Origin of the sequence: Arthrobacter sp. B2a2-09 (assembly GCF_027587375.1) — a bacterium.
Taxonomy (GTDB): Bacteria; Actinomycetota; Actinomycetes; order Actinomycetales; family Micrococcaceae; genus Arthrobacter.
Genome location: NZ_JAMXIC010000013.1, coordinates 1 through 57,671, shown reverse-complemented (window position 1 = coordinate 57,671; position 57,671 = coordinate 1). Strand labels below are relative to the sequence as shown.

At 62.8% G+C, this 57,671-nt stretch carries 49 protein-coding genes and 2 pseudogenes; 18 read left to right on the top strand and 33 right to left on the bottom strand.

What is annotated here, in order from left to right; genetic code table 11:
* Window positions 1–189: 189 nt before the first annotated feature.
* From NFJ07_RS14780 to NFJ07_RS14770, 3 genes are all read right to left on the bottom strand, one after another.
* A complete protein-coding gene (locus NFJ07_RS14780; RefSeq protein WP_269995423.1) occupies window positions 190–1,401 on the bottom strand; it encodes an aminotransferase-like domain-containing protein in 1,212 nt (403 codons plus the stop codon).
* Between the two features lie 67 nt (window positions 1,402–1,468).
* Entirely contained in the window at window positions 1,469–2,788 is a 1,320-nt protein-coding gene (locus NFJ07_RS14775) for a M20/M25/M40 family metallo-hydrolase (RefSeq protein WP_269995421.1), read from the bottom strand.
* Between the two features lie 34 nt (window positions 2,789–2,822).
* The gene (locus NFJ07_RS14770; protein WP_269995420.1) at window positions 2,823–3,503 is read right to left on the bottom strand and encodes a TetR/AcrR family transcriptional regulator; all 681 of its coding nucleotides are present in this window, start codon (window positions 3,501–3,503) and stop codon (window positions 2,823–2,825) included.
* 186 nt (window positions 3,504–3,689) lie between these two features.
* Between NFJ07_RS14770 and NFJ07_RS14765 the strand changes: the two genes are divergently transcribed.
* From NFJ07_RS14765 to NFJ07_RS14745, 5 genes are all read left to right on the top strand, one after another.
* Window positions 3,690–4,634 (top strand): ABC transporter substrate-binding protein, encoded by a 945-nt coding sequence (locus NFJ07_RS14765; RefSeq protein WP_269995419.1) that lies wholly within the window; start codon window positions 3,690–3,692, stop codon window positions 4,632–4,634.
* The gene (locus tag NFJ07_RS14760) at window positions 4,631–5,527 is read left to right on the top strand and encodes an amino acid ABC transporter permease (RefSeq protein ID WP_269995418.1); all 897 of its coding nucleotides are present in this window, start codon (window positions 4,631–4,633) and stop codon (window positions 5,525–5,527) included. The genes NFJ07_RS14765 and NFJ07_RS14760 overlap by 4 nt, the downstream gene beginning before the upstream one ends.
* 5 nt (window positions 5,528–5,532) lie before the next feature.
* Window positions 5,533–6,291: an amino acid ABC transporter ATP-binding protein gene (locus NFJ07_RS14755; RefSeq protein WP_269995417.1), complete on the top strand. Its 759-nt coding sequence runs from the start codon at window positions 5,533–5,535 to the stop codon at window positions 6,289–6,291.
* 30 nt (window positions 6,292–6,321) lie between these two features.
* On the top strand, window positions 6,322–7,920 hold the full coding sequence (locus NFJ07_RS14750) for a thiamine pyrophosphate-binding protein (protein WP_269995416.1): 1,599 nt from the start codon (window positions 6,322–6,324) through the stop codon (window positions 7,918–7,920).
* A 227-nt stretch (window positions 7,921–8,147) separates the two neighbouring features.
* Window positions 8,148–9,767, top strand: coding sequence for an amidohydrolase (locus NFJ07_RS14745; RefSeq protein WP_269995415.1), 1,620 nt, complete (start codon window positions 8,148–8,150; stop codon window positions 9,765–9,767).
* Window positions 9,768–9,956: 189 nt separating this feature from the next.
* Here the strand turns inward: NFJ07_RS14745 and bcp are convergent, their stop codons facing one another.
* The 7 genes from bcp to NFJ07_RS14710 form a co-directional block, all read right to left on the bottom strand.
* Window positions 9,957–10,424, bottom strand: a complete 468-nt coding sequence (gene bcp, locus NFJ07_RS14740) for a thioredoxin-dependent thiol peroxidase (protein WP_269995414.1) — start codon at window positions 10,422–10,424, stop codon at window positions 9,957–9,959.
* Between the two features lie 67 nt (window positions 10,425–10,491).
* On the bottom strand, window positions 10,492–11,217 hold the full coding sequence (locus tag NFJ07_RS14735; RefSeq protein WP_269995413.1) for a winged helix-turn-helix domain-containing protein: 726 nt from the start codon (window positions 11,215–11,217) through the stop codon (window positions 10,492–10,494).
* A gap of 10 nt (window positions 11,218–11,227) precedes the next feature.
* Entirely contained in the window at window positions 11,228–12,589 is a 1,362-nt protein-coding gene (allB, locus tag NFJ07_RS14730; protein ID WP_269995411.1) for an allantoinase AllB, read from the bottom strand.
* On the bottom strand, window positions 12,582–13,820 hold the full coding sequence (locus NFJ07_RS14725; protein WP_269995410.1) for a glycerate kinase: 1,239 nt from the start codon (window positions 13,818–13,820) through the stop codon (window positions 12,582–12,584). Before NFJ07_RS14725 ends, allB begins: the two co-directional genes overlap by 8 nt.
* A gap of 22 nt (window positions 13,821–13,842) precedes the next feature.
* A complete protein-coding gene (gene gcl, locus NFJ07_RS14720; RefSeq protein ID WP_269995409.1) occupies window positions 13,843–15,621 on the bottom strand; it encodes a glyoxylate carboligase in 1,779 nt (592 codons plus the stop codon).
* 130 nt (window positions 15,622–15,751) lie between these two features.
* A complete protein-coding gene (locus NFJ07_RS14715) occupies window positions 15,752–16,630 on the bottom strand; it encodes a 2-hydroxy-3-oxopropionate reductase (protein WP_269995407.1) in 879 nt (292 codons plus the stop codon).
* Between the two features lie 43 nt (window positions 16,631–16,673).
* Complete coding sequence (locus NFJ07_RS14710) at window positions 16,674–17,477, bottom strand: hydroxypyruvate isomerase family protein (protein WP_269995405.1); 804 nt, start codon at window positions 17,475–17,477, stop codon at window positions 16,674–16,676.
* Window positions 17,478–17,999: 522 nt separating this feature from the next.
* Here NFJ07_RS14710 and NFJ07_RS14705 point away from each other — a divergent pair.
* Both NFJ07_RS14705 and NFJ07_RS14700 read left to right on the top strand, forming a co-directional pair.
* The gene (locus NFJ07_RS14705; protein ID WP_269995404.1) at window positions 18,000–18,470 is read left to right on the top strand and encodes a hypothetical protein; all 471 of its coding nucleotides are present in this window, start codon (window positions 18,000–18,002) and stop codon (window positions 18,468–18,470) included.
* A 669-nt stretch (window positions 18,471–19,139) separates the two neighbouring features.
* Window positions 19,140–19,382 carry a hypothetical protein gene (locus NFJ07_RS14700; protein ID WP_269995403.1) on the top strand — a complete coding sequence of 81 codons (243 nt, stop codon included), beginning with the start codon at window positions 19,140–19,142 and terminating at the stop codon, window positions 19,380–19,382.
* A 1,914-nt stretch (window positions 19,383–21,296) separates the two neighbouring features.
* Here the strand turns inward: NFJ07_RS14700 and NFJ07_RS14695 are convergent.
* The gene (locus NFJ07_RS14695) at window positions 21,297–21,638 is read right to left on the bottom strand and encodes a hypothetical protein (protein WP_269995402.1); all 342 of its coding nucleotides are present in this window, start codon (window positions 21,636–21,638) and stop codon (window positions 21,297–21,299) included.
* Window positions 21,639–22,045: 407 nt separating this feature from the next.
* On the opposite strand from NFJ07_RS14695, the gene NFJ07_RS14690 reads away from it, so the two are divergent.
* From NFJ07_RS14690 to NFJ07_RS14680, 3 genes are all read left to right on the top strand, one after another.
* A complete protein-coding gene (locus tag NFJ07_RS14690) occupies window positions 22,046–23,545 on the top strand; it encodes a hypothetical protein (RefSeq protein WP_269995401.1) in 1,500 nt (499 codons plus the stop codon).
* Window positions 23,542–24,204 carry an ABC transporter ATP-binding protein gene (locus tag NFJ07_RS14685; RefSeq protein ID WP_269995399.1) on the top strand — a complete coding sequence of 221 codons (663 nt, stop codon included), beginning with the start codon at window positions 23,542–23,544 and terminating at the stop codon, window positions 24,202–24,204. The genes NFJ07_RS14690 and NFJ07_RS14685 overlap by 4 nt, the downstream gene beginning before the upstream one ends.
* Window positions 24,205–24,265: 61 nt before the next feature.
* Window positions 24,266–25,405, top strand: coding sequence for an ABC transporter permease (locus NFJ07_RS14680; protein ID WP_269995398.1), 1,140 nt, complete (start codon window positions 24,266–24,268; stop codon window positions 25,403–25,405).
* Window positions 25,406–25,470: 65 nt separating this feature from the next.
* On the opposite strand, the pseudogene NFJ07_RS26045 reads toward NFJ07_RS14680, so the two are convergent.
* A pseudogene (locus tag NFJ07_RS26045) lies at window positions 25,471–25,569 on the bottom strand (glycerate kinase); the annotation flags it as partial.
* Window positions 25,570–25,617: 48 nt separating this feature from the next.
* A pseudogene (locus tag NFJ07_RS14670) lies at window positions 25,618–25,803 on the bottom strand (LysR family transcriptional regulator); the annotation flags it as partial.
* A 200-nt stretch (window positions 25,804–26,003) separates the two neighbouring features.
* On the opposite strand from NFJ07_RS14670, the gene NFJ07_RS14665 reads away from it, so the two are divergent.
* On the top strand, window positions 26,004–27,428 hold the full coding sequence (locus NFJ07_RS14665; protein WP_442865354.1) for a DUF222 domain-containing protein: 1,425 nt from the start codon (window positions 26,004–26,006) through the stop codon (window positions 27,426–27,428).
* Between the two features lie 117 nt (window positions 27,429–27,545).
* Window positions 27,546–28,394 (top strand): homocysteine S-methyltransferase, encoded by an 849-nt coding sequence (gene mmuM / locus NFJ07_RS14655; RefSeq protein ID WP_269995396.1) that lies wholly within the window; start codon window positions 27,546–27,548, stop codon window positions 28,392–28,394.
* Window positions 28,395–28,407: 13 nt separating this feature from the next.
* On the opposite strand, the gene mctP is transcribed toward mmuM, so the two are convergent.
* Window positions 28,408–30,105 carry a monocarboxylate uptake permease MctP gene (mctP, locus tag NFJ07_RS14650; protein ID WP_269995394.1) on the bottom strand — a complete coding sequence of 566 codons (1,698 nt, stop codon included), beginning with the start codon at window positions 30,103–30,105 and terminating at the stop codon, window positions 28,408–28,410.
* The gene (locus NFJ07_RS14645; RefSeq protein ID WP_269995393.1) at window positions 30,102–30,392 is read right to left on the bottom strand and encodes a DUF3311 domain-containing protein; all 291 of its coding nucleotides are present in this window, start codon (window positions 30,390–30,392) and stop codon (window positions 30,102–30,104) included. The genes mctP and NFJ07_RS14645 overlap by 4 nt, the downstream gene beginning before the upstream one ends.
* Before the next feature lie 350 nt (window positions 30,393–30,742).
* Between NFJ07_RS14645 and NFJ07_RS14640 the strand changes: the two genes are divergently transcribed.
* Complete coding sequence (locus NFJ07_RS14640) at window positions 30,743–32,239, top strand: lysozyme (RefSeq protein WP_269995392.1); 1,497 nt, start codon at window positions 30,743–30,745, stop codon at window positions 32,237–32,239.
* A 45-nt stretch (window positions 32,240–32,284) separates the two neighbouring features.
* Here the strand turns inward: NFJ07_RS14640 and NFJ07_RS14635 are convergent, their stop codons facing one another.
* The 4 genes from NFJ07_RS14635 to NFJ07_RS14620 all read right to left on the bottom strand — a co-directional run bounded on the left by NFJ07_RS14635 (window position 32,285) and on the right by NFJ07_RS14620 (window position 35,578).
* Window positions 32,285–33,481, bottom strand: coding sequence for a type II toxin-antitoxin system HipA family toxin (locus NFJ07_RS14635; protein WP_269995390.1), 1,197 nt, complete (start codon window positions 33,479–33,481; stop codon window positions 32,285–32,287).
* Window positions 33,481–33,678 (bottom strand): helix-turn-helix transcriptional regulator, encoded by a 198-nt coding sequence (locus NFJ07_RS14630; protein ID WP_269995389.1) that lies wholly within the window; start codon window positions 33,676–33,678, stop codon window positions 33,481–33,483. Before NFJ07_RS14630 ends, NFJ07_RS14635 begins: the two co-directional genes overlap by 1 nt.
* A 152-nt stretch (window positions 33,679–33,830) precedes the next feature.
* A complete protein-coding gene (locus NFJ07_RS14625) occupies window positions 33,831–34,154 on the bottom strand; it encodes a DUF6221 family protein (RefSeq protein ID WP_269995388.1) in 324 nt (107 codons plus the stop codon).
* A 47-nt stretch (window positions 34,155–34,201) separates the two neighbouring features.
* Window positions 34,202–35,578 (bottom strand): ammonium transporter, encoded by a 1,377-nt coding sequence (locus NFJ07_RS14620; protein WP_269995387.1) that lies wholly within the window; start codon window positions 35,576–35,578, stop codon window positions 34,202–34,204.
* Window positions 35,579–35,963: 385 nt separating this feature from the next.
* Between NFJ07_RS14620 and NFJ07_RS14615 the strand changes: the two genes are divergently transcribed.
* From NFJ07_RS14615 to NFJ07_RS14595, 5 genes are all read left to right on the top strand, one after another.
* Window positions 35,964–36,701 (top strand): glutamine amidotransferase, encoded by a 738-nt coding sequence (locus tag NFJ07_RS14615; RefSeq protein ID WP_269995386.1) that lies wholly within the window; start codon window positions 35,964–35,966, stop codon window positions 36,699–36,701.
* A gap of 28 nt (window positions 36,702–36,729) precedes the next feature.
* Window positions 36,730–37,035, top strand: a complete 306-nt coding sequence (locus NFJ07_RS14610; RefSeq protein WP_269995385.1) for a putative quinol monooxygenase — start codon at window positions 36,730–36,732, stop codon at window positions 37,033–37,035.
* A 173-nt stretch (window positions 37,036–37,208) separates the two neighbouring features.
* The gene (locus tag NFJ07_RS14605; RefSeq protein ID WP_269995384.1) at window positions 37,209–38,156 is read left to right on the top strand and encodes a serine hydrolase; all 948 of its coding nucleotides are present in this window, start codon (window positions 37,209–37,211) and stop codon (window positions 38,154–38,156) included.
* A 1,230-nt stretch (window positions 38,157–39,386) separates the two neighbouring features.
* Entirely contained in the window at window positions 39,387–40,601 is a 1,215-nt protein-coding gene (locus tag NFJ07_RS14600) for an allantoate amidohydrolase (protein WP_269995382.1), read from the top strand.
* A complete protein-coding gene (locus tag NFJ07_RS14595; protein WP_269995380.1) occupies window positions 40,598–41,953 on the top strand; it encodes a formimidoylglutamate deiminase in 1,356 nt (451 codons plus the stop codon). Before NFJ07_RS14600 ends, NFJ07_RS14595 begins: the two co-directional genes overlap by 4 nt.
* Window positions 41,954–41,974: 21 nt before the next feature.
* Here NFJ07_RS14595 and NFJ07_RS14590 read toward each other — a convergent pair whose 3' ends face one another.
* From NFJ07_RS14590 to NFJ07_RS14525, 14 genes are all read right to left on the bottom strand, one after another.
* Window positions 41,975–43,033, bottom strand: coding sequence for a LacI family DNA-binding transcriptional regulator (locus NFJ07_RS14590; protein ID WP_269995379.1), 1,059 nt, complete (start codon window positions 43,031–43,033; stop codon window positions 41,975–41,977).
* 10 nt (window positions 43,034–43,043) lie between these two features.
* A complete protein-coding gene (locus NFJ07_RS14585; RefSeq protein WP_269995378.1) occupies window positions 43,044–43,928 on the bottom strand; it encodes a glycerophosphodiester phosphodiesterase family protein in 885 nt (294 codons plus the stop codon).
* A 2-nt stretch (window positions 43,929–43,930) separates the two neighbouring features.
* Entirely contained in the window at window positions 43,931–45,754 is a 1,824-nt protein-coding gene (locus NFJ07_RS14580) for an ABC transporter permease (protein ID WP_269995377.1), read from the bottom strand.
* Complete coding sequence (locus NFJ07_RS14575) at window positions 45,751–46,797, bottom strand: ABC transporter ATP-binding protein (RefSeq protein WP_269995376.1); 1,047 nt, start codon at window positions 46,795–46,797, stop codon at window positions 45,751–45,753. The genes NFJ07_RS14580 and NFJ07_RS14575 overlap by 4 nt, the downstream gene beginning before the upstream one ends.
* Before the next feature lie 3 nt (window positions 46,798–46,800).
* Window positions 46,801–47,862 carry an extracellular solute-binding protein gene (locus NFJ07_RS14570; RefSeq protein ID WP_269995375.1) on the bottom strand — a complete coding sequence of 354 codons (1,062 nt, stop codon included), beginning with the start codon at window positions 47,860–47,862 and terminating at the stop codon, window positions 46,801–46,803.
* Window positions 47,863–48,143: 281 nt separating this feature from the next.
* On the bottom strand, window positions 48,144–49,085 hold the full coding sequence (locus tag NFJ07_RS14565; RefSeq protein ID WP_269995374.1) for a carbohydrate ABC transporter permease: 942 nt from the start codon (window positions 49,083–49,085) through the stop codon (window positions 48,144–48,146).
* A gap of 11 nt (window positions 49,086–49,096) precedes the next feature.
* The gene (locus NFJ07_RS14560; protein WP_269995372.1) at window positions 49,097–50,053 is read right to left on the bottom strand and encodes a carbohydrate ABC transporter permease; all 957 of its coding nucleotides are present in this window, start codon (window positions 50,051–50,053) and stop codon (window positions 49,097–49,099) included.
* A 31-nt stretch (window positions 50,054–50,084) separates the two neighbouring features.
* A complete protein-coding gene (locus NFJ07_RS14555; protein ID WP_269995371.1) occupies window positions 50,085–51,047 on the bottom strand; it encodes a phosphodiesterase in 963 nt (320 codons plus the stop codon).
* A gap of 44 nt (window positions 51,048–51,091) precedes the next feature.
* Window positions 51,092–51,931 carry a tyrosine-protein phosphatase gene (locus NFJ07_RS14550; protein WP_269995370.1) on the bottom strand — a complete coding sequence of 280 codons (840 nt, stop codon included), beginning with the start codon at window positions 51,929–51,931 and terminating at the stop codon, window positions 51,092–51,094.
* 46 nt (window positions 51,932–51,977) lie between these two features.
* Window positions 51,978–53,333 (bottom strand): extracellular solute-binding protein, encoded by a 1,356-nt coding sequence (locus NFJ07_RS14545; protein WP_269995369.1) that lies wholly within the window; start codon window positions 53,331–53,333, stop codon window positions 51,978–51,980.
* Window positions 53,334–53,412: 79 nt separating this feature from the next.
* Window positions 53,413–54,564, bottom strand: a complete 1,152-nt coding sequence (locus NFJ07_RS14540; RefSeq protein ID WP_269995368.1) for an ABC transporter ATP-binding protein — start codon at window positions 54,562–54,564, stop codon at window positions 53,413–53,415.
* A 158-nt stretch (window positions 54,565–54,722) separates the two neighbouring features.
* Complete coding sequence (locus NFJ07_RS14535; RefSeq protein ID WP_269995367.1) at window positions 54,723–55,613, bottom strand: MurR/RpiR family transcriptional regulator; 891 nt, start codon at window positions 55,611–55,613, stop codon at window positions 54,723–54,725.
* Between the two features lie 92 nt (window positions 55,614–55,705).
* A complete protein-coding gene (locus NFJ07_RS14530) occupies window positions 55,706–56,179 on the bottom strand; it encodes a sensor histidine kinase (RefSeq protein ID WP_269995365.1) in 474 nt (157 codons plus the stop codon).
* A gap of 401 nt (window positions 56,180–56,580) precedes the next feature.
* On the bottom strand, window positions 56,581–57,417 hold the full coding sequence (locus NFJ07_RS14525; protein WP_269995364.1) for an alpha/beta fold hydrolase: 837 nt from the start codon (window positions 57,415–57,417) through the stop codon (window positions 56,581–56,583).
* Between the last annotated feature and the right edge of the window lie 254 nt (window positions 57,418–57,671).

Below are 57,671 nucleotides of genomic sequence, written 5' to 3'. Positions count from 1 at the left end.
GTGAGTGCCGACGTCGGGGTTTCGTGGACTCAGCTTCCCGCGAGCCCACTTGCGGACGTGGCTCGATGCCGCGGGCCTCCTGAGGGGCGCCGTGCACCAAATCGCCGGAAAGCTGCCAGTTCGCCGGAGCCTTCCGGCGATCCCGCAGCCTTCCGGCGATTTCGCCCGGTTGGGTGACGGCAGGACGGCTTAGACTCGGCGGATTGCCTCAGCCAGGCGCTTGACGCCCTCGGTGAGCTGATCTTCCGGGGCGTACGAGAAGGCGATGCGGAGCTGGTTGCTGCCACCGCCGTCGGCGTAGAAAGCGCTCCCCGGCACGAACACGACTCCCGCCTCGATGGCCGCGGCGAGCACATGCTCGGTGTCGATCCCCTCGGGCAGGGTTACCCAGGTGAAGAATCCACCGCTCGGGGTGGTCCACTGGGTACCGTCGGGCATGTAGGCAGCCAGGGCGTCCAGCGTGGCCTTGCAGCGGGAAGCGTAGACGGCACTGTACGCGGCAATCTGGTCCCGCCAATCGAAGCTGCTGATGTACTGCTCCACTACCAGTTGACTCAAGACCGAGGGGCAGATAGTGGTGGCCTCGGAGGCGATCTGGAGGCGCCCGCGCACCTCCTGGGGCGCCACCACCCAACCGACGCGCAGGCCGGGGGCGAAGATCTTGGAGAACGAGCCGAGGTAGAACACGTTCTCCGGGTCGAGCGAGTGCATGGCGGGTTTGAGTGTGCCGTCGAAGCTCAGCAGGCCATACGGGTTGTCCTCGACGATCAGCACGCCTTCGGCACGGCAAATGTCCACCACCCGCTGCCGCCGCTCAAGTGAAAGGCTGATGCCGGAAGGGTTGTTGAAGTTGGGGATCGTGTAGAAGAACTTAATGGTCTTGCCCGCGGCTTTGAGCCCGGAAATGACGTCCTGGAGGCGGTCAGGATCGACGCCGTCGTTGTCCATCGCCACGTGGGCCACCTCGGCCTGGAAGCCTTCGAACACGCCGAGTGCGCCCACATATGTTGGTCCTTCCGCGATCACCACGTCCCCGGGATCGCAGAAGAGCTTGGTCACGAGTTCCAGTGCCATTTGCGAGCCAGCGGTGATCTGCACGTTTTCCGGCGACGTCTTGATGCCTTCGAGTTCCATGACTTGGCAGATCAGGGCCTGCAGTTCCTCTGTTCCCGCACCGGAGCCGTACTGGAGGGCCTCCAACCCGCGACGGGCGACGACGTCGGACGCCATGGCGGCGATGCGCTCCATCGGCAGGACGGGCAGGTAGGGGTTGCCGCCGGCGAGGGAGATCATGCCCGGCTGCATGGAAACATCGAAGACTGCGCGGACGGGGGAGGGCTGGAAGCCTGCTGCACGCCTGGCCATCCGGTCGGTATGGGACAGCTCTGTTGTTGTGGTCATGGTGGTCCTTTGGTGTTGGCGGGCGCTATGGTGCGCCCCGGGCTGGTGGTTTTTGCTGTGCGGCTGGTTACTGAGCGCTGAGGAATCGATAAAGGATGCGGGTGCCCGCCTGGATGGCGGTGACGGGGACGCATTCGTCGACGCCGTGGAACATGCCCGCGAAGTCAAAGCCTTCGGGAAGCCGCAAGGGAGAGAAGCCGTAGCAATTGATGCCCAACTGCGAGAAGGCCTTGGCGTCCGTTGCTCCGGACATGACGAACGGGAGGGCCTTCCCGGCGGGGTCGACGGCGGTGATCGCCGCTTGCATTGTGTCCAGCAAAGCGCCGTGGGCGGGTGATTCCAGCGAACGCCCCTCTTCCCAGCTCACCTCGATGCCGGGCCCCAGCAGCTCCATGAATTGCTCTTTGAATTGGTCATCGGTCCCCGGGGCGATGCGGCAATCGACCGTGGCGGTGGCAGTCCCGGGAACCACATTGGTCTTATAGCCGGCATGGAACTGGGTCGGGACGGCGCTGGTACGCAAGCCCGGGAGGAGCATCGCGGCGAGCAAACCGAGCGAGGCGAGTTCGCCGTCGAGCCTTTCGCCATCCAAAGGCCGGCCGAGGGCCTCGCCCAACTGCTCCACCAACGCTGAGAGCGAGGCGCTCCGGACCAACGGCCATTCGTGTTCCGAGATGCGTGCGAGGGCAGAGGAAAGGCGCGCGACGGCGTTGCTTTCGTTGGGCACGATGGAACCGTGGCCTGTGGTTCCGTGCGCGGTCAGCGTCGCCCAAGCGACCCCCTTTTCCGCCACTCCCAGCAGGTAGAGCCTCAGGTCGTCACGAAGCTGGAGGGAAAAGCCGCCGATTTCACCGATCGCCTCGGTGACGCCATGGAACAGTTCGGGGTGCTCGTCCACCAGGAACTGGGCACCGAACTCGCCGGCTATTTCCTCATCGGCCACGAAAGCGAAGACGATGTCCCGCTTGGGGATGAAGTTCTCGCGCCGCAATTGGCGGATGGCGGCCACAGTCATGGCAACCATGTCCTTCATGTCCACCGCGCCGCGACCCCATACGAAACCGTCCTTGACCTCGCCGGAGAACGGGTCCACGGTCCAGTCCGCAATGTTGGCGGGGACGACGTCGGTATGGCCATGCACCAGAAGGGCCGGAACCTCCGGGTCGCCGCCCTTCATCCTGACCACGAGGTTGCCGCGGCCTGGAGCCTTTTCGAGCAACCGGCCTTCGAGGCCGAATTCCGCGAGCAACGACTGAAGGTATTCGGCACAGCGCGATTCGCCGTCGCCGGTGGTGGCGGGATCGCCGGTGTTGGTGGAATCGATGCGGATCAAGGTGCTGCAAAACTCCACGGCCTCGGCGGCCATGGCGTCGTGATGTTCCCCCACAGATGGTCCTTTCCAGCGCGGGTTGGCGCGGGTATTAATGCGCGTCCTCGAGTTTGGAGCGCTTTTTGTGGATGAATTCGTCGGCGTCGATGCCGAACTCCCGGGCGGCAAAGCGGTGCAGGGTCTCGATCATCTCCGCAGGTGAGAAGCTGTGGACCCCGTTCAAGGACTGGATCGCGAGTCCATCGATCGTGGCCAGAAGCAAGGTAGCCACTTCGTCAATATCGAGGGCCGGTTGGAGCAGGTTCTCCTCCACCGCCTCCTCGAGCGCCCGGACGAACAGGCCCCGCCATGAAGTCCAGACTGCCGCGACGCTCTCCCTGATCTCGGAGTTCTTGTGGGCGGCGGCGTAGATCTGCAGCCAGAAGCCCCAGGCCTCTTCGAACGGGGTGTCGCTCTGGATGGAGAAGGTCAGGAGGTCGTGTAGGCGTTCCACGGCGTTGCTGCCGTGATCGTAGATGCGCTGCCATTCGGCAAGGGATTCGTCGATGCGGTACTCCACTGCGGCGCCAATGAGCCGTTCCCGGTGCCGGAAATAGTGCTGGATCATGCCGATGCTGAAACCTGAGGCCTCGGATAGTTCGGCGAAGGAGCAACCCTCGACGCCCTCGCGGGAGATTACCTGCGAGGCGTGCTGCAGAATGCTCAGCCGGCGTTCTGCCATGGCTTCTGCTGTGACGCTTCGCGTGCGGCGGCCCGGGTTTGTCTCGCTCATGCCGTTGCTCCTTCGTTTGTCTGGTCGCGCTGGTCCAGGTGGTGAGCCTTGTGGGCGCCCGTAGTCATCTCTCCACGATGTTGCCATGGTCCCTTGACACGCGTTGTTACTCATCTCACAATAAGTTGAACATATTGTTATTTCAACCCTACTCGAACCGGAGATCCACAAATGATGCGCAAAGGCGTGAAAAGTTCGCTCGTTGCAGCGGCAGCCATCAGTTTCTTGGCGTTGACAACGGCTTGCTCCAACACCGAAGGTGCGGCCGCTACTGTATCCGGCAACGCATCGGCGAGCGGCCAAAGTAGCCAGACCGGCCAGGAACTCGCACAGGCAGTGCAAGCCGATTCCAAGGTTCAGGCGCTCCTTCCGGCGGCCATCAAGAGCAAGGGGTCCCTGACCCTCGTCACGGACCCCACCTACGCCCCGATCGACTTCACCGATGACCAGGGCAAGATCGTCGGACTTGAACCGGACATGGCCTTGGCCGTCGCGAAGAAGATGGGCGTCACCATCAATATCGAAAAGGCCGACTTCAACGGCATCCTGGCCGGTATCGAAGCCCGGCGCTACGACGCCTCATGGGCAGCCTTCTCCATCACGGAGGAACGCAAGGACAAGGTCAACATGGTCAGCTACATGCGCGGAGGAACGTCCGTCATGGTCAAAAAGGGCAATCCGCTGGGCATCAACTCGGAACTGGACCTCTGCGGCAAGACCGTGGCTGCCCAGACCGGGACAACCCAGGCACTGAACGTGCTCCCGTCGTTTGACAAGAAGTGTGCCGACGCCGGCAAGGACAAGCCTGTTTCCTTGCTCCTTCCCCAGCAAGACAACGTCAACCAGGCTGTGGCATCGGGCCGCGCCCAGGCACTCGTGGCGGACAACGCGCTGACCGGGTACTACGCCCAGCTTCAGCCGGACGCCTTCACTTCCGTGGACTCCATCCTCGTCGAACCATCCCTGTCCGGCGTCGTGAGCCCGAAGGACGACGGCGGCCTGTCCAAGGCATTCCAGGCCGCGGTCCAGTCGCTCATGGACGATGGCACCTACGCCAGGATCATGGACGCTTGGAACCTCAAGTCCGGCATCATCACCAAGTCTGAGGTCAACCCGACGGTGGGGTCATGACCGTGTCTGAGCTGCCAATCACCGCCGAGGCACGGCATGACTTCGCGGATTTGGCGTCGCGGCCCGTGCTCAAGCGCAAACGGCCCGGACAACTGATCGCCATGGTGGTGGTGGGACTGTTCGCAGTTATGGGCGCCTACGTCATCGTCACCAACCCCGGCTTCGGGTGGCCCATCGTGGCCAAGTACCTGCTCGATATCCGCATCCTCAACGGCCTCCTGACCACCATCGAACTCACGGTCATTGCCATGGTCCTGGGACTCGTGATCGGCCTGGTGATCGCGGTCATGCGGATGTCCGACAACGCGCTCCTCCGCGGCGTGGCCGGCGCCTACATCTGGTTCTTCCGAGGCACGCCACTCATGGTGCAGATGCTCTTCTGGGGCTTCGCCGCGGTGCTGTTTCCGACCATCGGCATCGGGATCCCTGGCGGTCCGATGCTCGTGGAATGGAACACCAATGACGTCCTGCCGCTGTTCGTGGCCGGCATCCTGGGCCTGGGCTTGAACGAAGGCGCCTACATGGCCGAAATCGTTCGGGCAGGCCTGATGGGTGTTCCCGCGGGACAGTCCGAGGCCTCCCACGCCATGGGCTTCAGCCGGATGGAAACCCTGCGCCACGTGGTCATTCCCCAGGCCATGAAGATCATCCTTCCGCCGGTGGGCAACGAGACCATCTCAATGCTCAAGACCACCTCGCTGGTGATCGTGATCGGCGTCGGTGACTTGCTCTACAACGCCCAGCAGATCTACGCCCGCAACCTCCAGCAGATCCCGCTGCTGATCGTCGCGAGCCTCTGGTACATCCTGCTCACCACCATCCTCTCGCTCGTCCAGGCCCGCATTGAGAAGCGGTACTCCCGCGGCAACACCATCCAGGCGCGAAAGGCGTAGCGGCAATGTCTGAAGTCCAGTTTCTCAACGTGCACAAGGATTTCTCCGGCATGGAGGTCCTCAAAGGCATCAACTTCACGGTCAAATCCGGACAAGTGGCGTGCTTGATCGGCCCCTCCGGATCGGGCAAGTCCACGCTGCTCCGCTGTGTCAACCACCTCGAAACCACCAGCTCAGGAACCATCCTGGTGGGTGGCCGCATGATCGGCTACGAGGTCCATGGCGACAGGCTCATCGAGGCACACCAGAAGGACATCAACAAGCGCCGTTCCCGAATTGGCATGGTGTTCCAGTCCTTCAATCTCTTCGGCCACATGACGGCCCTCGAAAACGTGATGATGGGTCCCGTCAAACTCCTCAAGGTACCCAATGCCCAAGCCGAGGCCGAAGCCCGTGAACTCCTGGCCAAGGTGGGCCTCGCCGACCGCACCGGCCACTATCCGGCCCAGCTCTCCGGCGGCCAGCAGCAGCGCGTCGCCATTGCCCGGGCGTTGTCCATGAAGCCCGACCTCATGCTCTTCGACGAGCCCACCTCCGCGCTTGACCCCGAACTCGTGGGCGAAGTCCTGGACGTCATGAAAGCCCTGGCGCGCGACGGCATGACCATGATCGTCGTAACGCACGAAATGGGCTTTGCCCGCGAGGTGGCGGACGTCGTGGCGTTCATGGACGGCGGTGTCATTGTCGAGGCCGGCGATCCCAACGAGATTATCTCCCGCCCCCAGCACGAGCGAACAAAGGCGTTCCTCTCCAAAGTTCTCTAGGCCTCAATCCACGTTCAAAGGACTCCAACCTTGACCAGTTCCATCCCCACCAACAACGTCGGCCTCGCCGTCATGACCACGCTGCGGAACTACGGGATCGACGCGATCTTCGGGATCCCCGGCACCCACAACCTCGAGTTCTACCGGCACCTTGAGCCGCTCGGCATTCGCCCCGTGACCACCCGCCACGAACAAGGAGCCGGGTACGGCTCCGACGGTTGGAGCCAGCTCAAGGGGCTTCCAGGCGTCGTGATCACCACCTCCGGACCGGGCCTGCTGAACGCGATGTCCGCCGCGGCCACCTCCTATTGCGAGTCCCGGCCCATGATCATCCTGTCTCCGGGCGCGCCGCGCGGCAGCGAGTTTTCGGACATCGGTCTGCTGCACGAAACCAAGGACCCCACCGGTGCGGTCCGGGCCCTGATCGGGCGCAGCACGCGGGTAGCCAGCGGCAGTGAAGCCGTTGAGTTGATTCACGAGGCCTTCGCCTTCTTCGCCCACGGGCGGCCGCGTCCGGTCCACATCGAGATCCCGCTGGATCTTTTGGAGTCTGCGTCCGACGTCGACCCTTCCGCTCTGGAGGCCCGCCCCCTGGGTGCGCCCAAAGCAGCAGCCGACGACGCCGTCGCCACCGCTGCTGACATCCTCCGCCGCGCGTCCAACCCTGTGATCCTGGCCGGGGGCGGATCGCTCGGAACCGACGGCGCGCTCCTCGAACTCTCAGAGCTCTTGCAAGCCCCCGTGGTGACCACCATCAATGGCAAGGGCGCTATTCCGGAAGCCCATCCTTTGTCGCTGGGCTCGGAGATCCGGCTCGCAGCGGCCCAGGACCTGTGCAACGCTTCCGACGCGCTGCTGGTGATCGGCTCGAAGGTGGGCGAATCGGAGCTGTGGGGTGGCAAGATCGTGCCGCAGGGTTCGTGCATCCGGATCGACATCGAGCCGTCCCAACTTCAGTGCAATCTTGCGCCGAACGTCGAGCTCCTCGGCAACGCGTCCGCCGTCGTGCCCCAACTGCTCGCGGCGCTCGCCGGACATGAGCCGGCCTCCGCTCCAGAATTGGGCTCTTTGCGCGGTGAACTGCGGACGGAAGCCCGCTCCATGGCCCCCGTGCTGGCACAAATCAACGAGATCCTCGCGGCCACGCTGCCGGCGGACACCGTTATTGCGGGTGATTCCTCGCAGATCACCTATTTCGGGACCACGTCCTTTTTCCCCGTGCAGAAACCGCATCAGCTTTTGTACACGCCCGCGTACGCGACGTTGGGTTATGGGCTGCCGGCCGCGATTGGTGCGAAGGTGGCCGACCCCGATCGTCCGGTGGTTGGGCTGATCGGCGACGGCGCGCTCATGTTTGCGGTCCAGGAATTCATCACCGCCGTGGAGCAGGGCGTGGACCTGCCCATCATTTGCATCAACAACGGCGGCTACGGCGAAATCCGGCAGAACATGGAGGACCGGGACCTGGCCCCGGTCGGCGTGAACCTGACGCAACCGGACTGGGTTCGGCTTGCCGAAGGCTTCGGTCTGACGGCGTTCAACGTGGAGTCCCTCGACGAGCTCGCCGGGACTGTCACTAAGGCGCTCGCCGTCAAGGGGCCCAGCCTCATCCACGTGAGCATCGAGTAACCGCCCCCAACGCCTCACCCCCCTGCGACGCTCGCTCACTTATGGCGGCCTTTGGGCCGACGCTCGCTCACTTATGGCGGCCCTTGGGCCGACGCTCGCTCACCTTCTTAGGCAAGTGATGGAGCGTCCGGTGGAAAGCCCCTATACGTGAGCGAGCGTCACGGGGGCGAGCGTCTGAGGGGCGGCGGAACAGCTTTTGGATCTCTATGACTTTAGGAAGGAACCCGATGAGTGCGACGGTCAAAAATGCCGAGTTGAAGGCCACGGCATGGGAGTGGGTGGAACAGCAAAAGTCGCGGCTTTCCACCTGGCACACGAATATTTGGGAACTGGCTGAGCCAGCCTGGCGTGAATACGAGTCCTGCGCCTGGTATGTGAGAACGCTGCGCGAACATGGCTTCACCGTGGAGGAAGGCAGTGGGGGCATGCCCACCGCGTTCGCGGCCGAGTGGACAAGTCCCGCCGGTCCGGGCGCGCGGATCCTGGGCTACGCCGAATACGATGCCATCCCGGGCAATTGCCAAGCTGCATCAACTAAGCGAGAGCCTCGAACCGGCATGTCGCGCTTCGCCCCTGGCCACACGGATCCTCATTCGGCTCTCGGGATCTCGACGCTCGCGGGCTTCCTCGCGGCGAAAGATGCAATGGAGCGACACAACATCCCGGGCACCTTGGTCTACACCGGGGAGCCAGCCGAAAAGGTCCAGGGATCCAAGGTTGTTCACGGCCTTCGCGGCTACTACGACAACCTTGACGCGATCATTTCGTACCACCCGTTCTACATGATGCCGCTGTGCAACACCGCGCGTTGGGACACGCACTGCGGGTCCTACTACAGCAAGATCTACACCTTCACTTGCGACAGCCCGGAGGGCTGGAACAACACGTACGGCGACAGTCCCATCCCGTCGTCGCACTCTGCCGCCCGGGCTCCTGGAGCGGACGCCGCACTGTTCACGATGTTCTCGCTGACCAAGACCACGCAGGATTCGATGCTGCCGCAGGCGGGCGGTTGGTCGCTGTCGGAAGCGATCCTCACCGCCGGGCAGGCGACGGCGGACAACCAGCCTGCTGGGCTGGCCCAGATCCAGTATTCCTGGCGCTGCCCGAGCCTCGCGGAGGCCGACTCCGTGCTGGCGGTGCTGGATCGCAACGCGGAACTCGCCGCGGCTGCATCGCACTGCAGTGTTAGTTCCCGCTGGGTGGCGCGCAATCGCCCGGGCATCGCCAACCACACCGTCGCGCGGGTGGCCTGGGAGAACATCGCCGCTGTTGGAGCACCGATTTTGGATGAGCGGGCCCGGGAGATCGGACGCGAAATCCAAGCCTCGTGTGGAGTGGAACCCATGGAAAATCCGTTCCATCCGGCAACGGCCGAGCTCATCACCCCGCAGGACGCCGAAGCGGAGCTGCGCCGGCACATTCCGGCAACCCAGCAGAACTGGACCAGCGATGACTATGTGGAAATGACCTGGTACGCACCCACCATCCGCTTCTACACAGCGCGGCCCACGTTGGCGCCGGACGAAAAGGGCACTGCATACCCGGGCTGGGCCATGACCGCCATGGGTGGCATCCCGGAGACGATCGACCCCACCATCACGGCGACGGGCAAGATGATTGCCGGCATGGTGCTGGACCTGCTGACATCTCCGGACGTGCTGGCGGAGGCAAAGGCAGAGTTCGACGCCGAGAAGCGCCGCCGCGGCTCCGTGGCGCCGCTGCTTCCTGCCGATTTCAGCGCGCCGACGGATTTCCGTTGGCCCGAATACATCGGGGAAGGCAAAGCACGGGAGTGGTGGATACCCGTGTCCGAAGAGGCGTGGAACACCGCCGGCGGAAACTAACCCTGACGCTCGCTCACTTCTGGGCGTCAATTTCCGAACGCTCGCTCAGCTGGAAATAGAGAATCCTCCTGCAGATGATCATCTGCAGGAGGATTCCACTATTCGGCCTTATATGTGAGCGAGCGTCGGGCCGGGAGCCGCTATATGTGAGCGAGCGTCGGGCCGGGAGCCGCCATATGTGAGCGAGCGTCAGAGACCGAGTTCGGCCTTGAGAGCGGCTACGTGGCCCTGGGCCTTGACCTGGTACTGGGTCAGCCTGACCTTGCCTTCGCCGTCGAGCACTACGGTGGAGCGGACCAGCCCGTCTACCACTTCGCCATTCACGAGCTTTTCGCCCCAGGCGCCGTAGGCGAGGGCCACGGCGTGGTCTTCGTCGGAGAGGAGCGGGAAGGTCAGGGAGAAGTCGCCGACGAAACGTGCGATCTTTTCCGGGGCGTCGGGGGAGATGCCCAGGACTTCGTAACCGGAGGACTGCAGGCTGGAGAGGCTGTCGCGGAAGTCGCAGGCCTCGGTGGTGCAGCCGGGGGTGGCGGCTTCCGGGTAGAAGTACACGATGACGTTGCGTCCGCGGTAATCCGACAGGGAGACCTTCTGGCCTTCGGAGTTAAGCAGCGCGAAATCGGGGGCCTGGGTTCCGGCGAGGAGTTTCTGGGTCATGTTGCGATCCTTGACTTGTCGGGCAACCGCCGTGGCCGGCGATCAATCTATAGGTATAACGGGCTGCCTAGATGCAGTATTCCGCGGGTCCGCGGACTGTAGAGCCTGGTCCGGGCACGAACTGGTAGCCGCCTCCACGCACTGTGGCGATGACATGGCGGGCTGAGCCCAGCTTGCGCCGGACGCGTCCAACATACACGTCGATGGACCGAAATGCCGCGCCGGGACAGTCAAGTGACTCCAAAAAGCGTTGCAATTCTTCACGTTGGATGGGGCGGGACAGGTTTTCCACAAGATAGCGGAGGAGGCTGTGTTCCATCGCCGTGAAGCTGACGGGGACCCCATCCAGGAGGACGGTGTTCGCGGCGAGGTCCACAGCCACGCTGCTGCGTCGGCCGGCCAGTGAGACCGGCGGGTCGGCAGCGGCGGGGAGGTTTCCGGCGTCGGACGCGCCCGAACCGTCGGACGCCTCCGTTCCGGAGACAGCACCTGAGGAAGCCCCGGACGTTGCAGCTCCGGCGGCGGGCCAAAGGAGGACTTCCGCCCCCGGAGCAAGTTTGCGGGCTCGGGCGAGGACCGCTTCAGCGGCCCGGGCCCAAACCTCGGGATCGATCTCGCGGCCTTCGCCGGGTTGTACCCATACGGCGAGGCCGCGCGGGTGCATCCCGGGCCGAACCAGCCCGGGCCGAAGCGCGCCGGATTGGACCAGAGAAGGCCGGGCGGCGGGCTGGTGCCGCGAGGCGTTGAGCCGTGCGGGCAGTTGCCCGTACGGGGCATGGACGTTGACGGCCATGGCTGTGGCCCTACACGCCGCCGCGGCGAATCAGCTTGCCGCTGGGCGTCCGGCCGTCGATTTCGCTGCCACGCAGGTACGTTTTGCGTACGACGCCGGAGAGCGCCTTGCCGTCGTACGGCGTGATCGGGTTCTTGTGCTTGAGCTTCTTGACGTCGACGACGAACGCGTCGTCCGGCGCGAAGATGGAGAAATCGGCGTCGTAGCCGAGCGCCAGCTGGCCTTTGTTGTGCAGGCGGGCCAAAGCCGCGGGCTTCTCGGACATCCAAGACACCACCTGCTCCAGGGAGATGCCGCGGTGCCGTGCCTCGGTCCAGATCAACGAAATCCCCAGCTGCAACGAGGAGACACCGCCCCAGGCAACTGCGAAGTCGCCGTTTTCCAGGTCTTTGAGGTCAAGCGTCGAGGGGGAGTGGTCCGAGACGATGCAGTCGATGGTGCCGTCCTGCAGGCCCTGCCAGAGCAGCTCGCGGTTGGAGGCCTCGCGGATGGGCGGGCAGCACTTGTACGCCGTAGCGCCGTCGGGGATTTCCTCGGCCATGAGCGTGAGGTAATGCGGGCAGGTCTCCACGGTGAGGTGTACGCCGTCGCGCTTTGCCGAAGCGATCATCGGGAGCGCGTCCGACGACGAGAGGTGCAGGATGTGCGCGCGCGCACCGGTCCAGCGGGCGCGTTCGATCACCTCGGCGATGGCTTTGTTCTCGGCGCCGCGGGGGCGGGAGGCAAGGAAGGTGGAGTAGTGTGCGCCGCCGGGGTGGGGTGCGTGGTCGATCGCGTGGGAGTCCTCGGCGTGGACGATCATGAGGGAGTCGAAGGACTTGAGCTCGGCCATGTCCTCTTCCATCTCGTCCGCGTCCAGGTGCGGGAACTCGTCCACGCCGGAGTGGAGCAGGAAGCACTTGAAGCCGAAGACGCCTTCGTCGTGCAGCGGGCGGAGGTCCTTCTTGTTGCCCGGGATGGCACCGCCCCAGAATCCGACGTCCACGAACGCCTGGTCCTCGGCAACTTCGCGCTTGAGCTTGAGGCCTTCAACGTTGGTGGTGGGAGGGATGGAGTTCAGCGGCATGTCGATGATGGTGGTGACACCGCCGGCTGCCGCAGCGCGGGTGGCGGAGGCGAAGCCTTCCCATTCGGTGCGGCCGGGCTCGTTGACATGCACGTGGGTGTCCACGAGGCCGGGAATGAGGGTTTCGTCGTCGGCGAGCTCGATGACTTCGGAGCCCTGCAGGCCGTTGCCCAAAGGTTCGATCGCGACAATCACGCCGTTGCGGACGCCAACTTCGCGGGCGGTGATGCCGGCGGTGGTGAGGATGCGCTGGCCGCGGATGACCAGGTCAAACGGGCCGTGTGCTGTGGTGGTTTCTTCAGACATGGAGTTGCTCCTTGGTCTCGGTTCGCGCTGCGTCTTGGGTGGGGGCCGATTTTTCAGAGAGGCGCACGCCGATGTGCTTACCCAATTCTTCAAGCAGCGGCCCTGCTTCAGCTATACATTTCTCTACATTGGCTTCGAGCTCGGTCAACGCATGGACCGACTCGAAACCGGACTCCGAAAGTTGTTCCGGGCTCAGCGTACTGCGGCCGCACACGGCAATCACAGGGATCTCGGAACGCGCCGCCGCCCGCGCCACGCCCATGGGCGTTTTGCCGAGCAGGCTTTGTTCGTCGAGGCTGCCTTCGCCGGTGATCACCAGGTCCGCGCCCGCCAGCCGCTGCTCCAATTCAGTGAATTCGAGTACGACGTCGATGCCCGGCCTGCGTGCCGCGCCCAGCGCCGCGATGGCAATGTAGCCGACGCCGCCTGCCGCACCTGCGCCCGGTGCCTGTGCGGCGTCCTGGGCTTCGAGACCGAGTTCGCTGGCGAGGACCTGGACGAAGTGGGCCAAGGCGGCGTCGAGCGTGGCGACGTCGTCCGGCGTCGCGCCCTTCTGCGATCCGAAGATCGCGGCGGCGCCGGTGCGGCCCAAAAGGGGATTGTCGACGTCGGACGCCAAGACGAACTCGGTGACCTCCAAACGGACGTCGAGGTTCGAGAAGTCGATCCGGTCCAGGCGGGCCAGTGCTGCGCCGCCGCCGGGGAGTTCGTTGCCGTCGGCGTCGAGGAGGATGGCGCCGAGGCCTTGCAGCACGCCGGCGCCGCCGTCGGTATTGGCACTGCCGCCGACGCCAAGGATGATGTGCCGGCAACCGAGGTCCAGGGCGGCACGGATGAGTTCGCCCGTGCCCAGGCTTGTGGAGCTCTTGGCCGTTTCGGTGTTCGGGGCGCTGCCGTCGCCGAAGCCAGGCAGCAGCGCAAGTCCGGAGGCCGCCGCCATTTCGATGACGGCTTCCTCGCCGCGGACGGCGAATTCGGCCTTGATCGGCTGGCCCATGGGGCCGGTGACCGTGGCGCTGCGGCGGGTGAAGCCGGAGCCGACGGCGGCGTCGAGAGTCCCTTCGCCGCCGTCGGCCACTGGAATGAGCGTGGTTTCAAAGCCCTCGGCTGGCTGACTCGCCGCTGCGCGGCTGGCGGCAAAACCGGCCCGCAGTCCTGCGCTCAGGCGGCTGGCGACCTCGGGAGCTGACAGCGATCCCTTGAACTTGTCCGGGGCTATGACCACGCGCATTCCGTACCTCCTTCAGTACTTACTAGTCCAGCAGGGCAATGATCGCCGTGGGGGCGTCTTCGCCGCGCTCGGCCAGTTCTTCGAACTCGTTCACGCCGTTGATTTCTACACCCATGGAGATGTTGGTGATCTTTTCCAGGATCACTTCAACCACCACGGGAACCTTGAACTCGTCCATGAGTGCCTTGGCCTTGTCGAACGCGGCAGGCAGGTCGGACGGGTTCTCCACGCGGATGGCCTTGCAGCCCAGGCCTTCGGCAACCTTGACGTGGTCGACGCCATAGCCGTTGGTCTCCGGAGAGTTGATGTTCTCGAACGCCAGGGACACGTTCTGTTCCATGTTGAAGCCGCGCTGCGACTGGCGGATCAGGCCCAGGTACGAGTTGTTCACCACCACGTGGATGTACGGCAGGTTGAACTGCGCGCCCACGGCCAGCTCTTCGATCATGAACTGGAAGTCGTAGTCACCGGACAGGGCAACAACGGTCTCGTCCGGCTTGCCGCGGACGACGCCCAGGGCGGCGGGGCATGTCCAGCCCAGGGGGCCGGCCTGGCCGGCGTTGATCCACTTGCGCGGGCCGAAGACGTGCAGCAACTGTGCGCCGGCGATCTGCGAGAGGCCGATGGTGGACACATAGGTGGTGTCCTTGCCGAACGCCTTGTTCATCTCTTCGTACACGCGCTGCGGCTTGATCGGCACGTTCTCGAAGTGGGTCTTGCGCTGCAGGGAACCCTTGCGTGCGGTGCACTCGGCGACCCAGGCGGCGTAGTCCGGCAGGGACTTGGCTGCCTGGCGCTCGCGTGCCAGCTCGATCAGCCCGTCCAGCGCCGCACCGGCGTCGGACGCGATACCGAAGTCCGGCGAGAACACGCGGCCGATCTGCGTGGGCTCGATGTCGATGTGCACGAACTTACGGCCGGCGGTGTAGGTGTCCAGGCCGCCGGTGTGGCGGTTGGCCCAGCGGTTGCCGATGCCGATCACGAAGTCCGAGGCCAGCATGGTCTCGTTGCCGTAGCGGTGCGAGGTCTGCAGGCCTACCATGCCGGCCATCAGTACGTGGTCGTCCGGGATGGTGCCCCAGCCCATCAGGGTGGGGATGACCGGAACGTTCAGCAGTTCGGCCAGTTCAACGAGCTGGGCGGAGGCGCCGGCGTTGATGATGCCGCCACCGGCGACGATCAGCGGGCGCTCGGCCGCGGTGAGCATGTCCAGTGCCTTTTCCAGCTGCTTGCGGCTGGCCTTGGGCTTTTCGACGGCGATGGGTTCGTAGGCGTCGATGTCGAACTCGATCTCGGCCATCTGCACGTCGAACGGCAGGTCCAGCAGGACCGGGCCCGGACGGCCGGAGCGCATCAGCTGGAAAGCCTTCTGGAAAGCGCCCGGAACCTGGCCCGGTTCCAGGATGGTCATGGCCATCTTGGTGACCGGCTTGGCGATGGACTCGATGTCCACGGCCTGGAAGTCTTCCTTGTGCAGTTTGGCAACGGGGGCCTGGCCGGTGATGCAGAGCATGGGGATGGAATCTGCCCAGGCTGCGTAGAGGCCGGTGATCATGTCCGTTCCTGCGGGGCCCGAGGTGCCGATGCAGATACCGATGTTTCCGTCCGCTGCACGGGAGTAGCCGTCAGCCATGTGGCTGGCGCCTTCAACGTGGCGGGCCAGGGTGTGGCGGATGCCGCCGTGTGCCCGCATCGCGGAATAGAAGGGGTTGATTGCCGCGCCTGGCAGGCCGAACGCCTCGATGGCGCCTTCCTTTGCCAAGATGGCGACGGCTGCGTCTACAGTGCGCATCTTCGTCATGGTGTGCTCCTTGAAAGCTTTTGGGTTCCCTTGCGGGGCTGAATTTGGGTGTGTCCGGGGGAGCCGGCGTCGGAAGTGCCCGACGCCGGCTGCTGGTTTTCGCTTGTTTCCGCCCTTGGGGGCGGGCGGCCTAGTTGCGGCCGCTGAGCTGGAGGACCTGCTTGAAGAGGCCGGAGTGGTCGAGTCCGCCGTCGCCCTGGTTGACAGTGGCGGCTACGAGCTGTGCGACGGCGGCGCCGAGCGGGATGGCGACGTTGGCTTCGCGGGCTGCGGAGGTGACGATGCCGAGGTCCTTGTGGTGGAGGGCCAGGCGGAAGCCGGGGTCGAAGTTGCGGTCGAGCATCTTCTGGCCCTTCTGGTCGAGGACCTTGGAGCCGGCCAAGCCGCCGCCGAGGACCTTGAGGGCTGCGTCCGTGTTCACGCCGTAGGCCTCAAGGAAGGCGATAGCCTCGCCGAGGACCTCGATGTTGACGGCGACGATCAGCTGGTTCGCTGCCTTGACGGTCTGGCCGGAGCCGGAGGGGCCGACGTGGACGATGGTCTTGCCGACGGCGTTGAGGACATTCTGTGCTGCCTCGAAGTCGGCTGCGTCGCCGCCAACCATGATGGACAGGACGGCGTCGATGGCGCCCTGTTCGCCACCGGAAACCGGTGCGTCGAGCGGGCGGATGCCGGCTGCGACGGCGTCTGCCGAGAGGCGGGCGGCGACGTCCGGGCGGATGCTGCTCGCGTCGATCCAGAGGGCGCCCTTCTTCGCGTTGGCGAAGACGCCGTCCGGGCCGCTGACGACACCTTCGACGTCGGGTGAGTCCGGCACCATGGTGATGACGACGTCGGCGTCCTTGACGGCGTCTGCGATGCTCGTGGCACCCTTGCCGCCTTCGGAGACGAGCTTGTCGATCTTGTCCTGGCTGCGGTTGAAACCGGTGACGGTGTGGCCGGCCTTGACCAGGTTGATGGCCATGGGGAGGCCCATGATTCCGAGTCCGATAACTGCAACGTTGCTCATGATTTTCCTTACTGAAGTCTTTGTTTTAGCGCGGGTGGGCTATTTAGTGGGAGGTGGCGCGCTGGCGGATGGCCCAGCTGAAGGCCGTTTCCTGCGGTTCCTTGTATTCGAGGCCGATGTAGCCTTCGTAGCCGAGTTCGCGGCTGCGGGCGATCCATTCGCCGAGGGGAAGCTCGCCGGTTCCGGGAGCCCCGCGGCCGGGGTTGTCGGCGATCTGGATGTGGCCGAAGTCCTTGGCGTGGTTTTCGATGACGGCTGCGACGTCGTCCCCGTTGACCGCGAGGTGGTAGAAGTCGGCTAGGAGCTTGACGTTCGTGGCGCCGGATTCTTCTTTGACGCGGGCGATCACCTTGAAGGCGTCGGCAGCCTTGAGGAGCGGGTACTTGGGGGCGCCGCTGACGGGCTCGAGGAGGACGGTGCCGCCGATGCGTGCCACGCCTTCTGCGGCGCTGGCCAGGTTCTCGGCGCCGATGGCGTCCTGTTTCTCGGCGGATTCGCCGTCGACGCGGTTGCCGTAGAGGGCATTGAAGGCCTTGCAGCCAAGCCGCTCGCCGATGCCTGCGACGACGTCGATGTTGTCCAGGAACTCGGAGGAGCGGGCGGGCCAGGAAACCAGGCCGCGGTCGCCGCCCGGCATGTTCCCGGCGTTGAAGTTCAAGCCGGTGAGCTGAACGCCAGCGTCTTTGATGGCGTTCTCGAACTCGGTGACCTGGGCGTCCGAGGGGACGGAGGTTTCAAAGGGCCACCAGAATTCGACGGCGTCAAAGCCGGCAGCCTTCGCGGCCGCGGGGCGCTCGAGCAGGGGCAGCTCCGTCAGGAGGATGGAGCAGTTCACTGTGTACGTCATCGTAGGTGTCCTTCCGGGGGAGGGCTTGGGATCTATGTTCCGCTTGGCTTGTTCTCTTGGGCTGGTTCGCCTCGGTGAGTTTCCGCTTTGTGGAATTTAGATTCTGCTTTATGAAAAGTTTAGGGAAGGAGGGGGTGGGAGTCAAGAGGGTGTCTTGCGGGGAGGGGGTTTGGGATACCAAGTGGCGCGGTTGGGTGCACTGGGAGGGGCCGGCTGGTGTGGGGCAACGGTTAAGATTCTTTGCGGGGCGAGGTCATGGCGCCTTGGTTGATGAATATTGGGGGAATGCAGATGACGGAACATCAGGCGCGCTCGCTGCGCGAAGATTCTGAGCTTGGAACGCCGCGATTGGCGACGAAGTCCGACGTGTCGTGGCTAGCGGGGATCCTTGCTTGGGCTGGGGCGGCGCAGGCTAGAGGGCCCTTTCGCGAATTGCTTGCTGCTGCCTGCTTCTTCGGCTACCGCAGCAAGATACTTCGTCGAGTCCGTGCCGAGCAAGTCTGGCATGCAGACCGTGAGCTAATGCTTATCCTGATACCGCTGGGGCGCGTGCGCTTTTCCGGCCGGGTGCCGCGGATGTTGCTAACTGCGTTCGCGTTCACGATCGTTCTTACGGGTATGGCTCCCGTGGCAGGGGCGATCGCTCTGCCGCTTTTGGTCATACTCGCGGTGATCTGGTCTCTTCCGTCCCTCCTTATGCTGCCGTTCTTTCTGTCAAGGACCATGCACCGTTCCCGTGTCGCGGGCAAAGCATGGATAGCGTCGTTGGACGAGCCGGCCTACGGTGTCGCGTGGCTCGCGAAGCGCGAAGGTATCGAGTGGGGTTCGGGTGTGCCGTTTGCAAAGGAAGTCCTTAAAGTAGCCCTGCCGTCGGGAACGCCGATAGTTGCGATGGCCAGCGAGCCGAAGGAAGTCCGGTTTCTTCAAGCCCTCGGCTTCACGGCGCTGGACTACAAGGGAGAGGCTACACGGGCGATGGTGCGGAGGACGTGAGCTCGTTTGGTTGTGCCTAAGCCGAACTGACTCCATCGCGGCCTGATGACACCTCTCTACGTGCTCGCCCCTGATTTACACGGAGAAGCACAACCGACCACACGGAGATTGCCCGATTCCACACTGAGATTCCGGTCTCCCAGCACTGAGTTTCCCGTTTTCTACACTGAGACGGCTTTTCTGGCGTTAGCCTCCTTCACAAGGACGGTCCCCGAGCCACCGAGCAACCGAGCAGCCGCGCAACCGGGTATCGGAGGGCCGCTCTGAAGGATCAGTGCGAAACACAACTTATTGGGGGTTGGGAATTGAAGCTGATTCTGCAACAGACCATAGCAATAGCTGGGGACCAGTGGATTATAGGTGTCCACCGGCTGAGGAATTCACCATGAAAAGCAACTCGATCATTTGGCTTCTACTCGCGCTCGTTTTTGGTTTCTACTCGGCATACGTCTTTTCCACCGTTCACGGCGAGTCACGGTGGAGCATCGTTTCGGGAGTAGTGCTCGTCGCGGTATCACTTATTTCGCTTTGGAAGTTCGTGCGTGATGCCAGGGCATCAAAGATCCAAAGAGACGGGCAGCGACTGCAGTGCCGCCATCGTTGCCGCCTAGGTCGCTGTTTGCGAGGGGCGGCTCTTGCCGGTGACGCCGGCCATCGGAGAGGAGAGACATGCTCTACTACCTAGATGAGCTCAGGACGGCGATGAGTGCAACTCGGGGTCGGCGTCGATACAACTTGATCAGCGGCGTGCTCTTCATCGTGATCGCGGGCGCTCTCTTCGTCGCTGGAGCACCATTTGCCGTCTTTGTTACCTTCTTTTGTGCTGCCTTCGCCCTCGACATCGCTCTTGTTGTCTCTTGGGCCCGCAGCGACGTTCTGGCGGCTTATCGCCAAACAGAGAGCGAACCCTGAAGTCTGCCTTTTGATGAATTCCTCTGCTCACCAGAACCCGGAAGGTCTGACAGTAATTTACAACTGGCGCCCGGCGAATCGATCAGTTCTGTTTTTCTTCCGTTTCTCAAGCCTCTAGCGCAACGGGTCCAAAACGACCTTGCCGGTGCAGTTTATGGCTCATCGTTCAACTGGATCGGAAGAGGTAACCGTTGGAAAACCTGAGAGGCCCGGACAAAAAGTTCTGATGCTTGTCAACAACAGTTGGTGGACTGGCAGAAATGTAATTCGGGAGGCACTGACGGTCGCCCTAGCGTTTGCCCTTTCCCTTGGCTTTGTAGCACTATCTGACGTTGCAAGCCGCTGGCTTGGGTCTCGTCGGAAAAGGGACTAGGGCGCCTAAGCCCTCGTATCTGATCCCACCACCGGAGGTCCAGGGATCGATCGCCTCGGCGCAGGCGCTGATGGACCATCCCGACATGGTTGACGATGACAACATAGCCGAGAACGCGCGGTATTGGGTATCAGTGGCGTGAGGGGATTTCAGTTTGAGGCCGGACCCAACGTTGGGGTGGGGGCGTCGACCGCGCGGGACTACTGTGTGGCAAGAGCGGTCGACTGCGGACGAACGAGGTTCGGGTCCTGACTCGACAACTCACGCGTCTTCTTGGATAGGCCATTGATCGGTGGTATCACCCTGGAGACTGCTCTGGGGAAGGCCAGATCCTGCTCGCCGACCGGGGTGTGGAGGAAGTGAAAATGAACGGACATTGGCCTGAGCATAAAGGAACATTCGTGTTTCCGTCTACGTGTTGCCACGCTTTCGTCTACGTGTTGCCATGTTTGACCACTTAGATTCGTCAGCGGCTCCACTTAATTTGTTGTTTTCAACACTGAGTCGCCATTTTTGCCCTTAGCCTTCCTGTACGGGTTTCGATTTCAAATCGGAACCACAGAAAGATTGGGGGATTCATGGAAAATCACGTCTTGATTGTTCAGGAAGTCCTAGTGGCACCGGTGGCTCCTTCTATTGCGATCATCGCGCGTCCGCTCCGATGGGGGCTGTGGCGTTCCGCTACGCACGCGATTATTGCCGGTGACTGCGGCCATTGGAATGGATCGAAATGCTCTATTACCTAGATGAACTCCTGACGGCAATGAACGCAACTCCGGGTCGAAGCTGGTTCAACATAGCTAGTGCGGTGCTCATCGTCGTGATATTTGGGGCAGTCGCCTGGGTTGGCGTGTCGAGCTGGGTTGTCGTCCCGGGGCATTGCATCGAATTCGTGTGCTACGGAGCCATTGTTGCTTCCTGGGCCCGAAAAGACGCTTTCGAAGCCTACAGACAAAAGCGAACGCGCATGCGAACCCCAGTCATCCCTTTCGCCCAAGCTGCCGTAGCTAACTCCTTGGCGATGGCCGCTCGGGCCCAGCCCCTGAGAAAGGTTCCGATAGTGATCTATTCATCAACTGTCCGCAGGACGGCCACTGTTTTCGTGCTCGCGTGTGTCACTGGCAGCACTATTGTCGGGCTCGTTCACGAACCAAAGACTCCACCGCTTGCCTGGACATCTTTGGGTGTTGGCGCGGTTGCCCTGGTCGTAGTGCTCGCAATAAAACGAAGTCCGAAGCGCGATGCTGGTTTGTTCGCGATAAGCGGGATGGGTAGCGGCGTTTTCATGGGAGCCTCGACTGCTGGCTTCCCCGGGTCACTTCCAATGTGGCTTTGGACAATCGGCGCGATCTCTCTTGGAACCATGGCCCTCATCGTCGATGCAGAGGCGACCCAAAACAAATCCGTCAATCGTCCATAGGCATCGGCGATGAGAAGGTTGTTCGTTCTGGCGCTGGTCCTGTTCGTAGAGTGCCTGATCTGGGTCCAAAAGCGGGCTCCGCCGTACTTGTAGTAGCCGACTCGCGAGCCGCGCTCCCAAACTAGTTCCGAGCGATCGGCTCAGGGTGGAGAACATGTTCGATATTCATGTCTGACCAGAAATGCGGTCGGAATTCCAAGACCGACCGGTAATTGAGAATGGGGAATCGAATGAAAATGGTTAGGAATGTTAGGAAGGCAGTTGCGGCAGGAGCGCTGACAGCGCTCATGGCAATTGGGGTGGCGTCGGGAGCGCAGGCCACTAGCGCGTCGGGCACGGCGTATTTCGATAACGGGCAGCCGATCACGGCAAACATGTGGATCCAGTCGGTTTCAAATGGCGGCTGTGGGAGCTTTTCCTCGTCGGCGGTGATGAACGTATCGCCTAACTGGATCCGAAACACGACATCGTTCTACCAGTACGGAGTTGGGTCCATCAGCATCAAGGGTGTCAATGTATCGGGTTCGGGAACCAGCAATCCGGCGACACTTCAGTGGACCAACAGTAATGGCGCCCGTGGATCCTATCTGAGTGGCACTGTCTGCATGGGTTGGGGAGCGTTCTACCTAGGCGCGGATGTGGCGGCCACTGGTTACTACTACGGCAATTTGCGCACTGCTTCCGCACGAGTATGACGAAGAGATCGGCACTGCAGTAGTGAAAAGAAGTCCGGGTATATGCCGTCGAAAGTTGCAGTACACACGAAGCGCCAAACTATTGGCGGTGCTAGTCGTGGCTATGCTCTGCCTGCCTGCGTGCAGTGCCGGTCTCTCTGCGTCGACTAATGACGTTTCTGCCATAAAAGAAGACTTGAAGAGGCTACAGGGTGTCAACGGCCTCATAAGAATGCCCGAAGGGGAGGGCCAAGAGCGCGGGGACCTGTACACCACCGCGTTGTACTCCGAGGCCCTTGGTTCCTACCTGCTGGCTGCGGACAACGCCAATAGGACAGTCCGTGAAGCACTCACCGAGCAGACCACGACCGACCTGCCGACCCTCTGGTCGGCGCTCAAGTTAATTAGGGCTGCCGGTGCAACTTTTCCTGCCGAATTGGAGGCGAGGTTGGCCAATGGTGCGATTCCTGCGAGACAACAGGATGTAGACGCGGAGATTGCCGCCCTCTGGTTTTGGATCGATGTCGGTAGAATGCAAGGCTGGTCCGCGATCGTTGGAAAGTCCTTAGCAGAAGAAGCGCTCGTGCGGCTTGGGGCAATTGACGTCAACTCAATCACGGACAAACCCTACCTTCTGTGGCGTGTCTTCGATTCCTATTCCGCTCTGCAAAAGCAGAAACCTAGCGAGTTGGAACGAGCCTTGAAAAACGTGGATTCCAAGAAGCTCCCTGGCGACTACGAGTCGACCCTTGACTTTCAAGCCGCTCTCGAAGCGAGAGCAACTCTTGGAAAGGATCTTGTCGTTCCCAACGATGCTAAAGACCATATCGTTGGGCTTCTGGATTCAAGCCAGGTGCATGATGATGCGCTGATCGCCTCAATGCTGCGTTCCCTGGAACTGCTGAACGCTCAGACCGATGCACAACGACTAATCAAGGACCGTGTTGCACCCAGGGTCGACCAGAAGACCGGACTTATCCGTTCAGCGACTCTCGCCAAGGGGTCGGTCCTTGGGACGTATCTTGCCGCGAGACTCCTCGACACGAGCTTTCCGGAGGTCGCAAGCGAGCGAACCCGACACGAACTGGAACGGGTGCTGAAGGCGCCCGAAATCGATCTGATCACTCAGCTCAAGGCGCTTCTAGCACTCAAGCGCTCCGGCTCCTCGTCCTGGGAGAGCTACGGTGCGGTCATCGAGCGGGGACGGGCAGCGCTTCCGGTCGCCGTGACATTCGCAAATCTCACTGGATACATCGAGTTGGTGGACGTTCTGGTGCAGCTTGAGCCCAGCGTCCGGTTGGGGCGACTGGAAGCGTTCGATGCAGACCCCGGAGTTGAAGACCTACTCTCCGGCGCTCTGATGGCGCTCTCTAACTCCATGTACTTCTCAAACAGCGAGGAAGTGAGATTAATGTTTCCGGGCGTCCAGTCCGCTCTCCCGCAGCTCATCGGTTCCCCCAAGGAAAAAAGCTTGAACTACTTTCGGGCGTTGACCGCCATGACGAACGCAAGTCGCTCCGGACTTGGATCAAACGACTTCGACAAGGCGGCCGAGGGACTCCTTACTCTGAAGGGCTGCAAAGAATTCTCGTCTTTGTATCGGATGGAAGCAGACAAGGCGTCACCGTGTAGCCTCTCGCTTTCGGCGGCTATGATCGCGGTCCCGGGTGCCTACGACTTCGGGGAGAACAAATGACCTCCGTACTGCGTCTCGAGAAGATTGCCAAGTCTTTTGCAGACGAGCGCGGCAATCGACAATTGGTCCTTTCTGGAGTCAGCCTGAACGTCGAGGCGGGTGAAATCGTCTGGCTGCGAGGTGAGTCAGGTTCGGGGAAGTCAACCATCCTCAATATCTCCGGGCTTCTGTCAACCCCCGATGCCGGCAAAGTGTGGATCGATGGTGACGACAGAACCAATGCATCGTCCCGGACGGCGAGTCTTGTCCGCTCGATCGAAATTGGAATGGTGTTTCAGAGCAGCAACCTATTGCCCGAACTTACGGCGTTGGAAAATGTTCTCCTTGCCGGCCGCCAGGCCATGACACGCGCAACGATTACGGAGCAGTTGGAACGCTTCGGCCTGGCCGCGGTCGCTGACCGGCAAGCGAAGAGGCTTTCCGGCGGGCAGCAGCAAAGAGTCGCGTTTTGCCGTGCACTTATCAACAGACCTTCACTATTACTGGCGGACGAACCAAGTTCGGGTCTTGACGCGACAAATACTGAAGCCATCCTGGACGCCATGCGAACCGGCGCCGACAGCGGGTGCGGTGTCCTTGTCGCGTCCCACGACGAAGTTTTCCAGCGAGTGGCCCACCGTCAGCTTCCTATGAAGGAGTTGCTCCTTGAACAGAAATAGAGTCTTTGCTGCGAGGTCGGTGCGGCTTTCTCTATCGAAATTGAGACCACTTGTGGTTCTGATGAGCATAGGCATTGCGGTCTTCATTTTCGCCGACAGCATCGTTGGGGCCGGCATAAGTTCATACTCAAACAAGATCACCACCAACTCTGCCCTGAATTACGTTGAGGTGACTTCAGTAGGTCCAGACTCAGCTCGCGAGATCACCGACGACTCGTTGTCCCGGTTCGATCAAATCGAGCATGTGGTGGGGTCGTCCGGTTGGGCACAAATTGACCTCGCCATAGAGGATCCTGCGAACTGGCCGTCTCCGAACAACCCTGGTGCGTTCTTGGGTACCCCATTTATCAGCGGCATCGCCCCAAAGGTACTGCTCGGAGATGTCTCCGGAGACGGCCCTGGGGAAGGCCAGATCCTGCTTCCCGACAAGGGGCAGGGCCAGAAATACGCTCAGCTACTCGGCAGGGAAATGAGCTTCGTGTACACGAAGGAAATCGGCCCCGGCAACGGGGAACCCGTTTCCATATCTCTCCGCGTGGCAGGTATATATGACAACTCGTCGCCGGGTACGGACGGCGCGCAGGCTGCATACGTATCCAGCAAGGTGCTCAAGTCAACACTCGCCAATGCCCGGCCGGATACCAAAGCGTTAGCCTATCCCCGCGCATATGTTCGCGTTGACTCGGCAGACGAAGTGGTCAATGTACAAAACCAAGTCCGAGCCCTCGGGCACTCAGTGAACAGCGTCGCGGGCCAAATCCGATCCCTGTCAGGCCTCTTTGCGCTTCTTGCACTTGTTAGCTGGGTGATCGGTGGCTTCCTGATCATCTTCTGCCTCGGGCTTGGAGTGTCGGTTGGTGGCAGCTGGATTAAGCAGCGAGCTCGCGAAGTGGGTCTCCTCAAGGCCATCGGCTGGTCCGGGGCCTCGATAGCAGGGGTTTACATGGTCGAGTTGGCGGCGGTGGGTCTCATCATTGGCGTTGTGGGAGCGCTCCTGGGAACTCTTTGCGCCATCGTGGGAACGGCGGTCTTCAGCGGCCTGCAGCTCGACCTCCTACCGGTGGCTGCGTGGGCAATGCCCAACTGGCTGCTCGTGCTCGGAGCACTCTTCTGCGTGCCGTTGTTCTTGTGCCTTGGAGCCGTTGGCCACGTCGCAAGGCTCGCTCGTCTCGACGCCGATTCCTCGCTGAGGGACCTGTGAATCCGGTGACGTGCGACAACAACGAACCCTCCCGCGCTTAGGTCCTGAGGCAGCAACGAGCGGCCCGCGACGGCGATGACCGGCAGGGTGACCGAGCGGCGTGCGACGGCGGCAGACAACTTTCCGGCCAAGGTCTGCTCGTCGATGCTGCCCTCGCCGGTGATGACGACGCCGCAGCTCCCCTTCCGTGCGTCGCCAGGGCGACCAACTCCTTTCCGGGGTTCGCTGAGCACGGCCCTGCGGCCGATGCGGTGGAACAGTGGAACGCCGAGCTCCTTCTCGAGGCTTGCGATGGTCTGGGAGAGGGACGGCTGGGCGATAAGCAAATGCTGGGCAGCGCGGTTGAACCCGTTGTGGTCGACGACGGCGAGGAAGTACTTCAGTTTTCGCGTGTCCACGGTGCGGCTTCTTCGGCCGGGCGGTCTTCCGAAACGATCGATATCCGCCTATCAGTGGTTCGAGCGATGGCTACCGTAGCGGTCGTAATTCTGTCGGAAACCGAAACTTGTGGCGCTGTCGAAAAAGTCCCGTGGACTTTTTCGTTGGCACGAGCTACTTCGGGCCTAATAATGTCAGTGGTCCCTGGGAGGCTTTTCTTATGAACGGCATTCAGGGAACCGAAGTGATCGGAGCGGGCGCGCCAGGCGGCGGCACGGCTCTGGTGTCGGGTGCCCGGGTGCGGGATTTGATCGATGCCGTGAGCTCGTTCCGGACCGACGGACCGGCCGGCGGCGAACATACCGACAGTGCCGTGTTTATTGACTTGTTGCGGGATTTCGAAGATTTGAAGTCCGCAGCCGCCGCTGCACAGGCGAGGATCACTGTGGCGTTCGATGCGGCACAGCGCAGTGCCCAGGCTGATCTGGGCGTCCCGGCCGACGAGCAGGGGCGCGGGGTCGCGGCGCAGGTGGCGCTGGCGCGGCGGGAGTCCCCTGCTCGAGGATCCCGGTTCCTGGGCCTTGCGAATGCCCTGGTGACGGAGATGCCCCACACCCTCGCCGCCTTGGACACCGGACGGCTGAACGAATGGCGAGCGACCCTGCTCGTGAAGGAAACAGCCTGCCTGAGCGCCGAGGACCGCTGCGCGGTGGACGAGGAACTCGCAGCCGACACCGGGACCTTCGACGGCGCCGGAGACAAGGCCATCATCGCCGCGGCCCGGACCGCGGCTTACCGGCGGGACCCCCGCTCCGTCACGCAACGTGCCAGCCACGCCGCCACCGAACGGCACGTCAGCCTGCGCCCGGCACCGGACACCATGACCTACCTGACCGCGCTCCTTCCTGTCGCCCAAGGGGTCGCCGTGCACACGGCCCTGACCCGGCACGCCGACACCCTCCGCACGACGGGGGATAACCGGTCCCGGGGCCAGATCATGGCCGACACCCTGGTCGAACGCACCACCGGCACCCCGGGCGGGATCGCCGGCGTCGAGATCCAGCTCGTCATGACCGACCGCACCCTCTTCCAAGGCGACAGCGAACCCGCCCGCCTCCCCGGCTACGGCATCGTCCCCGCAGCCTGGGCGAGGACACTCCTCACCGATAACACCGGCCAGCCCGAGCAGAGCCAGGATCTAAAGGTCTGGCTCCGGCGCCTCTTCACCGCCCCCGGAAGCGGGGACCTTGTCGGCGCCGATTCGAGGGCGCGGCTCTACCCGCCCGGTATGCGGCGCTTCATTCAAGCGCGTGATGATACTTGCCGGACCCCGTTCTGTGATGCGCCCATCCGGCATTTTGACCACATCGTGCCCTGGCACGACGGCGGCCCCACAAGCCTGGACAACGGGGCGGGGCTATGCGAAGCGTGCAATTACACCAAGGAACTCAACGGCTGGACAGCACAAACCGGTCCCGAAAGACGGCACCTCTACGAAATCCGCACCCCCACCGGACACCTCTACCGATCAACATCCCCACCCATGCCAGGAACGCAGTTGAACGGAGACCCGCCCGCTACGACGGCACACTATTTCGGGGACGTGTTTCGCAGGCCCCACCGACCGGAACTCCCGGCCGCCTAGGCAAACACGCCCACCGCACGGAACTGCGCCGGCGCCTGATCAGTGAACGGAATTGTGGGCTGCGGATGCGGACAGCATTCTGGACTAGACCCATCCGAAGGATCGTAGGCTCAAGCTATGGACAGCAGGAGCAGTCACGGCCCCACCTTGTCCCGCATGCTCGATTCCGGTGCAAACCTGACAGTGGATGGCGCACTTGCCACCGAGCTTGAAGCTCGCGGCTGCGATTTGGACGATCCGCTATGGTCGGCGAAGGTCCTTTTGGAACAGCCTCAGCTGATCAAGCAGGTACATCGGGACTATTTCGACGCCGGCGCCGAAATCGCCATCACCTCGAGCTATCAAGCCTTGCCCCAGGGATTTGCCCAGCGAGGCATTGCCGAGGCGGAGGCCTTGGAACTGGTGGCGTTAAGCGTTCGCTCGGCCGACGAGGCCCGGGGTGAGTACTTGGCTGAAAACCCGGATGCAGGTCCCTTGCTGATTGCCGGATCTGTTGGCCCCTATGGCGCCTATCTCGCGGACGGTTCCGAGTATCGGGGCGACTACGTCCTCACCCAGCGTGAGTTCAAGGAGTTCCACCGGCCGCGCATTAGGGCGCTCGTGGAGGCCGCGGTGGACTTGCTGGCCTGTGAAACGCTGCCCTCCTTCGCGGAGGCTCGGGCCCTTTTGACGCTCGTGGAGGAGTTCGACGTCGAATCCTGGTTTTCCTTCACGCTTCGGGACAGCGGACACATCAGCGACGGCACGCCACTTGCTGAGGTGGCGGCGCTTTGTGGAACCCGGCCCCGCGTGGCGGCGATCGGCGTGAATTGCGTGCCGTTGAAGCTAGTCTCCCCAGCGCTTGAGGCCCTGCGCAATGCCACGGACAAGCGGCTGCTCGCGTACCCGAACTCGGGCGAAAGCGGGTGCTGCCGGACGACGCCGCGGGATATCGCTGCCATGGCAAGGTTGTCTAGGAAGTGCTAGCGCGCAGATCCAGTCAGAACGTGCCGCCTCCGCTTCCGCTCACTGGGTAGTCGCGCTGGAGCTGGGCAACTTTGGGATCGTCCTCGTTCGCTCCGTAGTCCGAGTTTCGGGTGATGTCCTTTCCATCAGGGAGCTTCATCGCGCGGAAGACCAGCGACAGGACGGCAGCAACGATGAGGTTGATTGCGAACGCCACGACGGCGATGTAGACCTGCACGTTGGTGCCGGGGATGGCAGCGATGGAGCCGCCGAAGTTAGCCTTCGTCACGGGGTTGACCACGTTGTACGCCGCGACGGTGCCGTAGATGATTCCGGCCGCCCAGCCTGCGAAAAGCGCCCAGCGGTGGAACCATCGGGTGTACAGCCCTGCCACGATCGCCGGAAAGGTCTGCAGGATCCAGATACCACCGAGGAGCTGCATATTGATGGCGGCCGACTGGTCCATCGCGATCACGAAAATCAGTGCCCCGAACTTCACCACTAGCGAGGCGATCTTGGAGACTTTCGCTTCCTGCCGCGGGTCGGCGTCGGGCCGGATCAGGTCGCGGTAGATATTGCGGGTGAACAGGTTGGCGGCAGCGATCGACATGATGGCGGCCGGGACCAAGGCGCCGATGGCGATGGCCGCCAAGGCGATCCCGGCAAACCAAGCGGGGAAGTTGTCCAGGAACAGCTGCGGAACCACCAACTGTGGATTGACGGCACCGTTCAGGTCAATGGGCTTGGTCCCCGCAGAAATGGCCGCGTAGCCCAGGAGGGCAAGGAATCCCAGCATGAGCGAATACAGCGGAAGCACTGCGGCGTTCTTGCGGATGGTGTTCCTGCTCTTGGTCGCCAGGACCCCGGTTACCGAGTGCGGGTACATGAACAGGGCCATGGCGGAACCAAGGGCCAGTGTCCAGTATGCCGAGTAGCTTGCAGCGCCCGGGATGAAGACGCCGGTTGGCTTGCCTGTGGCCGGACTGATGGCATCGAGTTTCGTCTGGGCTGCACCAAAGATGTTGTCCCAGCCTCCGAACTTGATCGGCAGATAGATCACGGCAACGATGACCGCGAGGTAGATCAGGAGATCCTTCACGACGGCGATAAGCGCCGGCGCCCGAAGGCCCGAGGTGTAGGTGTAGGCGGCCAGGACCACGAACGCGATGATCAGCGGCAAGTCAGTCAGCAGCACATTCTGCGCGCTGCCGAGGCCCAGCACAGTGAGCACGGCTTTGATGCCAACCAATTGCAGCGCGATATAGGGCATGGTCGCGACAATGCCAGTGAGGGCGACGGCGACCGTGAGGGCCCGGCTGCCATAGCGCCCGCCAACGAAGTCCGCCGGCGTGACGAACCCATGCCGATGCGAGACCGACCATAACCGGCTCATCAACAGGAACACAATCGGGTACAGCACGATCGTGTACGGCACCGCGAAGAAACCGCTCACGGCGCCGGTGGCCCACATCGCCGCCGGAACGGCCACGAACGTGTAGGCCGTGTAGAGGTCCCCGCCGAGAAGGAACCACGTCACCCACGTCCCAAAACCGCGACCACCGAGGCCCCACTCATCGAGACTGTGCAGGCCGGTCTCCTTCCCCGCGCGCCAGCGTGCCGCGAAGAAGCCCAAGACCGCCACCAGGATAAAGAGGACGACGACGACGGTGAGCGCGACGCCGTTGACGGGCCGATCCGCTGTGGTCGCCAGCGGGACGGTGAGCCCGCTCATTGTTCCTGCTCCTCAGTGCGTGCGCCGCGTGCGCCCCGCGCGGCCTCGCGGCGGCGACGGTCCTCCTTGGTCACCAGCCGATAGGAGACGCCCACCATGCCTGCCGTGATCGGAACCCAGAGCATTTGGTACCAGTAGAAGAACGGCATACCGGCTAGCCGCGGCTGATCAATCGAATACGCCGGGACGAACAGCGGAACCAGAATGGCGATGGCTAGCAGGATTCCCGCCACAATATACGGACCGGGCCTTGCGGGCCCACGGGTTGGCACATCGGGAGTTGACATGGACGCCTCCTCATAGAGACGGCCCCCGGAGCGGGATGGGCTTCCCGGGACGTGCCGGTGGCCTGATGGACCGTACATATACCGGTTCATCAACAGAATAGATTCTGGATTAATTCTTTGACAGGGGAGGTGGCCCGCGCCTTTTCGCGGGGGAGTTGTGGTGCCCGGCCGGCACTGTCTGGAGCGCCGCCGTCGTCGTCGTTGTTTGAAAGGGACCCGACCCGCACCGCGGATCCTGCCGGTTTGTCATTCGTTTTGATTTGAACTGATAGTATCCGTCACGTCCGCTCCTGCGGGCGTTTGATGGCAGGCGCGGGTCTCTTCCGGTGCCAAAACGGAAGGAATTTCATATGAACGCGTCGATCCCGCGCGCCCCCAGGTGGCAGAATCCCGTTCGGCCCCGTAACCGGAAGGGCGTCGCCGGGTACGTAGCTGTCCTGGTGGCGGGCATCGTCCTCGTCGCGCCGGGAGCGGGCGCGGCTTCCGCGTCACCCACGGCGACTCCACCGTCCGCATCCCCGTCCGCGACATCAAGTACCTCGAATGATCACGCGATGGGTTCAACTGTCCGCAGTCACGAACCCTCTGCGCCAATGCGGATGTCTGCCCAGGCCGTAGCGCCCGCTTCGGTGGCCTCAGGGGTGCCGGGGATGGATGTCAGCAGCCACCAGGGCGATGTGGACTGGTCAACCGCGGCCACAAATGGCGCCAAATTCGCCTATGTCAAGGCCAGTGAGGGCGCCGGCTACGCCAACCCGTACTTCGCCAGCCAATATGCCGGATCCGCAAACGCCGGACTCTTGCACGGCGCCTACCACTTCGCGCTTCCCGACGCGTCCTCAGGAGCGGACCAGGCCAACTACTTTCTGCAGAGCGGCGCAGCCTGGACTCCGGACGGGAAGACCCTTCCTGCCCTCTTGGACATTGAATACAACCCGTATGGAAGTACTTGCTACGGATTGAGCCAAGGGGACATGGTGAATTGGATCTCCGATTTCGCCACGACCATCCTGTCCAAGACCGGGCGCCTGCCTGCCATTTACACCACCACTGACTGGTGGACCACGTGCACCGGCAATGCGGCGGGTTTCGGAAACCACCCCCTGCATATTTCCCATTTCTCGACTGACCCCGGACCGCTGCCGGCCAGTTGGCCGGACTACACCTTGTGGCAGAACTCCGATACGGGCGTTTTTCCCGGCGACCAGGACGTCTTCAACGGCACGCTCACCCAGCTGACCGACTTCGCCACCAACCCAGGCCCCATCTTCTCGGACATTTCCGGGGACCCGTTCACGTCCGAAATCAACTGGCTCGGTTCCCGTGGCATCTCCACTGGATGGACCGGGTCCGACGGGTCGAGGAACTTCAACCCCCTGACGGCGGTAGCTCGGGACGCAATGGCTGCGTTCATGTACCGCCTGATGGGCAGTCCGGCGTTCACCCCTCCGGCGACGTCGCCATTCACTGACGTCGCCACGAACAATCCGTTCTACAAGCAGATCACCTGGCTCGCGCACAACGGCATCAGCACGGGCTGGACAGAAGCCAACGGAAGCAAGACCTACCGTCCGTATCTATCGGTTAACCGAGACGCCATGGCTGCTTTCATGTACCGCCTCGCGGGTAGTCCGGCGTTTACGGCACCGGCGACGTCGCCATTCACCGACGTCGCCACTGACAACCCGTTCTACAAGCAGATCACCTGGCTCGCAAACAGCGGCATCAGTACGGGATGGACCGAGTCCGACGGAAGCAAAACCTACCGTCCGTATCTAGCGGTCAACCGGGATGCGATGGCCGCGTTCATGTACCGGTACAACACTAGTTTCGGGACGATGCACTAACCGCAGGGCTTTCTGTCGCTGGGGCGCGTCGGTACTGCACTTTAGTCAGCCCGCCAGCTCTCCACGCCGGAATCGCAGCTCTCGTTGAGCGCCTCGGAGCGGTGACCCGGTGAAGGGTAGGTCCTCCAAGCTGGCCTTCCCGGAAGCTGACAAGGCCAATGTATTGGCGGAGATGGCCGCGCGCTGTGGCAAGCCAATCGACGCCGCGAAATCGGCCCAGTGCTTCGCCTTGAGGTTTTTGGTTTTCCCAGACACCGGCAACGCGAGCGAGTCGTCTCCGTACAGCAGGGTGGATGGAATGTCGTAGATCGGGGCCATGACGAATCCTGCGTGCTGGCCCCCGAGGATCGAGAGATTCTTCGCATGGAGGTCGCCGTTCCCGGTCAGCCAAGCAAAGACAAACTGTAGATACAGATTGCGGCTTGCCACGAGAGGGGCTTTGCATCGCCCAGCCAGCGCGGCAGCTACGTCCTCCGACGCCACCGAATACTTGGAAGCCGGTGGCAGGCCCAAGACCTGGGCCCCGTCTTCCATGGGCAAGCGGACCCAAATGCCGTCCTGGTCCCGGACGCGGTCGAAGCGTTCCACTAGCAACCCAGGCAACCCGTGCATGTCGGTGATGATGAGGCTCTTTGCTACAGGGATTTTGAGGTACTTGGCGGCGGAGAGGTGCACCGCTTCGTTCGCCAGCAAGTGTGCCTGGTTGGGCGGGTCGAGTTTGAGTAGATACCGTTGCCCCCTGAGGGACAGCGGTGTGGTCAGCATGGACGCGCTTGCCTTGTCTTGGACGCCGGGGATCGCGTGACGGTCTACCGCGTTGGCAAGGGCGGCGAAGTCCAGTTGCTCTGGTCTGGATGTGTCGGCCAGGGGTGCCGGTTCCACGGGAATTTCCCCGGCGGGGACCACTTGGACGTCCCCGGGGGCATCGGCTCCGACTGCGAGCAGGAGGGTGAGTTCGTCGTCGAGGCTAGTTTTGGTGGCGTCCCTGAGCACGCTAAGCCGGTGCCCCTCAGGGAGCAGGCCGGCGAAGAAGGGCGGAAGGGCGCCAGCGGGAGTCTCGACAGAAATCCCCGTCAAAGGCAACGAACCGGCAATCGCAGGCAGGCCGGAAGCCATGTACTCTGCCACGTAGGAAAAACTGACCCCGCCATGGCCAGTGCGGACAAGGTGACCTGCCAGGACGCCGCCTTTGTGAACGTCCGCTGCACGGACGAACTTCAACTCCTGAAGATCGTCGACCATCAGGCCGCCGCCATGTGCAGGCCTACGGCATTCGCTACCGCCACGACGGCCCCCAGCGAAGGATTCCCGGTGGCCGTCTCAATCGCCCGCACGGTCCTTTCGGAGGTTCCGGCAAGGTCAGCGAGGTCTGCTTGCGTGATTCCGGCCTCTTTGCGTGCTTTTCGTATGGTCGCCGCAATGGCCGCTAGGTCTTCCACGCGTCTCCGATGATCCGGCACGATATTGCCGATTTGGCAGTTTCCTAGGTTCATTCTGAACTAATTTGTCGAAATCGGCAAGATGCTGCCGAAAGTGATCAGTTGGGCGACCGTGGGTCCGCTAGGACCATCTTTCGGCAAGATGCTGCCGATTACATCCCCGCCAGCCATTCCGGCTCGAAGTCCGGATGGTCCGAATATGGCAGCGCGAGGGCATTCAACGATTTCGTGGTCCATTCGATTGATTCCGGGATCCACTGCGGGGTATCGCCAAGCGTGCCGCGAACCATCGTGGCCAAGGCCGTCTGCCGTGCGGATTCCACGATGCTGAGCAGCCTTCTCTTCGACTCGCATTCCAGGAGAAGGCGGCGCTCGTACCATTTGCCCGCCTCGGAGACGGAACGGTCGCCGAGGAGTTTCCGCGCCGCAGCCTCGTCCTCCTTCAGACGGTCCGAGAGGAAATCGACGATATCCACAAATTGAGCGTACGCGTCCCTCGCGGCCGCGGAAATGCCTGCTTCCGCTAAGCGGGGTCGGCCTGCTTTTCGCGCTGGAGCTCGACGGCGGGAGCGGCCGCGGGGGACGAAGCGGCGGCAGCGGCCCGGGCTGAAACAGGGACGGCCGCAGCGGCAAGGGGGATGTTGACGTGCGGGAGGGCGTTGAAGTGGCTTCGGGACATGCCGCCGAACTCGTAGGCAGTCTCGGCGTGCTCGGACAAGTCCACGCCGGCGAGCTCCGCCTCGTGGCTGACCCGGAATCCAACGGTCTTGTGGATGACAAGGGCAATGATTGCCGTCATGATTCCAGATACTGCAAGGGTGACAAGGATGGCGACGATCTGCGCCACGAGCTGCTGGAGTCCGCCACCGTAGAACAATCCTCCACCTTTGCCATTGACCGGCAGTGCGATGAATCCGAGCGCGAGGGTGCCCACAAGTCCGCCACCAAGGTGGACGCCCACGACGTCGAGGGAGTCATCGAAGCCGAACTTGTGTTTCAGGTCGACAAACACGGCGCAGGCGGCGCCAGCCACCAGACCGAGGCCGAGGGCTGCGGCGGGAGCCACGTTGGCGCAGGCCGGAGTAATAGCCACGAGGCCGGCAACGACGCCGGATGCGGCACCCAAGGACGTGGGGTGGCCGTGCCGGATCTTCTCGGTGAGCAACCAGCTGAGCATGGCCCCGGCTGGGGCAACAAGGGTGTTGACCCAGATCAAGCCGGCCTGCGCCGACGTCGTGGCCGCGCCGGCGTTGAAGCCGAACCAGCCGAACCAGAGGAGGCCGGCGCCAAGCATGATGAAGGGGAGGTTGTGCGGGCGGTGGTTCGGGTCTTTTCCAAAGCCGTGGCGCTTGCCCAGGATCAGCGCCAGGACAAACGCGGCAGCGCCGGAGCTGATTTCCACCACGGTGCCACCGGCGAAGTCAATGACCTGGCCGAAGACTGAACTGATGGCTCCGCCGGGGCTCAGCAGGCCTCCGCCCCAAACCATGAAAGCCAAGGGGCAGTACACCAGGGTGATCCAGATGGGGACGAAGATGACCCAGGAACTGAATTTGGCGCGGTCGGCGATAGCTCCGCTGATCAGGGCCACCGTGACGATGGCGAAGGTTGCGCTGAAGCCCAGCTTGATGAGATCGGTGGAACCGACCAGGTCCGCGGAGCCGAAGCTGCTGAACGGATTGCCGAAGATCCCCAGGACACTCTTGCCGCTGATCATCGAGTAGCCCCACAGGATCCACACGGCGCCTACGATGCCCGCGGAGATGAAGCTCATCATGATCATGTTGAGGGAGGCCTTGGCCCGCGTCATGCCACTGTAGAAGAGGCCGAGTGCCGGGGTCATGAGCAGTGCAAGTGCCGCCGACACCATCACCCAAACGTTTTCCGCAGTGATATTCACGTGCGCTTCCCTTCTGATCGGAATGCCGTAGGAGGACCGTTGCAGCGTGGTCCCGTTCTTCCCCTGCCCAATATTTCCGGTTCCGTGTTTCAAGCAATGCGAGGAAAAATTGCGGGCACGTTACATAACTTGGCTTGGCGTGAAGAACGCATGACGGGCGTGTTTCGGGAATGTTAACGCCGCCTCCACGCGGACGCAGAACCGCCTGGAACGGGCGTCCAGGATCCCAGTGATTGCGCGGAATACCGGGCGGAAGGACGTGAAATCCTTCCACCCGGGCAGAAATTCGGACATTTCTTCCACGTGAACGGCGGCTCACCGCCCCCAAGAGGGATGTTTCAGCCGAACGCTGGCGCGTCACGGCCGCCGCGCGCACACTTAGCCTGTGAAGCCGTTTCTCCTGCTCGCATCTCGTGCCGAAGACGCCGCCGCCGAGGAAGAGTACCAGGCGTATCTTCGTTTTGGAGGGCTCGCTCCCGAGCATCTACAACGCATCCGAATGGAAGCGGCGCCACTCCCGCCGCTTGAGCTCTCCGACTACTCCGGCGTGATTGTGGGCGGCAGCCCCTTCACTTCGAGCGATCCACCAGAGCACAAGGGCCTGGTCCAGAAACGGGTGGAGAAGGAACTCGCGCAGCTGCTGGACAGGATTGTTGCTGCCGACTTTCCCTTTCTAGGGGCCTGCTATGGGGTCGGAACCCTGGGGCTCCACCAGGGGGCGGTGATTGACCGTACCTACGGTGAAGGACTCGGCGGGGTAACCATCAAACTCACAGCGGAGGGCCTCCAAGACACGCTCCTCCAAGGCATGTCCGAGCGCTTTGTCGCCTTTACCGGTCACAAGGAAGCCTGCACGGTACTGCCGGGAAACGCCGTGTTGCTGGCTGGCTCGGCCACGTGCCCGGTGCAGATGTTCCGTATCAAGAGGAACCTATACGCCACTCAGTTCCATCCAGAGCTCGACGCCGAGGGGCTCGTCACCCGGATCGCCACCTATCGCCACGCCGGATACTTCCCGCCCGAGGCTGCTGAACAGCTGATGGCAGATGCCCGCAAGATCACGGCGACCGAACCGATGAAGATCCTCGGCAACTTTGTTCGCCGATACTCGATTCCTCAATAGCGTCGGAGGAATGAAGCACAATGGGCGCATGACCTTTGCAAATGTGGGAAGTCTCGGCACGAAACCAGGCCAACGCGACGCCGTCGTCTCCATCCTGCTCAGACCGAAACCGGGGCTCCGGGGCGCGGGCTGCCTGCTCTACGAGGTGGGCGTCAACGACGAATCGCCGGACACGGTCTTTGTCTGCGAACTATGGGAATCGGCAGAAGCGCACCAAGGATCGCTGCAACTGGACAGCGTCCGGGCCGCCATAGCTGAGGCAATGCCGCTGCTGTCCGGAGAGATGGGCGGCACCCGGTTCACAGTATTGGGCTCACCGATCCGCGACGCCTGATATTCACCCAGGCGACACGCGGCTGACGGACAGGATTTTCATAGCTCTTACATAGCTGCAGTAGCTACGGTTGCTTCATTATGGAAGAGCAAGAGCCCCGTCGTCCCGGCCAAGGGTCCGGACGAAAGCGAAATCGGTGGAACCACTGGAGTCCCCGCCGACGTCGATCGGCCTTGCTGACAGCCTGTGCGGCCATTCTGGCCCTGATCCTGACGGCCACGGTCTACTCAGCTGCGCACGCCCGCTCCGCTTCCGATTTCGTCTCGGCCCCGACGGCTCCCGCGGGTGACGCGGCGGCGGCTGCCCCGGCGACAGTTGCCCCGACGACAACGGAGGCAGTTGCCCCGACTACAGCGGCGGCTGCCCCGACGACGGCGGCGGCTGCCGCTCCTACCTCGGTAGCCGCTGCGCCGGCCCAGACCGCGGCAGGAACTGTGACGCCCGCGTTTGATGCCCAAATCAACGGCATTATCAACGCCAACAGTCAGTACCAGATCGGCGTGGCACTGATTGATCTGTCTGATGGCTCGACGCACCAATACGGGGTCCAGGAGCCGTTCGAGGCAGCAAGCACCGCCAAGGTCCTGTCGGCGATTGCCTATTACCACCTCGTCGAAACAGGCGCAGCGTCCCTTGACGATCCTTTGGGGGACTACACCTCCGGGTTCCAGATCAAGGAAATGATCCAGGACAGCGACAACGATTCATGGTCCTTGATCATGGACACCATAGGCCACCGGGAGTTGCAGGCCTACGCCACGTCAATCGGGATCAGCTATGACCCGGAGAACAACACGCTGACTCCAAGCGAAATGGCCAGCATCATGGCCGGACTCTACGGCGGAAAGCTCCTGAACCAGCAGGACACCGCACAGTTGTTGTCCTACATGCAAAACACGAATTACGAATCACTCATCCCCGCTGCAGTGCCGGCCGGAATCACTGTTTTCCACAAGTACGGACTGCTCGACGACGAACTCCACGATGCCAGCATCCTCACCAACGGGACCAGTTCCTACGCGTTCGTGGTCTACACCAAAGGCCAGGACGAGAGCGATATCCCCGCCCGCACCGACATCTTCCACCAGCTCACCCAGGCTGTGGTGAACGGCCTGTTCTAAAGAGACCTAGGCCCATCTGCAGCACCACGACGCCGGCCGTGCAGTCAGACTGACTGTACGGCCGGCGTCGTTGTTCCCTTGGGCGCTGAGCGCCTGTCGCGATGCTTGCTTATACCTATATGCCTCCTTTCTTCATGGGGTCGGGCCAATTTCCTATCAATCGGTTGCGGTCCTGCATGGTCTTCTCCTGACTAAGGCGTGTCCTGCGCTGGTGGCGCAGTTGGTCGTGCCTGCCATAAGGGCAGGAGCGGCCTGCTCAGTCGGGAGAAGATCCCGGATCGAATGCAGGTTCGGCTGAGGGGGTTTGCCGGCCATCGGGGATGGGGCCGTGGTGGAGTGGCGGCGCCAGTGCACGTTGTTCCGGGAGATCTGCGGCGCCAAACGCGGAACCGCCCTGCGGATCCGACATCGATCCGGACTCATGTGGCGACACCGCCGCAGGAGCCGGTGTGTCAGGCGGAGGTCCGCCGGGGCCTGGAGACACTTCCGCCGTCGCGAATACAGCGGCGGGCATGAAGACCCCGTCCGGCATGAATCCAGGGTTCCTTGTGAATCCGGAGCTCCCTGTGTTTGCTCCCGGCCCGGCCTGGACCGATGGTGAAAGGGGGCTCGTAGGGACAAGTGGGGTGGGGGCGGTTAGCACCGCGCCTGATCCAGCGCGCATTGGGGCGGCGGGGACAGCTGAAGCACTTGGTCCTTGAGGCGGCAGTATTCCGGGCACCGGCGGCAATGCCGGCACGGAAGGCAGCTCGGGCAAGGCCGGGAGTTCACTGATCGTGTTGGTGACCATTGGCGGCACAGCGTCAACGAGTCCAACGACCGGTGTCAAGGCGTGGTCTGTTAGCTGATTAACAACGGACTCAGGAACGGTGGCCAATTGACTCGGGCTCGGAACCGCGGACGGGACGTGGTTGACGAGCGGCCCTATGGGAACGGCGAGGGGAACCGGAGGCAGTGTAACCGAAGGAGACGGAACAGCCGGAATCGTCGGCAGGATGTCAGCGGCTTGCGAAGGACCGGCAAGCCACAGCAACCATGCCAATGCGCCGAAAACGGCGAGAAGAACGGGGCGCAACAAAAAGATGCCACGGCACCCCAGATACCCGGACAAACACTCCACCTCCCCAGTGCGGTGTTTGGACACCAAGGTACGCCCGTCGTCGTCGGCAGTCCATAGCTCGCAGTGGCATCATGTGACTTGGTGGCAGTCTTCATTCATCGGAGGAACACATGGAAACCGTTAATCAGCTCCTCGACTCAATCAAGGACGTGGGCCGCGATGCGGTGCGCGGAGGGTACTCCAGGGCCGTCTACTCGACGCCCGAGCTCGACCTCAGGCAGTGGTTCATCGAACAAGCCCAACAGCGCGGCCTCGGCGTCGAGACCGACCGAAACGGCATCATCTGGGCCTGGTGGGGAAAGCCCCAGGACGGTGCGCTCGTCACCGGCAGCCACCTCGATTCCGTCCCCGGCGGAGGCGCCTTTGACGGGCCGCTTGGCGTCGCGTCCGCACTCGCCGCCGTCGATATCCTCAGATCCCGCGGCGTTGACTCGAAGGACACAGTGCCGGGGCGTTCCCTGGCCATCACGGCCTTCCCGGAAGAGGAGGGATCCCGCTTTGGCGTGGCTTGCTTGGGCTCGCGGCTCCTGACCGGCGCCATCGACGTCGACAAGGCGCGGAACCTGCGCGATGTGGACGGCAACACTTTCGCCGACGTCGCCCGAAGCAATGGTCTGGATCCCAGGCACGTCGGTCCCGATCCGGAAGCCCTGGCTCGAATCGGCGACTTCGTTGAACTGCATGTTGAACAGGGAAAGGGGCTGGGCCAAGGCGGCCCGGCCATCGCCGTCGGAAGCTCCATCCTGGGCCACGGCCGCTGGAAGCTGAGCGTCAGCGGCCAAGGCAACCACGCCGGGACCACACTCATGGCCGATCGTGCCGATCCGATGGTCGCGGCCGCGCAGATCGTCGTTGCCGTCCGTGACACCGCGGCGAAACAGCCGGATGCGCGGGCCACAGTGGGGCGCTTGACCCCGGTTCCCGGCGGCACCAACGTGATTGCCTCTCGCGTCGATCTGTGGCTTGACGCCCGCCATCCCGACGACGGCGTGACGGCACAATTGATCGAATCGATTTACCGCGCGGCCCGGGAAATCGCGGCAGGCGAGGGATGCACCGTCACCCTCACCGAGGAGTCCTACAGCGACACCGTGCACTTCGATCCCGCCCTGAGCCGACGCATCGGCGAGCTCCTGCCGGGCGCGCCCGTGCTGGCAACCGGCGCTGGACACGACGCCGGAGTCTTGGCTGGACATGTCCCCTCGGCGATGCTTTTCGTCCGCAACCCCAGCGGAATCTCGCACTCACCGGAAGAATACGTCGCTGACGAGGACGCCTCAGCCGGCGCCGTTGCGCTCGCCGACGTTCTGGAGGGACTCCTGTGAGCGGGTTCTGGTGCGAGGAGGCGCTTGTAAACGCCGACGGCGGTTCTGTCGCCGGCGGCGCGGTTGTCGCCGGCGTTCGGCTGGAAGTCCACGAAGGTCGCATCGCTGGGATCTCCACCGGAGTCGAGCCCGAAACCGGTGACCAGATTTTGAACGGCGTCGTCTTCCCCGCCGCGGCAAACGCCCATTCGCACGCTTTTCACCGGATCCTGCGCGGCCGGACCCATGACGGGCGTGGTGACTTCTGGGTCTGGCGAGAGCAAATGTACCGGAGCGCTGCGGAACTGACACCCGAGAAATACGAGAAGCTCGCCACGGCAGTCTTCACCGAAATGGTGGTCTCGGGCTTCAGCAGCGTGGCCGAGTTCCACTACGTCCACCACCAGCCGGAAGGAACGCCGTACCCGGAGCCGCACGCGATGGAACTGGCGTTGGCCAGGGCAGCCGTGGCGGCGGGGATCCGTCTGACTTTGCTGGACACCCTGTACCTCGCGGGAGGCATCGGGACGCCGCTCAGCCCGGAACAGGCACGGTTTGGCGACGCCGACGCCCAGGCCTGGTTGGACCGGCTCGCGTCACTGCGGGCCGAGGTAGCGCGGAGCTTTCCGCCGGAAAAGGTCGGTATGGGGGCCGCCCTGCACTCCGTCCGCGGAGTGCCCGAGGAAGCGCTCAAGACTGTCGCACACCAACTGCCTGCCGACATTCCGCTCCACATCCACCTCAGCGAACAACCGGCTGAGAACGAGGCCTGCCTGCAGGCCTATGGCGTCACCCCGGCTGGACTTCTTGCCCGGCATGGACTGCTGTCCGGGCGGCTCTCCGCCGTCCACGCCACCCACCTGACGCCCGAAGACATCCAGCTTCTCGGGGACGCCGGAGCCACGGTGGTGATGTGTCCAAGCACTGAGGCCGATCTCGCCGATGGGATCGGACCGGCACGCGCATTGTCCGACGCCGGCTCGACCATCGCGCTGGGCACGGACCAGCACGCGGTGATCGATCCTTGGGTTGAAATGCGTACCTTGGAACACGGAGAACGCCTCGGCTCCGGCCAGCGGGGCAGGTTCTCACCGCATGAACTGCTCCGCGCGGCCACCACTGGCGCAACGGCTTCCATGGCCACTCCCATAGCGTCGGCACTTGAGGTAGGTGCAGTGTGCGACCTCATGGCTGTGGCTCCGGACTCGGTACGGACCGCCGGTTCCATGCCCCAGCAGTTCGCGTTCAGCGCGACGGCGAGCGACGTCACCGCCGTCGTCATAGCTGGCGTACTGACGGCCTCAAACGGAGTCCATGTACGCCTCGGCGCTCCGGGGAGCCTCCTCACGGAGGCGCTGAAGGAGTTCTCCTGAGTGAACGAGTGCCGCGAAGAATCAGGGGACGCGCGCTGGTGAAGCCAGGGTACGGCCCGGGACGAAGACCCCCGCAAAGCGCTCGTGCCGTATGGTTGCGGAGCCTCGGTCGCGCATCAAATCGGCCATAACCGTCGTGCCCCTGGCAGCCACTTCATGGACCGGAATCCTAAGCGTCGCGATTCCGATCTGCTCGGAGCCCATCAGGATGCCGTCGCAACCCGTGATGGACAGATCCTCGGGAATGCGTAGCCCTGCCTCGCTCGCGTACGGCATGAAGGAGATGGCCCGAGTGTCCGAGGGGAACATGGCGGCCGTAATCCGCCCCTCGCTTGCAAGCCGGACGATGTCCTCACAACGGTCCACTGAGTCGCCAAAGAGATCCGTGTCGAGCTGGTGGACCTCGACGCCGCGCGCGCGCAAGTGCGCTGCCATGGCGAGTCCTCGTCGGTTTTCGGCTGTGGAGAGGGAGAACACGGGAACCACCACCGCGACCGAGCGGTGACCCGCGGTAGCAACCCGGTCTGCCAGGATGGCACCGTTGGTGTCCTCGTCGTAGGAGACTCCATAAATGCCCGGATGCTCCTCCACCCGACCGACAGACACCACTGGCACGGAATCGAGGAACGGTTCCAGATCGTGAGCCTTGATGACGCCCGTGGAAACCATGAGGCCGCCGACCCGCAGACCCAAGAGCCTCCGCAAGCCGGCCAGCTCTTCCTCGGCACCTCGCGTTACCGTGGGAACTACGGTAATCAGCTGAAGCCCCGCCCGGCTGGCTTCGTTCTGGATCTCGCTGTGGAGCAGCCCGTACGCGGGATTCCTGGGATCCCGCAGAAGCAGGCCCACTAAGTCCGAACTGCGGGCCGCCAGTCCGCTGGCCATCATGTTGGGCACATAGCCCAATTCCCGCAAGGCTCGGTTGACCTTTTCCTGTGTCTTGGCGGAAACAGAGACATTCCCCATCAACACCCGGGACACTGTGGCGCGGGATACTTGGGCCAACTGGGCGACGTCGTCCATACGCACACCCAGCGGTGATCCTCCGTTACGCCCCTTTGGGGGCCCCAGCTCAGTCACAGCCACAACTCTACTGGCTGGCCAACATGCCTGCCGGCGCTCCCTGAAGCACGGCATTTCGGTAGGGGACCAGCAATCCCGGCCAGTCGGTCTGGATGATGTCGGCTCCAAGTCCTATCAGCCGCCCCCACCCTGAATCCGGGTCGGCAAGCACAGATGTCTCGTCGTCCCAGCCGCAGAAAAGGGGCACCCTGTTGCTCAGGTTGATGGCGTTTAGCAGGGCAAAAAGTCCCCGCGAATGGAGCCATGCAACATAATCGGGAGAGGCAAAATCGTGGTCCGGACCTTCTGCCAGGAGTTCCATTCCAACCGTATTGATCTCCGTATACTCCAGCACACGGAGGACGTCCTCATGGGACCGGACCATGGGCGCGAAGGGGTATTTCACCGGGTGCGCAGCCAGTAGCTCCAACGGCTCCCGGTCCACAGGGGATTTCAGGACGGCCCTGCCCATCACGTCGTAGCTGTCCAAATACGGCAGAAGCCGTTCCCAGTACCACCAAGAGCGGTCCACGTTGAAGAGGGCGTTGGGGTTTTGACGCAGTACCTCATCGAGAGTTGCCACCCTGTAGGCCTCGTTGCTCGCCGTCGAGCACCAGCGGTATTCCAAGGCACGGATCGATGCGGCATCCAGTGTCCTGATGTTCTCCTGGATCCCGAAGTGCATCGGCTCGTAGCCGTCATGGAAAAGGAAGAACTCGCCGTCGGTTGATTCCACGACGTCGATCTCCACCATTTCGGCACCTTGGCGAAGGGCTGCTTCCACAGCTGGCTGGGTGTTTTCTGCGATGGTGCCGAGACCGGTGCCGCGGTGGACGGCGACCAAGGGCCTGGCCCGCTCGAAGGCGGCATTGAGCTGGGAATTCTGCTCCACGAATCGTGGCTGTCCGAACATTTCTATTTCTCCAGGGTGTTTGCTGCGCCAGCAGCGGCCAGTTCACGGGGTTCGCGGGCGGCTTCTGGGCTAGCGCTCAATAGAGCTTTGGTCGCTTTCGGGGAGGGGCGACGACGTCGGGAAACGCCAGATCCGGCGCCCCGTCCGTAGACGAGCCACATAGTGACGCCGGTGATGGCCATGAGGATGACGGTGTAGACGAATGTCAGGGCCGTGGTGTCCGTCAAGGTGTCGTTGCTCGTGGCGTTCTTGATGACGATGCCCAGGGGTTGGTACAGGGGGTGTGCCAGGAAGACGGCAGTGTCGTAGTCATCGAGCAGGTGGTTAAAGTTCAGGGCGGCTACGGCCGCCGCCGTTGGTGCAACGATCGGCAATAGGATCCGGCGGAACGTGGTGAAGGAGCCGGCGCCAAGTATTGCGGCAGCCTCTTCCAACTGGTCAGGTACTGCGGCGAAGGCTGCCTTGAGCATCCGCAGCGTGAATGGGATCTTGCCGATCACGTAGGCAATGGCGAGGATCGCCAGCGTCCCGGTGAGGACGATGTTGCCCACCAACCATTCGGAGTGGTCGAAAGTAACGATCAGTCCAAGCGCCACCATGGTTGAAGGCAGAATCCACGGGATATGCAGGATGTATTCGATGGCGGCAGTGGCCGGGTTGCGGAATTTCTGCACGAGGCGAGCTACGAACAGCAGGCCGAAGACGACAACAGTCGTTGCGACGGCGCTGTACCCGATGCTCACTAGGAACGGCCACAGTGCCGAGTAGTCGGTGAATACCCGGAGGTAGTTGTTCAGGGTGAAGCTGCCGGGGTCCAGGGTGGCGCTCTGGATCGAGGCAGCGTCGGTGAAGGAAAAGATGACGATCAGGACCGGTGGGAGGGCGTAGACGGCGAAAAGGGCGTATGCCACTGCGTGCACCACAACATTCGCCACCGGGTTTTCGATCTTTTGCTTCTGCAGGAAAACAGGAACCTTGGACACGCTGAAGTAGGTTCCGCCCTTCTCCAAGCGGTTCATCACGGCCAGCAGCACGATGGTGGACAAGCCCAGGATCATGGCGAGCGTCGCGGCCAGGTCCCGCGACGACGGAGCATTGGCGAACGTCAGAATCATCGGCGTAACGGTCTGGAAGTCCTCGCCGCCGAGTACCTGCGGGGCAGCCAGCGCACTCAAGCCACCCAGGAAGGTCAGGATGGTGATGGCATACACCATCGGCATCAGCGTGGGCAGGACGATGCTGCGCAGCACCTTCCAGCTCGAAGCGCCCATCATCCGCGCGGCTTCGATCGTCTGGAAGTCCACCTTCGCCAACGCGTTGCCGAAGAACAGCAGATGGTTTCCGGTGCACGCGAAAGTCATGACAAACACCACGGCGAACATGCCCGTGAACCAAGACGCAGACATGCCCGGGAACACGTTCAGCAGGAGGCGCGTGATGAAGCCACTGTCTCCATAGAGGAACTTGTACCCGGCCACCAGCACGATTCCGCCGTAAATCAGTGTGCTGGCGTAGCCCAGCCACAAAACCCGGGCACCTTTGATGTCGAAGTACCGGGTGGCCAGGACAATGAAGATCCCGACGGCGTTGACGGTCACCGAGAGGATCACGGCCAGCAGGAAGCTGTTGCGAAGTGACTCCATGGCGCGTTGGGACGACATCAGCCGCCGGATGGCATCGAAGGAAAGCTGCCCCTCGGGCATGAAGACCGTTCCAAGCAACGTGAGGTTCGGGTAGATCAGGAAGGTGACTGAAAACCACAGCAGTACTGCCGCCACCACCAGGAACAGAGGAGACCGAAGCAGTTGCTTGAGCGAGCCGTTCACGAGGCAACCCCGTACCGGGAGACCCCGTACTGCAGGACATCGTCCGGATTGACCAAAAGTCGGACCGGATCTCCTGGCTGGAAGCCTCCCCTGCCATCCTCCTGCAGAATTCCGCGGAGCATTCCGCGGTCCGTCTCGACCCGGTAGCTGCTGTAGACGCCGTGATAATGGCGCGAGCTTACCCGCCCCGCGAGTGCTGGTACCGCTGCCGAGGCGGCCGTATCGGCCGCCTCGATCCTGACCTTTTCGATCCGCACGTACGCAGGCCTCGCGGGATCAAGGTGGGACCCGCCGTCGCGCATTACTACTTGAACGGTGGCGGGGGAGAGTTTGTTGGCATCGCCCACAAAATTGCACACGAACTCGGTCGCGGACCGCGTGTACACGTCCTGGGGAGTTCCTACCTGCTCGATCCGGCCGTTGTTCATTACGGCAATGCGGTCGCTCATGGTCAGGGCCTCGTCCTGGTCGTGGGTGACGTAGACGGTGGTGATACCGAACTCCTGTTGCAGATCCTTGAGCTGGGCACGCAGCTGGTGGCGGAGCTTCGCGTCGAGGTTGGACAGTGGCTCGTCCAGCAAAAGGATCTTGGGGCGCAGCACCAAGGCCCGGGCGATCGCAACACGCTGTTGCTGGCCGCCGGAAAGGTCCGTGACGCTCTTGGCAAGCTGTTCGTCGCTGAGATTGACCTCTCGGGCGATTTCGCGGACACGCTCCATGGTCTCGGCCTTGGAAACCTTCGCAACCTTGAGGCCAAAGGCGATGTTCTCCCACACCGACAGGGTGGGAAACAGGGCGTAGCTCTGGAAGACCATCCCGATTTCGCGGCGGTGGCTGGGCAGGTGCGTGACACGCTTGCCGCCGATACGGATGTCCCCGCGGCTGGGCTGGATGAAGCCGGCAAGCGCTCGAAGCGCCGTGGACTTGCCACAGCCGGAGGGGCCCAAGAGGGTGAAGAACTCGCCTTCTTCCACTGTGAGCTGGTAGTCCGGCAGTGCGACAAAATCGCCGAAGCGGATCTCGACATTCTCAAACGTGATCATCGACTAGCCCTTCAAGTATTCGAGCTGGATCTTCTCGACCCACTTGTCGATGTATTTCCCGACCAGGGTCCAGTCGATAGCCTGGTTCTTGAAGGCGGCAGTCTGTTGGATGGCCTGCGCATCCGCGGCAGCAGCGGCTTTGTTGTTCGCGGGGGCGGTGAAGAACTGCTTGGACCACTTGGCCTGGACGTCGGCGGATCCGAACCAGTCGATGAACTTCTTGGCGGTTTCTGCCTTCTTGGTGCCTTTGATCAGGGCGACTTGCTGAACGGCGAAAGGGACGCCGACGGCGGGCTTCACGGCTTCTGTTGCGATGCCGTATTGCTTTTCGCGGCTGGCCTTGCCGGAGAGCCACATCTGGCCGGCGTCCACTTGAGACTTCTTCATGCGGGAGTACAGATCTTCGCCAGTGACTGCCCGGCTCCCGTTGGCGAAGTAGGCCTTTACCTGTGCCCAACCCTCGGCGCTGATGCCGAGCTCACCGTTAGGGTCGGCATAGCGGGCCAAGATGCCCGCAAGCACCATCTGGGTGGTTGCACCGCCTAGCGCGGTGGGCACCTCGTACTTTCCTTTGAACTGGTCCTTGGTCCAGAGGTCGGTCCAATCCTGCGGAGCTGCAGCAGGTGTGGCGTAGGCGGCTTTGTTGAAGACCAGCATGATCGGCTCGCGCACAATCGGCCAGAACTGCTTGCCCGCCTGGTCACCCAATGAGGCGTCGACGTCTCCTGCCCAGGCCGGGGTGTAGGGATCGAGCACGTTCTGTGCCTTGAGCTTCTCGAAGTACACGTTGTTCAAGCCGAACGTCACGTCAGCCACCGGATTGTTCTTCTCCGCGGTCAGGCGGTTCATCACGTCACCACCACCCAGATCAACGAAGTCGATCTTGAAACCGGCCGCCGCGGCTTCCTTCTTCAGCCAATCGCCGCGCCCATCGGACACTGAGTTGCTGTAGATGATGAGGGATTCGTTGGAGGAGGCTGATGCTTGGCCGGGTGGCGTACAGGCGGTGGAAAGCAGGGATCCGGCGGCCAGTACGGCACCAAGCAGGACGATTCGACGTTTCAAAATGTCTCCAAGGGTGATCGGGGCGGATGCGATCACCGATAAATGAACGCGCTTTCATTCTGGCGGCAACTATGGAACTCGCGGATTTAAATGGGTAAATCACACAAGAACAGACAGTTACTGGGAGAAATTGAAAGCGCGTTCACGCTTCTCAAAGAAGCATGCATTTACAGCCACCGAAGACGCTCGCTCACCTTTGGGGTTGTTTTCCGGAACGCTCGCTCACTTCTAGTGAGCGAGCGTTCTCGAATTTGGCTCTATATGTGAGCGAGCGTCCTGGGCTACTTCAATCCCGACCGCACGAACGCATCCACCACGTATCGCTGCAGGAAGATGTAGATCAGGAAAATCGGCAGGCACGCAAGCGACGACGCTGCCATGATGGCGCCCCAGTTGTTGCCTTCGGCGCCAAGGAAGCCGCGGATGCCGACCTGGATGAGGGCATCGGACTTCTGCATGATCAGGGAGGGCCACAAGTATTCGTTCCAGGCACTGATGAACAGCATGATGCCCAGGGCCGCCAGCGCTGGACGCAGGTTCGGAACCACCACTTCCCACAGCGTCCTCCATGACGACCGTCCATCCATCTGGCTCGCATCCAGGAGGTCCTTCGGGAAGGCCTCGAGGTGCTGGCGCAGCATCATCACCGCGAAGGCCGAACACAGCTGCGGGATGACCACGCCGGTGATGGTGTTGAGAAGACCCATCTGGGACACCAGCAAGTAGTTGGGAATCATGGTGACCTGGAAAGGCACCAGCCAAGACCCGACGAACAACAGGTACAGGGCCTTCTTTCCGACAAAGTCCCAACGCGCGAAGCCGTACGAAGCCAGGATGGCCACGAGCAACTGGGACACTGCCAACGTCAGCGCCATGCCGAAGGTATTTGCCAGCATGCCCGCGATGGGGATGGTCTTCAGGACGTACTGGAAATTCTCCAGGCTCAGGGGTCCCGGCAACGGGTTGGTGGACAGGGCGTCCGACGACGGCCGGAAGGCCGTGACGAACATCCAGTAGATGGGGAAGATCGAGACGACCGCGAGGGCGATCAGCAGCACGTGACTGGGCAGTGTCTTTAGAGGCACAGTTCGCAACGACGCAAACCGGCGGCGTCCGCGCCCGGCGGCAGGCGCCGTCGTCGGCCCTGAAAGCGAAGGCTGCAGGTCTGTCGAAGCATCCAAGGAACCAGGCTGGGCCGGCGGGGCGATGGTAATGAAAGCCATGGTGGTTCTTTCTAGTTGTCGTAGAAGCTGAGTCGCTCCGAGAGTTCCACGAAGACGAGGGCAATCAGCCCGAATCCGAGGAAGAAGAGCGTGCCCGCCGCGGAGGAAAGGCCGGCGTCGAAGTTCCTGAAGCCGAACTGGTACAGCAGGTAGTAGATGTTGGTGGACGAATTGCCCGGACCGCCCTGCGTCACGAGGTCGATGATGGGATATGTCCACTGCGCGGACAGCAGGATGGTCATGAGCGAGAGGAACACCAAGCTCGGCGAAAGCAACGGGATGATGATCCGCCAGGTGATCTGCCTGCCGCTGGCGCCGTCGATCGACGCCGCTGCGGCATAGTCCGGGCTGATGCCCGCCAACCCGGCCGAAACCACCAGCACGCCGAAGCCGAGCATCTGCCAGCCGACAATCACGATCACCGCGATCATCGAACTGTCGGGATCACGGAACACATTGCCCATCGGGGCGCCAAGGGCGGAGGCGATCGCGGGAATCGTTCCGCCTTCCGGAGCGAACAGCCACCGCCAAATAGCACTGCTGGCCACAGGTGTGATGAGGAAGGGAACGAAGATCAGTGCCTGGTAGGCGGTGCGGGCCTTGCCCTGGACCTTGCGGGAGAGCAGCGCGAACACGAGCGGCAGCGCAACGGAAATACCCAGGAACGCCAGGATGTACAGGCCGGTGTTGATCAGGGCTTGGTGCAGTTCGGGCAGGCTCAGGACCTTCGCGTATTTCTGCACGTCAACGTATTGCTTGGGCTTGGTGGGGATCAGGTTCCAGTCATTGAAGGACAGGTTGACGGTCTGTCCCAGCGGCCAGTACGTCCACACGAGAAGCAGGATGACGGCGGGCAGGATGTAGAGGTAGGGGCTCAGGGCGCGGCGCTTGGGACACCGATTAGCCGGGAGCCCCGCCGGGCCGGCAGGGGCAATGCCCGCTGCCGGCCCGGCGGTCTCGATGAACATTCTTTCGGCTTCCTTCCAGTGCTGTGGCTGGTTAGCGAACGCTGCCGGCGAGCTCGCCGTCGGCCGTTTCGGCAGCGCTAGAGGGCTCGACGTCGGACTCCTCGCCGGGAGCGGTCATCGCGGCGGTGGCTTCTTCGAGGGACATCTTCTGGAAGGCGACCATCTGCTCAGCCGTGACGGAGTACACGGTGGAGAACTCGCCGATTGGCACAACGGAGCTGAGCATCTTGTCTTGGTAAAGGTGGATCAGGTTGAACGCCTGCGCGCCGTTCTGGCCGCGCATCGACTTCGGCGCGACGTTCAGGTCCTGGGTGTAGCAGGTGGCCGAAGCAACCGTCACGGGAGCCCCGCCGAAGGTGCTGAAGGTGGAGTAGTGCAAGTGGCCGGCCAGGATGCCACGGACGTCGGTGCCTTCGATGACCTTCTCGAAGCGGCTCTGCTCACGAAGTTCGAACATGGCCATCATCTCCAGCGGGCTGGGGACCGGCGGGTGGTGCAGGGCGATGAGCGTTCCATGCGGGGCCGGGGTGGCGAGGACATCGGACAGCCACGCGAGCTGATCGTCGGAGATTTCGCCGTGGTGCTTGCCCGGAACCGTGGAGTCCAGGGCGATGATGCGCAGGCCGTTGACGTCGTGGACCATGTCCACGGATTCCTCGCCGGCGTCGGAGTCAAGGAGGCCCGAACGGAAGGCCGTGCGCGCGTCGTGGTTGCCCATGACCCAGATGATCTTGGCGCCGAGCTCCTCGGCCACGGGCTCCACGATGTTGCGCAGGCGGACGTAGGCGTCCGGGCGTCCGGTGTCGGCCAGGTCGCCGGTGAAAACCAATGCTTCGGGCTTGACCTGGGCCTTGACGAAGTCGCGGAAAAGCTGGCGGAGGTTCTCGTCGCTGTCCACGCTACCGTGCAGGAGGTCGTTGTCGGCCACGAAGTGGGTGTCGCTGATGTGCAGGATGAAGTGCTCGGGGGCGGGGTGCTGGAGTTCGGTGCTCATGGTTTTGTCTCCTTGTAATTATCTGCAGTGGGTAGCGGTGATTCTTAGCGGGTGGAGCTGGTGGTCAGGACGCCCCTGAGCCGTTCGAGGTCGGCGTCGCTGAAATCGTGTGCCTGGAGCAGGCCGGTGGCGCTGCCGTACATTTCGTCTACGAGGTCCAGCGTGGCCTCCATGACGGTGGCGGGGCTCGCGGAGATGATTTCCCGGAGTTCCCCGCCGATGCCCGCAAGGCCCGGGTGGCTGGAGGCGGCGGCCATCATGGCCTCGCTCCATTCGCCGCGCAGGTTTTCCTCGCTGGCTGTGTAGTCGAGGATCACCTGCCCGCGGTCCACGCCGGCGGCCAGGAGGGCCAGGGCAATGACGACGCCGGTGCGGTCCTTGCCCGCGGTGCAGTGCACCAGGACAGGATCCGTTCCGGAGTCGGCAATGAGGCGGACGGCGTCGGCAAGGCGCTGGGCGTGGCTCTGGATCATGAGCCGGTAGATGTGCACCAAGGTGGTGATCTCTGCGGTACCGGGGACGTTGCCCTCTTCGAAAATCGGGTTGTGCTTGGTGTCGACGGCGAGTCCGTCAAGGTTGCTGGGCGACTTTGCCAGCTCGGTGCGGTCACGCAGGTCGATGACCAAGCGGATGCCGAGCTCGGAGAATTGCCGGCGCCCGGCGTCGCTCAGTCCGTGCAGTGCGTCAGAGCGGTACAGCTTCCCTTCGCGGATGGTCCGCGCGGCAGCGGCATCGCTCTGCGCGGCGGCGGGAGCATCGGCGGCGGCTTCGGTCTGCGCGGCGGCGGCAGCATAGCCCGCCGTGCTCCGGAAGTTGTAGGTGCCCTCCACGGGGTAGGGGCGGTTGCGGGTTCCGAAGACTGCGTCCTCGGCAGTGGTTGTCACAGCTGGTGTCCTTCCGGATCGGTCGGGGAGGTTAGGGTCTGGGAGGTTAGGGGATCAGGTCCTGGGCGCGCTTCTGGGCGTCGGCCATGGTGGTTTTTGCGTCCTTGCCGTAGTAGACGACGTTCTCGACGGCTTTGCCGAGGATGTCGTCGATCTGCACGTAGCTGTTTCCCGGGTAGGAAACCCACGGCTGGAGGCGGTCAAGCTGGGCGAGGTTCGGGGCCAGGAGCGGGTTCTTCTGGGCCCAGTCGTAGAGGGAACCACCCGCAGCGGTCAGCGAGGTGCGCAGCGGCAGGTAGCCGATCTTGGTGGAGATCTGTTCGTAGGCGTGGTCGCTGGTCATGAACTTGATCAATTCCCAGCCGGCGCGCTGCTTCGCGGGATCCTGCGAGAGGACGAACAGGGCCGATCCCGAGTTGGTGGGCACGGAAGGCTTGCCACCGAAGGAGGGCATGCCTGCGGCCTTGAGCTGCCAGCCACCCTTCGTGGCGGCCGACATGAATGAGCCCTGGAGTGCCGAAGTGGTGAGGATGAAGGCGGTGTCACCCTTCGCGAGACCTTCGGACTGGGCGCTGCTGTCCGCATTGCGCAGCACGCCGTCCTTCGTCAGCTGTGCGAGCTTCGTGACGGTGTCAACGGCCGCGTCCGAGCCGAATCCGATGGTCTTGCGGTCATCGGAGAGAACCTGGGCCCCGTTCGACTTGAACACGCCCTGCATGCACCAGTTGCCCCCGATGCTTGCGCACGAAATGTCCAAGGACGGCTTCCCGGACTTCGCGGAAACGGCCTTGGCCGCGGCTTCGACTTTGTCCCAGGTAGAGAGGTCCGGGTTGGTGATTCCGGCGTCGGCGAGCTTGGTGGCGTTGTAGAACAGAACGGGAGTGGAGAAGACGTAAGGAATGCCGTAGGTCTTGCCATTCCAGTCTGCAAGGTGCTTCGCGTTGGGGTGGAAGGGGTGGGCCCCGCCGAGGGCGTCGTCGACGGCTTTCTGGCCGACGAGGTCGCTGATGGGCTGGGCGCCGAGCTGGGTGGCGGCGAAGTCCAGGGAATCGAACGTCAGCTGCGCGACGTCGGGTGCGTGTCCGGCAAGGAGCTGGGTCTGGACGCTGCTGACCGTGTTGGACCCGACGGCGCCGCCGCCCTGCGGTGCTTGGGCAGTGACGTGGATGTTCGGGTGGGCCTTTTCGAAGTCCGATACCAGGCCTTTGACGGTATCGGTCCAGACGCCGGCTTGGGCCAGGTTGTAGCTTTCGAAGGTGATGTTGACTTGCTGGTCTGATTTGAGCTCCGGGATGATCTGGGTGCTCACGGTGCTGGCCTGCGAGGTGCCGGAACAGCCAGCGAGGGCCAATGCGGCCGTGCCAACGGCGATGGTCAGTGCAATTGAACGGAGAGGGCGCACAATAATTCCTTGATTGCTGGGTTGGGTGGGTACTGCTGGTTCCGGGTTGGGGCCGGAATCTGGGGGGAAAGAGCGGATGTTAGACCGAGGCCGCTGGCTGCGCCGAGCTGGCCGCGGACGCGTGCTTCGCGTCTGCCTGCCATTCGAGGCGCCTGCCGCTTGCGCGGTCAAAGAGGTGGAGGTTCTTGGCGTCGGCACTCAGTACGACGGCGTTGCCCGGCTCCCAGTACTGGCCTCGCGGGGCGCGGACGGCCACGCGGTTCTCGCCGACCCGGCAGTAGATGACTTGTTCGCTGCCGAGGTTTTCGGCCAAGTCAACGATGCCTCGAAGGGCTGCCCCGGAGCTCGGCGCCGCTGCTGATGAGCCAGGCGCGTGGATGCTCAAGTGCTCAGGGCGGATGCCCAGCACTACGTCCCGCTGGGGTGTTTGCCCGTCCCACAGCACGGCTTCCACAGAGGGTGCCATGACGGTGATGGAGCCGTTGCTGGTGGAAAGTTCGGCATCGATCAGATTGGTGGCAGGGGATCCCAGGAAGCCCGCGGCGAACACGGACGCCGGCTTATCGTAGAGTTCTTCCGGCGTGCCGAGTTGCTCGAGTTGGCCTCCGTTGAGCAGTGCGATCTTTGTTGCCATGGTCATGGCTTCCACCTGGTCGTGTGTGACGTAGATGAAGGTGGCACCGAGGCGCTTGTGCAGTCCGGCCAGCTCCTGCCGGGTTGCAGTCCGGAGCTTGGCATCCAGGTTGGACAGGGGTTCGTCCATGAGGAAGGCCTTGGGCTCGCGCACCAAGGCGCGTGCAACTGCAACGCGTTGGCGCTGGCCGCCGGACAGTTCCTTGGGCTTGCGATCCAGGAGGTGGCCGATCTCCACCATTTCGGCGACGGCTTCCACGCGCTTCTTGACTTCCTGCTTGTCGGTGCGCCGCACGTGGAGCGGGAAAGCAAGGTTTTTCCCAACGCTGAGGTGCGGGTACAGGGCGTAGCTCTGGAACACCATCGCCAGGTCGCGCTTCTTGGATGGAGCGGTGGTGATGTCCGTTCCGTCCAGTTCGAGCGAGCCCGACGTCGGTTCCAACAGGCCCGCGATCATGCGGAGCAGGGTGGTCTTGCCGCAGCCGCTGGGGCCGAGCAGGACCAGGAAATCACCGTCTTCGACGGTGAGCGATACGTTCTTTACCGCCGACACGTTCTTGAATGAACGCGACAACTGGTTGAGCACTAGTCGGCCCACGAGCACCTCCGGGAAACGATATTTCCTAAATCGAATTATTTATGAAACGTCTTACCCTTGAAGGGTGGGGCTCGATGGTTAACGGTCGGTGCGGAGTTGATGAACGCCCCGTGCGCGGACAGGAAACAGTTGAAACCGTCCGCGTTTCATGCCGATTCCTATTCGGGGTTTTCCACCATGTGGAGGACTTCTTCGAACACGGCGGAGCGGGCGCGCTCAACATCGGGAGAACCTGCCGTCACTGCGGCGTGCAGGGCGGAAAGCACCAGCATCTGGACGATATTCCCAATGGGCAGCTGGTCGTTCCACGAATGGAATTCCGCCCCGGCCACGAGTGTGTGGCTCGAGAGATCGGCGAGCTCGGATTTCGCGTAGCTGGTCACCCCGATCACCGTGGCCTTGCGTTCGGCCGCGATCCGCGCCGAACCAATCGTGAAAGAGTTCATTCCGCTGTCACTCACGGCGATGCAGACATCGCCCGCTGAGAGAAGCTTGGCGGAGATGTGCTGCGAAACGATGTCGGACGGCGCCTCGCATTGGACTCCGGCCGACAGGAACCGCAGGGCAAGCGATTGCGCGGGAGCGAGGGACGCCCCGTTGGCCACCACCAGCAGGCGTCCACCCTGGCGAATCGCCTTCACCGCGGCGTCGAATGCCGCGAAGTCCAAAGAGCCTAACGCTCCGCGGATGTCTTGGGATGCCCGGGAAAAGATACCGGAGACCAGATGCTCCGAGGACCCGGGTTCGCCGGTCGCCCCCGATTCTTCCTGCTGGATGCTGTCCCGTGCCGCGGCCCCCAGATCGCGTAGCAGGACTTGGCGCAAGTGCTGGAATCCCTCAAAGCCCATGCTCTTGCACGCCCGCACGATCGTTGCCGGGGACGTCCCCGTCTGGGTGACCAGATCCGCCACCGACATCCTGGCCACGGTCTCCGGGGAATCAAGGCACAACTGCGCCACGCGCTGTTCGCTGCGAGCCAGCGACGGGAAAATCGACTTGATGTGCGCGCGGGAACCGCCCAGGGGCGGTTCGGATTTGTACGGGGTCATTGGCCTTTCATACCAGATTCACTTGAATAGGGAACCAGCAGCGCCGAAACCGACGACGGCGGGCGCCTGCCGCCGTCGGGCATCGACACCTATCAGTCGAGCGGCAGGGTGACGGTGACGCAGGTTCCGCTGCCCGGACTGGAGACGATGGAGACCTCGCCGCCCACTTCGCTGACGGCAATGGACATGAGGCGGAGCCCGAATCCGTGGTGTGCGCCCGCGGGCGTTGCCTGGCTGTCGAAGCCGGCGCCGTTGTCCGTGACCGTCAGCCGGATCCCGTGGTAGACGGCGGCGAGGCGGACGGTGATGTCGTGGGCCTGCGCGTACTTGAACGCGTTGCTGAGGACTTCCTTGGCGGCGTGGTAGAGCAAGGAAGCGGAGCCGGACGAGATTTCGACGCCATGGTGCGGCGTCTCCCAGTGGATTTCGGTCCCTTGGCGGCGGAGCGGTGCGGCCAAACGGTCGATGCAGCCGGCGAGCCCCAAAGCGTGGAAGTCAACTGGTTGCTGATCGGTGATCACGCCGTTGATGGCGGTAACCTCGTCCAGGGCTGTTGTTGTCTTCATGGCCGGTCCTGCTCCCCTTGCAGCTTTGGTGCTTTCGCCGGCGAATGGGTTCCGCCGGTGCTTGCATTAAGACTGGACCCGAGGCCTTAAGGTTCCCGCGAGATTCAGTTAGTTTCGTCCTAATTTCTTGTCAGGAATCTTCAAGGTTGCGGTAGGGCTTCCTGAAGGTGCAGTCGGCGAGGCGTCACGCAGAACCGACTTTTGGGGCACATCCGTCGTCCAGGCCCGGAATTCCGGGGATAATCAACGCCGATAGCGTGCCGAACCCAGTTGGCACCCCGTAAGGACTGGCGCCCCCCGTGTTACGGGTGCGCCGGTCCTTTGGTGGTGCGCCAATTGGTGACTTCCTTCTACGACGAGGGCGGGTGCCGTCCCGTCGTCGCCGTCGTCGTCTGGTGGCGCTACTTCGCGAGGAAGCCGAGCAAGGCCTGGTTGACCTCAGTGCCATGTGTCCACAGCAAGCCGTGCGGGGCGCCGTCGATCTCCACATACTCGGCGCCGGGGAGCGCTTCGGCGAACCTCCGGCCGGTGACGTCGACGGGGAGGATGTTGTCCGCGGTGCCGTGCACGATCAGGGCGGGCACGTCGATCTTGGGGATGTCGGCGCGGAAATCGGTAAGCCACGTGGGCTGCGCGGCCACCGAGGCGTAGGCGCCTGAATGGGCTGCGAGGTTCCAGCTGGCGGTGACTGCTTCGTGGCTCAAGCGGTGCGTTCCGAGGAAAGTGGAAGCGTTGTAGAAGTTGTTGAAGAACTCGGTGAAGAATGCGTAGCGATCGGCTGTGACGGCTTCGTTGAGGCCATCGAATACGGACTGCGGGACTCCGCCGGGATTGTCCTCGGTCTGCAGGAGGAACGGTTCCAAAGATGCAAGGAACACGGCCTTCGCCACCCGGGCGGAGCCATAATTGCCAAGGTAGCGGGCCACTTCGCCGGTGCCCATCGAGAAACCCACCAGGACGGCATCGTTCACATCGACAGTGTTCAGCAGGGTGTTGAGGTCCGCGGCGAAGGTGTCGTAGTCGTAGCCGACCGTCGGCTTGCTGGACTTGCCGAAGCCGCGGCGGTCGTAAGTGATGACGCGGTAGCCGGCGTCGAGCAGTGCGGCGGTCTGCTTCTCCCAGGACGAGCCGTCCAGGGGATAGCCGTGGATAAGGACCACTGCCTGGCCGGTCCCGTGGTCCTCGTAGTAGATCTCGATCTCGGTGCTGTTTTCATTTCCGACGCTGATGTAAGCCATGACTACGGTCCTTTCGTAGCGGATCTTGCCGAGCGCTTCCAGCCTACTGTCCGGGTACGACGGCGGCACGCCCCTGCCTTTTGGAACGCTCGCTCACCTTTGGTGCCGTTTCGGCGGACGCTCGCTCACCTTTGGTGTCGTTTCGGCGGACGCTCGCTCACCTTTGGTGTCGTTTCGCCCTGTGTGTCAGGCTCTTGTGTGACAGGTTTTTCTGTTGGCCGGAGTCCGGCGTGTGGGGTGGGGAAGGTCCATGA

Excerpts from the sequence above, each read along its gene's own strand:
- NFJ07_RS14780 (WP_269995423.1), bottom strand. The coding sequence starts at position 1,401 with ATGACCACAACAACAGAGCTGTCCCATACCGACCGGATGGCCAGGCGT.
- NFJ07_RS14770 (WP_269995420.1), bottom strand. The coding sequence starts at position 3,503 with ATGAGCGAGACAAACCCGGGCCGCCGCACGCGAAGCGTCACAGCAGAA.
- NFJ07_RS14760 (WP_269995418.1), top strand. The coding sequence starts at position 4,631 with ATGACCGTGTCTGAGCTGCCAATCACCGCCGAGGCACGGCATGACTTC.
- NFJ07_RS14755 (WP_269995417.1), top strand. The coding sequence starts at position 5,533 with ATGTCTGAAGTCCAGTTTCTCAACGTGCACAAGGATTTCTCCGGCATG.
- NFJ07_RS14745 (WP_269995415.1), top strand. The coding sequence starts at position 8,148 with ATGAGTGCGACGGTCAAAAATGCCGAGTTGAAGGCCACGGCATGGGAG.
- bcp (WP_269995414.1), bottom strand. The coding sequence starts at position 10,424 with ATGACCCAGAAACTCCTCGCCGGAACCCAGGCCCCCGATTTCGCGCTG.
- NFJ07_RS14735 (WP_269995413.1), bottom strand. The coding sequence starts at position 11,217 with ATGGCCGTCAACGTCCATGCCCCGTACGGGCAACTGCCCGCACGGCTC.
- allB (WP_269995411.1), bottom strand. The coding sequence starts at position 12,589 with ATGTCTGAAGAAACCACCACAGCACACGGCCCGTTTGACCTGGTCATC.
- NFJ07_RS14725 (WP_269995410.1), bottom strand. The coding sequence starts at position 13,820 with ATGCGCGTGGTCATAGCCCCGGACAAGTTCAAGGGATCGCTGTCAGCT.
- gcl (WP_269995409.1), bottom strand. The coding sequence starts at position 15,621 with ATGACGAAGATGCGCACTGTAGACGCAGCCGTCGCCATCTTGGCAAAG.
- NFJ07_RS14715 (WP_269995407.1), bottom strand. The coding sequence starts at position 16,630 with ATGAGCAACGTTGCAGTTATCGGACTCGGAATCATGGGCCTCCCCATG.
- NFJ07_RS14710 (WP_269995405.1), bottom strand. The coding sequence starts at position 17,477 with ATGACGTACACAGTGAACTGCTCCATCCTCCTGACGGAGCTGCCCCTG.
- NFJ07_RS14705 (WP_269995404.1), top strand. The coding sequence starts at position 18,000 with ATGCTTATCCTGATACCGCTGGGGCGCGTGCGCTTTTCCGGCCGGGTG.
- NFJ07_RS14700 (WP_269995403.1), top strand. The coding sequence starts at position 19,140 with ATGCTCTACTACCTAGATGAGCTCAGGACGGCGATGAGTGCAACTCGG.
- NFJ07_RS14685 (WP_269995399.1), top strand. The coding sequence starts at position 23,542 with ATGACCTCCGTACTGCGTCTCGAGAAGATTGCCAAGTCTTTTGCAGAC.
- NFJ07_RS14680 (WP_269995398.1), top strand. The coding sequence starts at position 24,266 with ATGAGCATAGGCATTGCGGTCTTCATTTTCGCCGACAGCATCGTTGGG.
- NFJ07_RS14665 (WP_442865354.1), top strand. The coding sequence starts at position 26,004 with ATGAACGGCATTCAGGGAACCGAAGTGATCGGAGCGGGCGCGCCAGGC.
- mmuM (WP_269995396.1), top strand. The coding sequence starts at position 27,546 with ATGGACAGCAGGAGCAGTCACGGCCCCACCTTGTCCCGCATGCTCGAT.
- mctP (WP_269995394.1), bottom strand. The coding sequence starts at position 30,105 with ATGAGCGGGCTCACCGTCCCGCTGGCGACCACAGCGGATCGGCCCGTC.
- NFJ07_RS14645 (WP_269995393.1), bottom strand. The coding sequence starts at position 30,392 with ATGTCAACTCCCGATGTGCCAACCCGTGGGCCCGCAAGGCCCGGTCCG.
- NFJ07_RS14640 (WP_269995392.1), top strand. The coding sequence starts at position 30,743 with ATGAACGCGTCGATCCCGCGCGCCCCCAGGTGGCAGAATCCCGTTCGG.
- NFJ07_RS14635 (WP_269995390.1), bottom strand. The coding sequence starts at position 33,481 with ATGGTCGACGATCTTCAGGAGTTGAAGTTCGTCCGTGCAGCGGACGTT.
- NFJ07_RS14610 (WP_269995385.1), top strand. The coding sequence starts at position 36,730 with ATGACCTTTGCAAATGTGGGAAGTCTCGGCACGAAACCAGGCCAACGC.
- NFJ07_RS14600 (WP_269995382.1), top strand. The coding sequence starts at position 39,387 with ATGGAAACCGTTAATCAGCTCCTCGACTCAATCAAGGACGTGGGCCGC.
- NFJ07_RS14585 (WP_269995378.1), bottom strand. The coding sequence starts at position 43,928 with ATGTTCGGACAGCCACGATTCGTGGAGCAGAATTCCCAGCTCAATGCC.
- NFJ07_RS14575 (WP_269995376.1), bottom strand. The coding sequence starts at position 46,797 with ATGATCACGTTTGAGAATGTCGAGATCCGCTTCGGCGATTTTGTCGCA.
- NFJ07_RS14565 (WP_269995374.1), bottom strand. The coding sequence starts at position 49,085 with ATGGCTTTCATTACCATCGCCCCGCCGGCCCAGCCTGGTTCCTTGGAT.
- NFJ07_RS14560 (WP_269995372.1), bottom strand. The coding sequence starts at position 50,053 with ATGTTCATCGAGACCGCCGGGCCGGCAGCGGGCATTGCCCCTGCCGGC.
- NFJ07_RS14555 (WP_269995371.1), bottom strand. The coding sequence starts at position 51,047 with ATGAGCACCGAACTCCAGCACCCCGCCCCCGAGCACTTCATCCTGCAC.
- NFJ07_RS14535 (WP_269995367.1), bottom strand. The coding sequence starts at position 55,613 with ATGACCCCGTACAAATCCGAACCGCCCCTGGGCGGTTCCCGCGCGCAC.
- NFJ07_RS14530 (WP_269995365.1), bottom strand. The coding sequence starts at position 56,179 with ATGAAGACAACAACAGCCCTGGACGAGGTTACCGCCATCAACGGCGTG.
- NFJ07_RS14525 (WP_269995364.1), bottom strand. The coding sequence starts at position 57,417 with ATGGCTTACATCAGCGTCGGAAATGAAAACAGCACCGAGATCGAGATC.